Annotated in this window: 46 protein-coding genes, 1 pseudogene and 1 riboswitch (2 of these 48 cut by a window edge); of the genes and pseudogenes, 42 read left to right on the plus strand and 5 right to left on the minus strand. The window is 40.2% G+C overall.

Annotated elements, in window-relative coordinates:
- On the minus strand, window positions 1-1,525 hold the 5' end (the start) of the coding sequence (locus tag BIV60_RS04215; RefSeq protein ID WP_071354530.1) for a trifunctional glycoside hydrolase family 18/polysaccharide deacetylase/glycosyltransferase family 2 protein. It extends 1,808 nt beyond the left edge of the window; the window shows 1,525 of its 3,333 coding nt (coding positions 1-1,525); the start codon lies at window positions 1,523-1,525; its stop codon lies off the left edge, out of view.
- 774 nt (window positions 1,526-2,299) lie between these two features.
- Between BIV60_RS04215 and BIV60_RS04220 the strand changes: the two genes are divergently transcribed.
- From BIV60_RS04220 to BIV60_RS04250, 7 genes are all read left to right on the plus strand, one after another.
- Window positions 2,300-2,944 (plus strand): LytTR family DNA-binding domain-containing protein, encoded by a 645-nt coding sequence (locus BIV60_RS04220; protein ID WP_071354471.1) that lies wholly within the window; start codon window positions 2,300-2,302, stop codon window positions 2,942-2,944.
- Between the two features lie 119 nt (window positions 2,945-3,063).
- The gene (locus tag BIV60_RS04225) at window positions 3,064-4,584 is read left to right on the plus strand and encodes a succinyl-CoA:acetate CoA-transferase ScpC (protein WP_071354472.1); all 1,521 of its coding nucleotides are present in this window, start codon (window positions 3,064-3,066) and stop codon (window positions 4,582-4,584) included.
- A 458-nt stretch (window positions 4,585-5,042) separates the two neighbouring features.
- Entirely contained in the window at window positions 5,043-5,993 is a 951-nt protein-coding gene (locus BIV60_RS04230; protein WP_071354473.1) for an ABC transporter permease, read from the plus strand.
- Window positions 5,986-6,936 carry an iron chelate uptake ABC transporter family permease subunit gene (locus BIV60_RS04235; RefSeq protein WP_071354474.1) on the plus strand — a complete coding sequence of 317 codons (951 nt, stop codon included), beginning with the start codon at window positions 5,986-5,988 and terminating at the stop codon, window positions 6,934-6,936. The genes BIV60_RS04230 and BIV60_RS04235 overlap by 8 nt, the downstream gene beginning before the upstream one ends.
- Window positions 6,933-7,694, plus strand: coding sequence for an iron ABC transporter ATP-binding protein (locus tag BIV60_RS04240; protein WP_071354475.1), 762 nt, complete (start codon window positions 6,933-6,935; stop codon window positions 7,692-7,694). Before BIV60_RS04235 ends, BIV60_RS04240 begins: the two co-directional genes overlap by 4 nt.
- Window positions 7,695-7,711: 17 nt before the next feature.
- Complete coding sequence (locus BIV60_RS04245) at window positions 7,712-8,665, plus strand: siderophore ABC transporter substrate-binding protein (protein WP_071354476.1); 954 nt, start codon at window positions 7,712-7,714, stop codon at window positions 8,663-8,665.
- 217 nt (window positions 8,666-8,882) lie between these two features.
- Complete coding sequence (locus tag BIV60_RS04250) at window positions 8,883-10,343, plus strand: PAS domain-containing sensor histidine kinase (protein WP_071354477.1); 1,461 nt, start codon at window positions 8,883-8,885, stop codon at window positions 10,341-10,343.
- A 71-nt stretch (window positions 10,344-10,414) separates the two neighbouring features.
- Here the strand turns inward: BIV60_RS04250 and BIV60_RS04255 are convergent, their stop codons facing one another.
- A complete protein-coding gene (locus BIV60_RS04255) occupies window positions 10,415-10,945 on the minus strand; it encodes a ribonuclease H-like YkuK family protein (protein WP_071354478.1) in 531 nt (176 codons plus the stop codon).
- Window positions 10,946-11,183: 238 nt separating this feature from the next.
- On the opposite strand from BIV60_RS04255, the gene BIV60_RS04260 reads away from it, so the two are divergent.
- The 3 genes from BIV60_RS04260 to ilvB all read left to right on the plus strand — a co-directional run bounded on the left by BIV60_RS04260 (window position 11,184) and on the right by ilvB (window position 14,655).
- Window positions 11,184-12,260, plus strand: a complete 1,077-nt coding sequence (locus tag BIV60_RS04260; protein ID WP_141770399.1) for a DUF2157 domain-containing protein — start codon at window positions 11,184-11,186, stop codon at window positions 12,258-12,260.
- Window positions 12,253-12,792, plus strand: a complete 540-nt coding sequence (locus tag BIV60_RS04265) for a GDYXXLXY domain-containing protein (RefSeq protein ID WP_071354480.1) — start codon at window positions 12,253-12,255, stop codon at window positions 12,790-12,792. Before BIV60_RS04260 ends, BIV60_RS04265 begins: the two co-directional genes overlap by 8 nt.
- A gap of 186 nt (window positions 12,793-12,978) precedes the next feature.
- Window positions 12,979-14,655, plus strand: coding sequence for a biosynthetic-type acetolactate synthase large subunit (gene ilvB, locus BIV60_RS04270; protein WP_071354481.1), 1,677 nt, complete (start codon window positions 12,979-12,981; stop codon window positions 14,653-14,655).
- Between the two features lie 106 nt (window positions 14,656-14,761).
- On the opposite strand, the gene BIV60_RS04275 is transcribed toward ilvB, so the two are convergent.
- The gene (locus BIV60_RS04275) at window positions 14,762-15,499 is read right to left on the minus strand and encodes an IclR family transcriptional regulator (protein ID WP_071354482.1); all 738 of its coding nucleotides are present in this window, start codon (window positions 15,497-15,499) and stop codon (window positions 14,762-14,764) included.
- Between the two features lie 194 nt (window positions 15,500-15,693).
- On the opposite strand from BIV60_RS04275, the gene BIV60_RS04280 reads away from it, so the two are divergent.
- From BIV60_RS04280 to BIV60_RS04300, 6 genes are all read left to right on the plus strand, one after another.
- Window positions 15,694-16,548 carry a dimethylarginine dimethylaminohydrolase family protein gene (locus tag BIV60_RS04280; RefSeq protein WP_071354531.1) on the plus strand — a complete coding sequence of 285 codons (855 nt, stop codon included), beginning with the start codon at window positions 15,694-15,696 and terminating at the stop codon, window positions 16,546-16,548.
- A gap of 29 nt (window positions 16,549-16,577) precedes the next feature.
- Window positions 16,578-17,993, plus strand: a complete 1,416-nt coding sequence (locus BIV60_RS04285; RefSeq protein WP_071354532.1) for an amino acid permease — start codon at window positions 16,578-16,580, stop codon at window positions 17,991-17,993.
- Between the two features lie 226 nt (window positions 17,994-18,219).
- Complete coding sequence (locus BIV60_RS04290) at window positions 18,220-19,767, plus strand: FMN-binding glutamate synthase family protein (RefSeq protein ID WP_071354483.1); 1,548 nt, start codon at window positions 18,220-18,222, stop codon at window positions 19,765-19,767.
- Window positions 19,768-19,944: 177 nt separating this feature from the next.
- Window positions 19,945-20,103: a hypothetical protein gene (locus BIV60_RS29450; protein ID WP_177177211.1), complete on the plus strand. Its 159-nt coding sequence runs from the start codon at window positions 19,945-19,947 to the stop codon at window positions 20,101-20,103.
- A 140-nt stretch (window positions 20,104-20,243) separates the two neighbouring features.
- Window positions 20,244-20,744, plus strand: coding sequence for a GNAT family N-acetyltransferase (locus tag BIV60_RS04295; RefSeq protein WP_071354484.1), 501 nt, complete (start codon window positions 20,244-20,246; stop codon window positions 20,742-20,744).
- 92 nt (window positions 20,745-20,836) lie between these two features.
- Complete coding sequence (locus BIV60_RS04300) at window positions 20,837-21,304, plus strand: DinB family protein (RefSeq protein ID WP_071354533.1); 468 nt, start codon at window positions 20,837-20,839, stop codon at window positions 21,302-21,304.
- 73 nt (window positions 21,305-21,377) lie between these two features.
- Here the strand turns inward: BIV60_RS04300 and BIV60_RS04305 are convergent, their stop codons facing one another.
- Entirely contained in the window at window positions 21,378-21,878 is a 501-nt protein-coding gene (locus tag BIV60_RS04305; protein WP_071354485.1) for a DinB family protein, read from the minus strand.
- A 211-nt stretch (window positions 21,879-22,089) separates the two neighbouring features.
- Here BIV60_RS04305 and BIV60_RS04310 point away from each other — a divergent pair, with 211 nt between their 5' ends.
- From BIV60_RS04310 to BIV60_RS04425, 24 genes are all read left to right on the plus strand, one after another.
- Complete coding sequence (locus tag BIV60_RS04310; RefSeq protein ID WP_071354534.1) at window positions 22,090-24,276, plus strand: alpha-galactosidase; 2,187 nt, start codon at window positions 22,090-22,092, stop codon at window positions 24,274-24,276.
- A gap of 276 nt (window positions 24,277-24,552) precedes the next feature.
- The gene (locus BIV60_RS04315; RefSeq protein ID WP_071354486.1) at window positions 24,553-25,575 is read left to right on the plus strand and encodes a sugar-binding protein; all 1,023 of its coding nucleotides are present in this window, start codon (window positions 24,553-24,555) and stop codon (window positions 25,573-25,575) included.
- Complete coding sequence (locus BIV60_RS04320; RefSeq protein WP_071354487.1) at window positions 25,559-27,022, plus strand: sensor histidine kinase; 1,464 nt, start codon at window positions 25,559-25,561, stop codon at window positions 27,020-27,022. Before BIV60_RS04315 ends, BIV60_RS04320 begins: the two co-directional genes overlap by 17 nt.
- Complete coding sequence (locus BIV60_RS04325) at window positions 27,015-28,604, plus strand: response regulator (RefSeq protein ID WP_083402089.1); 1,590 nt, start codon at window positions 27,015-27,017, stop codon at window positions 28,602-28,604. Before BIV60_RS04320 ends, BIV60_RS04325 begins: the two co-directional genes overlap by 8 nt.
- A 204-nt stretch (window positions 28,605-28,808) precedes the next feature.
- Window positions 28,809-29,867: a galactose/glucose ABC transporter substrate-binding protein MglB gene (gene mglB / locus BIV60_RS04330; RefSeq protein ID WP_071354489.1), complete on the plus strand. Its 1,059-nt coding sequence runs from the start codon at window positions 28,809-28,811 to the stop codon at window positions 29,865-29,867.
- A gap of 557 nt (window positions 29,868-30,424) precedes the next feature.
- Window positions 30,425-31,927, plus strand: coding sequence for a galactose/methyl galactoside ABC transporter ATP-binding protein MglA (mglA, locus tag BIV60_RS04335; RefSeq protein WP_071354490.1), 1,503 nt, complete (start codon window positions 30,425-30,427; stop codon window positions 31,925-31,927).
- Window positions 31,928-31,939: 12 nt separating this feature from the next.
- Entirely contained in the window at window positions 31,940-32,962 is a 1,023-nt protein-coding gene (gene mglC / locus BIV60_RS04340; RefSeq protein WP_071354491.1) for a galactose/methyl galactoside ABC transporter permease MglC, read from the plus strand.
- A gap of 221 nt (window positions 32,963-33,183) precedes the next feature.
- Window positions 33,184-33,573, plus strand: a complete 390-nt coding sequence (locus BIV60_RS04345; protein ID WP_071354492.1) for a GntR family transcriptional regulator — start codon at window positions 33,184-33,186, stop codon at window positions 33,571-33,573.
- A complete protein-coding gene (locus tag BIV60_RS04350) occupies window positions 33,566-34,465 on the plus strand; it encodes an ABC transporter ATP-binding protein (protein WP_071354493.1) in 900 nt (299 codons plus the stop codon). The genes BIV60_RS04345 and BIV60_RS04350 overlap by 8 nt, the downstream gene beginning before the upstream one ends.
- Window positions 34,440-36,413, plus strand: a complete 1,974-nt coding sequence (locus tag BIV60_RS04355) for a DUF6449 domain-containing protein (protein WP_071354494.1) — start codon at window positions 34,440-34,442, stop codon at window positions 36,411-36,413. Before BIV60_RS04350 ends, BIV60_RS04355 begins: the two co-directional genes overlap by 26 nt.
- A 35-nt stretch (window positions 36,414-36,448) precedes the next feature.
- The gene (locus BIV60_RS04360; protein WP_083402090.1) at window positions 36,449-36,970 is read left to right on the plus strand and encodes an RNA polymerase sigma factor; all 522 of its coding nucleotides are present in this window, start codon (window positions 36,449-36,451) and stop codon (window positions 36,968-36,970) included.
- Window positions 36,971-37,126: 156 nt separating this feature from the next.
- Window positions 37,127-37,326: riboswitch (cobalamin riboswitch) on the plus strand.
- Between the two features lie 141 nt (window positions 37,327-37,467).
- Entirely contained in the window at window positions 37,468-39,738 is a 2,271-nt protein-coding gene (locus BIV60_RS04365) for a ribonucleoside-diphosphate reductase subunit alpha (RefSeq protein ID WP_071354495.1), read from the plus strand.
- A 36-nt stretch (window positions 39,739-39,774) separates the two neighbouring features.
- Entirely contained in the window at window positions 39,775-39,972 is a 198-nt protein-coding gene (locus BIV60_RS04370; protein ID WP_071354496.1) for a hypothetical protein, read from the plus strand.
- Window positions 39,969-41,015 (plus strand): ribonucleotide-diphosphate reductase subunit beta, encoded by a 1,047-nt coding sequence (locus BIV60_RS04375; RefSeq protein WP_071354497.1) that lies wholly within the window; start codon window positions 39,969-39,971, stop codon window positions 41,013-41,015. The genes BIV60_RS04370 and BIV60_RS04375 overlap by 4 nt, the downstream gene beginning before the upstream one ends.
- A gap of 12 nt (window positions 41,016-41,027) precedes the next feature.
- Window positions 41,028-41,495 carry a flavodoxin domain-containing protein gene (locus tag BIV60_RS04380; RefSeq protein WP_071354498.1) on the plus strand — a complete coding sequence of 156 codons (468 nt, stop codon included), beginning with the start codon at window positions 41,028-41,030 and terminating at the stop codon, window positions 41,493-41,495.
- A 159-nt stretch (window positions 41,496-41,654) separates the two neighbouring features.
- Window positions 41,655-43,037, plus strand: a complete 1,383-nt coding sequence (locus BIV60_RS04385; RefSeq protein ID WP_071354499.1) for an L-cystine transporter — start codon at window positions 41,655-41,657, stop codon at window positions 43,035-43,037.
- 240 nt (window positions 43,038-43,277) lie between these two features.
- Complete coding sequence (locus BIV60_RS04390) at window positions 43,278-43,658, plus strand: GntR family transcriptional regulator (RefSeq protein ID WP_071354500.1); 381 nt, start codon at window positions 43,278-43,280, stop codon at window positions 43,656-43,658.
- The gene (locus tag BIV60_RS04395) at window positions 43,655-44,557 is read left to right on the plus strand and encodes an ATP-binding cassette domain-containing protein (RefSeq protein WP_071354501.1); all 903 of its coding nucleotides are present in this window, start codon (window positions 43,655-43,657) and stop codon (window positions 44,555-44,557) included. The genes BIV60_RS04390 and BIV60_RS04395 overlap by 4 nt, the downstream gene beginning before the upstream one ends.
- The gene (locus BIV60_RS04400; protein WP_083402091.1) at window positions 44,535-45,272 is read left to right on the plus strand and encodes a hypothetical protein; all 738 of its coding nucleotides are present in this window, start codon (window positions 44,535-44,537) and stop codon (window positions 45,270-45,272) included. Before BIV60_RS04395 ends, BIV60_RS04400 begins: the two co-directional genes overlap by 23 nt.
- Complete coding sequence (locus BIV60_RS04405; RefSeq protein ID WP_141770400.1) at window positions 45,269-45,997, plus strand: hypothetical protein; 729 nt, start codon at window positions 45,269-45,271, stop codon at window positions 45,995-45,997. The genes BIV60_RS04400 and BIV60_RS04405 overlap by 4 nt, the downstream gene beginning before the upstream one ends.
- A gap of 189 nt (window positions 45,998-46,186) precedes the next feature.
- Window positions 46,187-47,371 carry an ABC transporter substrate-binding protein gene (locus tag BIV60_RS04410; RefSeq protein WP_071354503.1) on the plus strand — a complete coding sequence of 395 codons (1,185 nt, stop codon included), beginning with the start codon at window positions 46,187-46,189 and terminating at the stop codon, window positions 47,369-47,371.
- Between the two features lie 276 nt (window positions 47,372-47,647).
- Entirely contained in the window at window positions 47,648-48,880 is a 1,233-nt protein-coding gene (locus BIV60_RS04415) for a Zn-dependent hydrolase (RefSeq protein WP_071354504.1), read from the plus strand.
- Between the two features lie 108 nt (window positions 48,881-48,988).
- Window positions 48,989-50,533 carry a response regulator transcription factor gene (locus tag BIV60_RS04420; RefSeq protein ID WP_071354505.1) on the plus strand — a complete coding sequence of 515 codons (1,545 nt, stop codon included), beginning with the start codon at window positions 48,989-48,991 and terminating at the stop codon, window positions 50,531-50,533.
- A gap of 12 nt (window positions 50,534-50,545) precedes the next feature.
- Window positions 50,546-52,315: a cache domain-containing sensor histidine kinase gene (locus tag BIV60_RS04425; RefSeq protein WP_256218296.1), complete on the plus strand. Its 1,770-nt coding sequence runs from the start codon at window positions 50,546-50,548 to the stop codon at window positions 52,313-52,315.
- 209 nt (window positions 52,316-52,524) lie between these two features.
- Here the strand turns inward: BIV60_RS04425 and BIV60_RS04430 are convergent.
- Window positions 52,525-53,883, minus strand: a pseudogene (locus tag BIV60_RS04430) (Nramp family divalent metal transporter).
- Between the two features lie 464 nt (window positions 53,884-54,347).
- Here BIV60_RS04430 and BIV60_RS04435 point away from each other — a divergent pair.
- Window positions 54,348-56,297, plus strand: coding sequence for a heavy metal translocating P-type ATPase (locus BIV60_RS04435; protein WP_071354507.1), 1,950 nt, complete (start codon window positions 54,348-54,350; stop codon window positions 56,295-56,297).
- Window positions 56,298-57,025: 728 nt separating this feature from the next.
- Window positions 57,026-57,671 carry the 5' portion of a thiolase family protein gene (locus BIV60_RS04440; protein ID WP_071354508.1) on the plus strand. 521 nt of this gene lie beyond the right edge of the window, so the window shows 646 of its 1,167 coding nt (coding positions 1-646); its start codon is at window positions 57,026-57,028; its stop codon lies off the right edge, out of view.

The raw sequence follows: 57,671 nt of genomic DNA on the forward strand, positions 1-57,671 counted from the left end.
TATGATAGTGATCCAAAATGTCCAATATTTTAGGTGTAAAGGTTGGATCAGGCCCATCATCAAAGGAAAGGACTACTTCTTTTCCTTTTGGTTTACCATAACGGACTACTTCAAAAGGCTTTGGTAATGTTTTGTAGGACTCAGCGATAATCCTTCCATCAGAATTAGCTTGAATATTTCTTTTACCATCCACAGTAGTTGAAGCGATTTTTAAAACTTCTCCAGCCCCTGAATAGTGAACAGGATCAGGGCTGTTGAATGTTGTAAGAGCCTGTTTGGGATGATCTAAATATTTTGGCTTATTGATGAACTTCCAGATGGTTTGGTCTTCAGAGCCCAGCCGCCAGATGGCAATTCCTTTCGCATTATCATCCATTGTTTCCTTCATCTGGTTATAAAAGGTAGCCCCGTCTAAAAACCAAAGGATATGATTTTCGCCATTAGCACGATATCGTAAATAAGGATTCCCGGTTTCCTTGTTCCATTGGATGTCGAGTTTCGTGTCTAATGCCATGTTCATGATATCTCCAAAAGTGACAGCGTCAGCAAGCTGGTTGGAGCCTTCAGTCCAATCGTATCCATAGCTTCCCAAACTGACAATCAACTTGTCTGAAGGGATATCCAGGTTATTTAAACTCTGCTTAACCCAGTCATTGGAAGCAATAGGTCCGGGATTGCCGTCTTGACTATGCTGATCGTATAACATCACAATCATCCGATCTACTGCCTTTGATAAAGCAGGATAATCAAATCCCTGGTCATATGGTGGAACGTCCATTGTTACCGTCAAACCATTTTGATGAAATCGTACCGACAATTGTTGGATGAATTTTGTCAAATAATCGCGGTCTTCCTGATTGATGGATTCAAAGTCAATATTGATACCGGAATAGCCATTTGCTTTCACATCATCTAATAAATTTTTGATAAAGCGGTCTTCGGCATTGGGAGTAGTAAATAACCGGTGAAGGATATCACTGTCCCATTTATTATTGATATAGTTGTTAATCAAAGGCATAATCTTTACTTTATGAGAGGCAGCTAAGGTAGCCACTGAATTATCACGACTATTTTTAAGCGTAAGGTCTGGTTTAAGCTGGAGCCAATCTGGGATTAAAACCGAGATGGAACCAATATTTTTCTCAAAAGAAGCCTTGCTGTTTTCATCCCAATTGACATAGAATCCGTATACTTCTTGATTTCCGGATGTTGCCTGTTTCTTCTGATGATGGTGATTTTTAAAATCTAATTGAAAGGTAGGGTGATTCTTTTCCTCATATTTTAATTGTTTAACAAGCATTTCATCACTGATTTTTTTAAAAATCGGACGAATCCCTGCCGAATTATTGCCTTCTGTCAATTTTAGATTTGGGAATAAAGGGTTCGTATTAATGCTTTCAATGAAAAAAATAGAAATAAGAATTGATAGTGCGAAAAAACCAAGACTCATCCGTTTAATAATCTTCCAGCGCCGTTTGGATGGGTCTAGAAAGATTTGTTCTTTTTCTCTTTCATTCTTGTTAATTCCTAAATTATAGAACCAGCGGAATAGAGGGAAAGAGATTAGAGCAAATAATGATCCAGTAATCACACGTAAGTATATTTGCGAAAATGGCGTTGGATGAAAATGTTTATGGGAAGTAAATAACCAGAATTTGATACTTGCCAATGAAAGTGAATATCCTTCCAGCACATGAGTACTCAGAAATGCCAGGTGCCGAACGAATGGTATGAAAATGGGAATAATCATTCCGAATAATATCGCAAAAAAATTAAACCGAAATAGAATTGATAGAGCAAACAATAGCGGAATTCTTATCCCATACATGGGCAGCAGCCCAAGGAAAACACCAAGAGAACTCGCAATTGCTCCTCTGCTTGCTGTGACAGGTGCAAATAACGACATAATGATCCATTTTAAAATTCTATTCACTATTAATCCTCCCAAAAGATAAAATGAGTGAAATCTTTTGATTTATTTTTATATAGAATGACTAAGGTTTTCGGCTTTACGTATGTTTGGCGGCTTTTGTGCTTCTTTTTTTCCCAAACGATTAGCCAACATCGAATGGAATTATTCTCTGTGAATCCATCCCCTTGGTTCATAGCTACTTTTTTCTTAATAGACTGATTTTAATTCCGGGAACACATTATGAACAGAGCGATTTTCGTTAAAAAGCGATTAAAGTTTGATTAAGGGAACCGTTTGCCGGTTTGAAAGAGGAAATGCATATTCCTATGAAAAGTTATAGTATAATTGCAGGGTGTGAGAATTTTTTGATACGAGAGGGGCCGAAACATGGAAACCATTACCGTCGTTTCCCTTTTAGATGTAATCATAGAGTTGTTTTCCGATGAAATTTCCATGGCAGTATCGAATACAAAAGAATATATTTATTACCGCCCAAGTAAACGGGTGGATTTGAAGATTCGGCCTGGCGACCCGTTAAAAGAAGGAACGATTGCGTATAAAGCAATTCATTCGAAGCAGAAAATTTCCGAATTTATTGACCGTGATATTTTTGGCATTCCTTATCATGGGATGGCGGTGCCATTTTTTCATGAGGGAAAGCTGGAGGGGTGTATGACGGCTATTTTTCCATCGCTGACGAGCGGGAAGTTAGTTGTAACGATTAAATCGGAGGATGGCTGGATTCCGATTCCTTTTTCAAAGGTGGTATACTTGGAAGCCAAGGATAAAAAGACATATGTTTTTGGGAAGGATCATTCTGGCACGCATAAATACTCCCTGCAGGAATTTGAATTCCTGCTGCCAAAGGATTATTTTATCAGATGTCATCGCTCATTTATTGTGAATGTGAATCATATAAAAGCGATTTATCCTGATACCCATTCTACTTTTGTACTTTCGATGGACAATGGCGAGCAAGTTCCTGTGAGCCAATCATACTCCAGTTATTTCCGTCGATTGCTCGGATTTTAAAAAATTCTGTTTTAGTCATCGATATTACTGTTTTGTCTGAATTTTTCGTAACTAATCCCTGAAATCCCCAAATGATAAATCTTATCTGTAAAATCTTAGGTAAGGGGGTTGGATGAGAGATGGATAAGCGGTATGAACGGATTCGTGATTCAAGGCTCTGGGACCGGGTCGTAACTCCAGAGGAAGCAGCATCTTGGATTCAGGATGGGATGACATTGGGGTTAAGCGGATTTACACGTGCCGGTGATGTGAAAGCGGTTCCGTTTGCGCTGGCAAAACGGGCAGAAAAGGAATCCTTTAAGGTGAATGTATATACCGGTGCCTCTTTAGGTTCTGATGTGGATAAGCTTTTTGCCGAAGCAGGGATTTTGGGAAAACGCCTGCCATTCCAAGCGGATCCGACAATGAGAAGCAAAATCAACAACGGAGAATTTTTGTTTGTCGATCAGCATTTGTCACACACGGCTGAATTGGTTCGTGCAAATGTAATGGACCCTATTGATGTCGCTATTTTGGAAGCGTTCTCAATTACGGATAATGGAATGGTAATTCCAACGACTTCGATTGGGAATTCGTTATCGTTCGCAGCAAATGCCAAGTCCATCATTATTGAAATCAACTTGGCTCACCAAGTAAATCTTGAGGGACTCCATGATTTATATGAACCGGGAAAACAAGGGGAACGGGACCCGATTTCTTTAACGAAAGTAGATGACCGCATTGGAACTATTGGAATTCCGGTTGATCTGGACAAGGTTAAAGGGATTGTGTTTACCAACCAGTTGGATTCTCCGTCGACGATTGTTCAGCCGGATGAGGAAACGAAAATGATGGCACAGCATTTAATGGGATTTTTGCGGAAGGAAATTGCCGCCGGCAGGCTGACGGAACGCCTTGCACCATTGCAATCCGGAATTGGCTCGATTGCAAATGCTGTTCTTCATGGAATGCTCGATTCCGAGTTTCACGATTTAGAGGTCTATTCGGAAGTGCTGCAGGATGCCGTTTTTGATTTAATGGATGCAGGAAAGGTTCAGTTTGCATCCTGCTGTTCGATTACGCTTTCGGATGCGAAAATGAAAGAGGTTTTTGCTAACTTTGACCGGTACCGGGATCGATTGATTATGAGGCCGCAGGAAATATCCAATCACCCGGAAATCATCCGCCGCCTTGGTTTGATTTCGATTAATACGGCATTGGAATTGGATATTTACGGGAATGTGAATTCTACTCATGTATTAGGGACAAAAATGATGAACGGAATTGGCGGCTCGGGGGATTTTGCCCGGAATTCCCGCCTGGCCATTTTTGTGACAAAATCAATTGCAAAAGGTGGTAAGATTTCAAGTATTGTTCCATTTGTTTCTCACGTAGACCATACGGAGCATGATGTCGATGTGATTGTAACGGAGCAAGGATTTGCCGATTTACGCGGATTGGCTCCACGGCAGCGGGTGGAACTGATCATCGAGCATTGTGCACATCCAATGTATCGCGAGCAGCTACGTGATTATTATCGTGAGGCTCTGGTTCGGGGAGGTCAGACCCCTCACGTATTGGAAAAAGCACTTTCCTGGCATACCAACTTTGCAGCGAACGGGACAATGCTGCAGCAGCAAAAGGTTTTGGAAACGGTTTAGTTTTATTTGAAGGGATGTCAACTTTTCTTTAATTGGATGGGATCTTTGAACGGAAAGTTGACCTGTATAATGGTTCGCCTGGATATTTGTATCCAGGCGTTTTTTTATGGCCGATAGGAAAGTATAAAATTTTCGACTTTGAGAATTGTCCAGCTCCAGCGCCTAGCCCCTCGAGGGAAAAAATGAACTGCTTTTTTCCTAGGTTGCTTCGGTCTTACCGATGAAGTCAAAGAACGACTTCACCATCAGGACCTAAGGCCTAGTCGGGGCTGACCAAGGCGCTTACGCTTTTCTTAATAATTGAATGTTACATATGGATTGTTTTGGGAATGAGATTGAAAATTATTCTCATTTATTTATTGACTTCCAAACTTTGGATTAGTATAATCAAGTTTAGAAGATTGATTGATAATGATTATCAATATCATTAAAAAGCAGATACATAGGATGAGAGAAATATGAAGAAAAGATATTTAATAATGGTGTTGTTTGTCTTAACCGTCATTTCATTATTTGTCGGTGTCAGCCGGATTTCTCCAATGGATTTACTGAATATTCACTCAGAGGAAATGCAAATTTTCCTTATTAGCAGACTGCCAAGACTGATTGCGATTCTGCTCGCCGGTGCGGGCTTAAGCATTGCCGGTCTAATCATGCAGCAGCTTAGCCGAAATAAGTTCGTCTCACCAACAACAGCTGGGACACTCGATTCGGTTCGTCTAGGAATTCTTGTATCGATGCTGCTGTTTGCCAATGCATCCATGCTTGAAAAAATGGTCGTTGCTTTTATTTTTGCACTTGCCGGGACGTTTTTATTTATGAAGATCCTTGACCAAATTAAGTTTAAAGATGCGATTTTTATCCCGCTTGTCGGGCTGATGTTTGGGAATATTTTATCCTCGATAACGACCTTTTTTGCCTACCGTGCAGATGTCATTCAAAATATGTCGGCATGGCTTCAAGGTGATTTTTCGATGATGATGAAGGGCAGGTACGAACTTTTATACATCAGTATTCCTGTTATCATCGCTGCCTATTTCTTTGCAAACCGCTTTACCGTTGCCGGAATGGGGGAGGATTTTTCAAAAAATCTTGGACTAAGCTATCGTTATGTCGTAAATACCGGGCTAATCCTAGTTGCGCTGATTACCGCAACCGTTGTATTGACAGTAGGAATGATTCCCTTTCTTGGGCTGATTATCCCGAACATGATTTCCATTTTCCGTGGCGACCATTTGCAAAAAACACTGCCGCATACGGCTTTGCTTGGGGCAAACTTTTTGCTGGTTTGCGATATTTTGGGACGCGTTCTCATTTATCCATATGAGATTTCCATCAGTTTGATGGTGGGGGTTATCGGAAGCGGGATTTTCTTATTTCTACTGTTCCGGAGGAGGGCCTATGCGTAACTCTATTAAAATCGTCATTCTTGCACTGCTCGCGTTAGGGGCCTTTTCCCTATATTTATTTCATGATTTAAATGGAAGTTTTGATTATGCTCTTCCAAGAAGAGCGATTAAAGTTTTAGCTATGGCGTTGACAGGATTTACGATTGCTTATGCAACCGTTGTGTTTCAAACGGTCACACATAACCGAATCTTAACACCGAGTATTATGGGGCTGGATTCGCTTTATTTATTGATTCAAACCTTGTTGATTTTCTTTTTAGGCTCTGAAAATCAATTGGCCGTTAATAAACAAGTAAATTTTCTCGTTTCTGTGGCTATAATGATTGGCTTCGCCCTGTTTTTATATCGTTTTTTATTTAAAAAAGGCAGCCGGTCCATCTACTTTTTACTGCTTGTTGGATTAATTACCGGGACATTTTTCTCTAGTATTTCAACCTTTTTTCAAGTGCTGATTGACCCAAATGAGTTTCAGATGATTCAAGACCGGATGTTTGCCAGTTTTAATAATATACATGCCGATTTACTATGGATGTCTCTGATTATTATTGGGGTTGTCTTCCTTTACGGCTGGCATTCAATGAAGTATTTGGATGTTTTATCGCTTGGTCGAGAAATGGCGATTAATCTTGGTGTTCCCTATGACCGGATTGTAAAGCAAATGCTTGTGATTGTAGCGGTTTTTATCTCAATTTCAACGGCCCTAGTCGGTCCGATTACCTTTTTTGGGCTGATTGTCGCCAATCTCTCGTATCAATTTTTTCACACCTATAAACATAAGGTACTGATAACAGGAGCCGTGTTGCTGAGCATGATTGCTCTTGTCGGAGGACAATGGGGAGTTGAACGGATTTTTTCCTTTTCAACCACGTTAAGTGTAATCATCAATTTTGCCGGCGGCATCTATTTTATCTATTTACTGTTGAAGGAGAGGAAAACAGTATGATTAAAGTGAGAGCATTGTCTAAGCGTTATAGGGGAAAATCGGTGGTTGATGAGGTGACTGTTGAAATTCATCCGCGAAAAATAACCTCATTTATTGGTCCTAATGGTGCGGGAAAATCAACCTTGCTCTCGATGATTTGCCGTCTGGTTGAGGCTGATTCAGGGAGTGTGCTGGTCGACCAGTCGGATGTCCGCAAAATGAAATCGACTGATTTTGCCAAAAAGGTCTCGATTTTAAAGCAGTCAAATTTTATGAATGTTCGTTTGACGGTTCGTGAGCTTGTTTCCTTCGGTCGTTTTCCCTATTCCAAAGGGCGTTTAACGGAAGAGGATGAACAGATGGTCGAGCAATCGCTTGAATATATGCATTTAACTGACATACAAGGGAGCTTTTTAGATGAATTATCAGGCGGTCAACGCCAACGTGCTTTTATCGCCATGGTGATGGCGCAGGATACCGAGTACATTTTGCTCGATGAGCCGTTGAATAATTTGGATATGAAACACTCCGTTCAAATAATGAAAATTTTGCGCCGCCTTGTGGATGAATTGGGAAAAACCGTGGTGGTGGTGCTTCATGATATTAATTTTGCTTCCGTTTATTCAGACCGCATCATTGCGATGAAGGATGGCAAGGTCATAAAGGATGGACCGACGGACGAGATTATTCAATCGGAAGCATTAAGGGACATTTACGATATGGATATACCGATCCAGAAAATGGGAAGGAACCGAATTTGTGTTTATTTTAATTCATAAAAAGGAGAGATTTTACTATGAGAAAGTGGAGTTTATTATTTGCTGTGTTTGCAGTAATCCTTGCCTTGGCAGCATGCAGTTCTAGTAAGGAAAGCGGAGCAGAAAACACTGCCTCAAGCAGCGAGTCAGAGTCTGCTGATAAGATGACGATTAAACATGAATATGGTAAAGCTGTTGTTGATAAAAATCCAAAAAAGGTAGTAGTGTTTGACTTTGGGATTTTAGATTCTTTGGATAAGTTGGGGGTAGAGGTAAAAGGAGTTCCGCAGGCAAATATTCCATCTTATTTGAAAAAATATGCGGCTGATAAATATACAAATGTCGGAAGTTTAAAAGAGCCGGATTTTGAAGCGATTCATGCATTGGACCCGGATGTTATTTTTATTTCAAGCCGTCAAGCTGAATTATATAACCAATTTGCTGACATTGCACCAACTGTTTATGTCGGAATGGATTATACAAATTATATGAAATCTTTTGAAGGAAACATGAACTTGCTTGGCAAGATTTTTGGGAAGGAAGACCAGGTTGCAACTGAACTAAAGGATATTCAATTGAGCGTTAATAAGGTGAAGGAAAAAGCATCATCTGTGGATAAAAAAGGGTTGATCGTCTGGGCGAATGAAGGGAAGGTCAGTGCCTACGGTCCAAATTCCCGTTTTGGTTTGATTCATGATGTGTTTGGCTTTGCGGCTGCCGACCCAAGTATTGAAGTATCTACGCACGGACAAAGCATAAGCTTTGAATATATTAAAGAAAAGAATCCGGGTGTCTTATTTGTCATCGACCGTAATGCAGCAGTTGGTGGAGAAGCCGGTGCGAAAAAGGTCATTGAAAACCAGCTGGTGAAAAAGACGAAAGCGTATAAGGATGGGAAAATTGTCTATCTTAATCCGGATTCCTGGTATTTAAGCGGCGGCGGCTTAAAATCTATGAAGGAAATGGCAAATGAGGTAGAAGAAGCTCTATAATATAGAGGGGATCGATACTCAAAGGTGTTACCGTTGTAATGCCTTTCGGGATTGATCCCTTTTTTTGTGTCCGTGAGAAATGGACAATTCGGCCTTCTGTCCACGAACGGTGCCTGTCACCATGTTCAAAATTGTGGTGAAAAAATTTCTTTTTTTTATCGTAAAATTCAGTAAAATGGAGTGAAGGGAATATTTGAAGAAGTGGGAGGGATTTCTAATGTTGATTGGTATCCCGTTTTTTGGTAAAGAGAATGAATCAGTAGTATATAATCCTGGTGAATTGATTGACTTGTTTCTCAATTGTACGGCAGACGGATTTGCGATTTTTGATATGGAAAATCGGTTCATTCGCGTGAACTCCATGTATACACAGATTTTCGGTTACACAGAAGAAGATGTGATCGGAAGAAGTTTTGATGAATTTCCACATTTCGATTTAGTGAAGGGAATTTTCGATGAAGTTAAACAGGGGAAATCATATACCAATATGATTACTCAGCGATTTCATAAAAATGGAACGGTCCTTGACATATCCATAACGTATTCACCTTTTCGGAATTCGGATGGTGATATTTTCGCCATTCTCGCTAGTTATCGTGATATCACAAATATGAAAACCATGGAAAAAGAATTAAAGCGAGCCCGTGAATTATATAAATTAATCGCGGAAAATACAACGGATATGATTAAAGTTTATTCAAAGAATTATGATATTCTCTATGCTTCCCCATCACACGAAAAAAGAATGGGGTACACCACCGAGCAATTGGTAGGCCTCAGTATATTTGATTTAATTTTGCCTGAAGAATTTGCGGATTTTAAAAAGATGTTTCAAAGGGTAGAGGAAACAGGTGAATCCCAAGTATTTCAAGTAAAATTTAAAACTAGTACAGACGCGACTATTCATATAGAAACAAACATTAGTCCGATTGTGAATGATAAAAAGGAGATCGAATTCTATGTCACGGTTGGAAGGGATATAACCGAGAGGGTAAACAACGATACTGCGTTTCGGAATTTGGACAGGCTCTCCATCATCGGACAATTAGCGGCTGGTGTTGCCCATGAAATCCGAAATCCTTTAACATCATTAAAGGGGTTCTCAAAACTTTTAAGAAGTACGGCAAATACAGAAAAGCAAAATCAATATTTGTCGATTGTTATGAATGAATTAGACCGGATTGATATGATTGTGAATGAATTTATGTCACTTGCCAAACCACAGGCTATTCAATTTGAACGAGCCCAATTAACTTCCATATTGGACAGCACCATTAATGTACTCCATCCACAGGCTCTGCTATATGGGGTCGAAATGAAAATAAACTATCCAACTGAAGAGGTTGAGATTCTTTGCAGTCCACATCAACTTAAACAAGTATTTGTTAACTTTTTGAAAAATGCAATGGAGGCGATGCCAAAAGGTGGCACTGTTCATATTAATGTAAAAAAAGTGGACCATAATCGAGTGGAAATTTGTTTTATAGACGAAGGCGTGGGGATTGAACAGGAACGGTTGAACTATCTTGGAACACCATTTTATACAACGAAGGAAAAAGGGATCGGACTTGGTTTAACCGTAAGTAATAAAATCATCCAAGAACATCGTGGAACAATGAAAATAGAAAGCCAAATCGGTGTCGGCACAACCGTCATCGTGGAATTACAATGTCAGTGACAAATGCCGGTGACAGGCACCGCACGTGGACAAATGGGATTTTTGTCCACGTGGGGTGAACATCACCGCTTTTATTTTGTGTACCGGTTGGCATAGCTTGAGGCTACGAAGGCATCAGGCTTTATTTTTGGTTCAACCCCCATGGATTCCATTCTGGTAACCATTTCTTTTACAAACTCGCTGGTTTTATTTCGTTTCCCCGCGCCAATATCGATATGTCCCTCCATAGAAAAGGTTGCTCCCTGGTAAATGTAAGGCAGAATTATATTGATAAGCTCATTCTTCCGCTCATCTGTAAATAAGGAAACGATTTCCTCTGTTAATGATAATTCAAGTGAAATTCGTTCATGAAGCTGTAACATTTTTCGGGGAACCACGACCTTTCGAATACAAGCCCATACCCCTTTCCCTTCATTTTGAATGACAATACCGGTAATGAAAACGGTATTGAATCTATGAACTTGTGAATCTGTTCCGACCATTAGACGGTACTTCCCTAAATGATCTGATTTCATAAAAGCAACAATCTGGCTAAAAACATGCTCAAATGTCATATTTTTAGCTTGAAGATTTTGAAATAAATAATCTTGATTTTTACTCATCTGGAAGTATCACATCTTCCCTTTTCAGCGGTCAGACCGCCTTTATTTGCATCTTATGGAGAAAGTATTAATGCTGTGCATCAAGGTTTCATGTTGCATGAGAAGGAGTTTTCTATTATATGTATGCGAAAAAGCTGGTGTATATTTGGGGGAAAATAACTATAAATCCATTAAATTGTTAAAATAGAGATAGTAGTAGCAGAATAAAATTTCTTAAAGGAGGAAGGGAGTGAGTTAGTTGAACAAGCGGATGGTGAAACGGAATGAGTTTGAATTTTTAAAGCGGGAACTACAGTATTTAGAAGATTCTGAGGCAATACCGAGGGGGAAGGCCAATGAAATTCAAGAGATGTATTTAGTGCGGGAGAAGCTTTCTTTTACAAAGACGCTTCTGTATGTCGGGTCCATTCTGATAGGGGTAGGGATTCTAAGCTTTATTGCAAGCAATTGGAGCGAAATCGGAAAAACAATCAAGTTTATGTTTATTCTCTGTGTGTATGTGGGCTCCATTCTGGCCGGGTATAAGATGGAAAAAAGTTTACCTAAGACGTCAAGAAGCTTTTATTATCTTGGAGTGATGGTTTTCGGAGCAGGGATTTTTCTGGTTGGACAAATGTTTCATTTTGGCGGGAGCTTTCAGAGTGCTTTTTTATGGTGGTCAATTGGCATCCTTCCTTTAGCGTGGGTGTTGCGGGACAAATGGATTCTCCTTGCCTCCGCTCTATTTACCCTAATTTATATGCTGGATGAACCGTTTCTCCGGGGGGATCGGGTACCGATTTGGACCATTCTTTTGATTGCGGCTATTTATGTTATAAATGAAAAAATTGGTTTTTCAAAAGCAATTGGGTTTGTCAATGGGCTGCAGCAGCTTGTATTTATCAGCACCATCATTTCCTTTTTTATCGGTGGGAATGATGATCATTTATATCTGTATGGTTTAATCTATTTGGTTCTCGGTATCGTCCTTATTCTAAGAAGGACAAAAATTAGAGATGTCTATGTTGTATTGGGTCATCTTGTTCATGGGGTTGCAGCTATAATGTTGTCATTTAAGGATGTATGGCCATCTTCAATTGATTGGGTGTATATTCCGTTCTCAATTGTTTATTTGATATTTGTCCTCTATTTAGTGAATCGGGGCAGTTTGATAAGCATTATCATTCTTTGTGGGATGATATTTCGTTTTTACATTGATATCTCGTTTGATTTTCTACCCAAATCGCTTGTGTTTATCATAGGCGGCATCCTCTTACTCGGCTTTGGTTTTTATTTTGAAAAACAAAGGAAGAGAGGGGGAAAAGTCCATGAATAAACAAACACGGGGAAAGCAGCTGATATGGGCCTGCTTGGTTCCGGTGGTCATTCTCCTCGGCATGTGTTTCACTCCTATCTATACTTTGATGACAGGGGAGGAAATCATACTTCAAACAAATCCGGTTGACCCATCGGATTTGTTCAGGGGGGACTACGTGACTCTTAGGTATGAGGCGGAGGAAGTACCGAAGAAGTTAGTAGAAAAAGAAGTTCTGAATGAATTGAAAGTAGGACGGGGCGAAATCAAGGTATACGTGACCTTGGAAAAAAAGAATGGAATTGATACCCCGGTAAAGGTAGCCCTTGTTAAACCGCCAGCGGGGACGGTGTATCTTAATGGTACCTTGGACTATATTGGAGAAAACCAGGACCAAAATGAAGTTGCCTTCATCCAATACAGCCTAGACAAATATTTTGTCGAGGATAACACCGGGACAGATTGGGAAACAGCTTCCACAAAAGGTGAAATCCTTGCCAAAGCCAAAGTCAAAAACGGCTACGCCATCCTAACCGGAATCGAAAAGAAGTGACAAAAAAGGTGACAGGCACCGTTCGTGGACAAAACGTAATTTTTGTCCATATGGAGTGGACGCAGGCGTTAGAGCTGTATATTTCTTTTGGATGGAGCTACAAAAATAGGTTAAGCATGATTTATTTCACATACAATGGATTTCTGATGATTTAAAATATTAGAAAATCAGAAATCGGGTGAAGATATGTTTTTGGAGAAAGAGTTTAAAGAAGAAATAGACTTATCCAAGTCATTAAAACTGTCAGGAGTGGATTGTCTATTTGGTTGTGATGACCAAGGGCTCATTCCGGGGATTGATCAATCAAATATTCGTTATTTTCAATTAAACCACGAACAGGCTGCGGTTCATGCTGCGGACGGCTTTGCCCGTGCAACAGGGATTCCGGGAGTCGTTCTCCTTTCAAGCGCTGCCGGGATCTCCAATGCTATTACAGGAATTGCCACCGCCTACAGCGATTCAGTACCACTTGTCATTATCGCTGGTCCGCTTGCCGCCAAACCACAAAATAAGGAAGCACTACAAGAACTCGATATTTTAGGAATCACGATGCCGATTACAAAGTATTCTTTTAAACTGAATGATTGGGGACGTTTTGCCGAGGCGTTGCAAAGTGCCTTAACGATTGCTGCTGATGGAAGACCCGGGCCGGTTTTAATCGAGTATACGATGGAGCCTTCAGCAGATTTCCAAGAAGAAATCCCAAGTTACCGCCGCCATGCCCGAAGTCAAATGAGAGAAGGACAGATGGAAAAATCAATAAACTCGGCGGTCGAATTGTTTGAAACAGCCAGGAAACCCGTTCTTTTTATTGGCGGCGGTGTGATTTCTTCGGGAGCGGCCGATAGTTTAAGAGAGATTGTCCGACAGGCGCGGATACCGGTAGTAAGTTCTCTCATGGGCATTGGTGCTATGGAGGCTAAAAATCCACTATACTTAGGAATGCTTGGAATGCATGGAACATTCGCAGCGAATAAAGCGGTGCATCAATGTGATTTATTGATTAGTATCGGGGTTCGCTTTAGTGATAGGGTTACAGGGAAAATCAGCGGCTTTTCACCAAAATCAAAAAAAATCCATGTTGACGTGGATCCGGCCGAAATTAACAAAATCATCTCAGTGGATTTACCGATTGTCAGTGATGCAAAAGCGTTTTTATCCAAGCTAAAAGAAAAATTAAATTATAATCAAATTTTTAGAGATGCCGAAATGTGGACCAATGAAGTAATCGGGTGGAAACGGACAGTGCCGCGTTTTGACAAGTACCACAGTATTCTTAGTCCGCAGGCGGTAATAAAAAAACTGAATGAATATTCATCTCGTGAAACAATCGTGGTGACCGATGTTGGCCAGCATCAAATTTGGACAGCGCATCATTATCATTTTTCCTCTCCTAGAACACTGATTACATCAGGCGGATTAGGAACAATGGGGTATGGGCTTCCGGCGGCAATTGGGGCAGCAGCGGCATGTCCGGGGAAGCCTGTTCTTTGTGTATCTGGTGACGGAAGCTTTCAAATGAATCTTCAGGAATTAATCATTGCGGTAAAGTATCAGCTTCCAATCAAGATAGCCATTCTAAATAATGGCTATTTGGGGATGGTTCGCCAGTGGCAGGAGCTCTTTTACCATGGACGCTATTCTTCCGTTAAAATTAGCTCGCCAAATTTTGCAAAACTGGCAGAGGCATATGGCGTTCCCGGTTATAAGGTACGTTCGGAGGAAGAAGTTGAACGGGTAATAGCAGAGGCTTTTCAGCATAGCGGCCCAGCCTTAATTGAATTTGATGTGGTGGAAGAGGAAAATGTATATCCAATGGTACCGCCAAACCACAGCAACCACCAAATCATTCTATCACGGTGACAGGCACTGCCCGTGGACAAAATGCGTTTTTTGTCTGTCTGGAGTGGACAGTGCAATTTGAAGCGATGACAATAAAAAGGCAGAAGCTTGGAAAACGGCTTCTGCCTTAAAATTTGTACCCTAATTTGGAGGAAATGCGCATCCCATATTCGACTATCTTTTCCTTTAAAAAAGATTTTCTTTCTTCTGATATATTGAACGAAACGTATCCAATGCTGATAGCGCCCATCAGTTCATTTATTTGATTAAAAATAGGTGCAGCTACAGAGGAGGTTCCCGACGTTTTCTCCCCGTGACTCTCTCCAAATCCCTTCGTACGGATTTCATTTAAATTTTTTAAAAAAGCCTCCTCCTCCTCTTTGGGAACGAGAGATTCCACGATTTTTAAAGCTTCGGACTTCGGCATGTTCGCTAGCATCACTTTATTAGCAGCCCCAATATTCAGTGGAATTCGAATCCCCAATTGGTCATAAATACGAATAGGGTTGGACTGGCAGTCAATTCTTTCGACAATTAAGGATTCTTGTCCAATCGGTTTACTAAAATAAACACTTTCTTCGACTTCATACATTAATTTTTCCATTTCTGGGCGGATCTGACCGACGAAATCAAAAGTATCATACATTTGCAAACCATATTCCAGCCACTTATTCCCTAAAGAATAGAGCTTTAAATCCGGGTCCTGTTGAATCAGCCCATGTTTTTTCATAGATTGTAAAATGCGATGCATCGTGCTGACAGGTAAATCACATTCCTTCGATAAATCGGTAATCGAAAACCATCTTCTTGTTTCATTTCCGGCGAGGACGGCCGCAACTTGCATGGCGCGGTCAATTGTTTGCATATGCTCAACTCCTATTCCTTTCTATTATCTACTATAGCGTGAAAAATTTAAAAACAAAATGATTCAGTAAATTCATAATATATTGACACGCCGGTTTATCTATCATAATATTTCATTAAAGGTTTTCCTCTATAGGGAAACAAATTCCGTTATGTGGAAAAATAGGAGGGATAACATTGAAGTACAGTCAATCCATGCATAAAAAACTAGACCATGTTATTGTGAAACATCCAAAGGATGCGTTTCTTAACCAAGAACATTTAAGTAAGGAATGGAAAAAATTTAACTACATTGAGGAGCCGGATTTTATAAAAGCCCAACATGAATATGAAAAATTTCTTTCCATTTTAAACCAGCATGTAGAACAAATTGATTTTTTACCGGCCTCTGAAAGTGTCGGATTGGATTCGCTCTATGCCCACGATCCTGTTAAGTTCACTAAAAAAGGGGCTATTATTTTAAAATCAGGGAAAAAATTGCGCCAGCCTGAAGCTGAGGCGTATAAGCAATTTTTGCAGGAAAAAGGAATACCAATTATCGGGGAGCTAACCGGAGATGCTGTCTGTGATGGTGGGGACATTGTTTGGCTCGATGACCGGACATTGCTTGTCGGCCGCGGCTATCGCACAAATGATGAAGCAATTCGGCAGCTTAAAGAGATTACAAAGGATTTAGTGGATGAATTTGTTGTTGTGCAGCTTCCGCATGACCTTGGTGAGGATGAATGTCTCCATCTCATGTCCTTTATTAGTTTAGTAGACAAGGACCTTGCGGTTGTTTCTTCGCGATTAATGCCAGTGTTTCTTCGACAAATGCTGATCGAGCGTGGAATTCAATTAGTTGAGGTTCCAGAAGATGAATATCTTCGTCTCGGATGTAATGTTCTTGCACTGGCACCGCGTGTTTGTATGATTGTCTCTGAAAACCCTTCCACGAAGCAGCAGTTACTTGATGCCGGGGCAACGGTTTATGAGTACGAAGGAAATGAAATTTCTTACCTTGGAACAGGCGGTCCGACATGTCTTACATGTCCTGTGGTCCGTTCATAAAACAATAAACGAGGGGTGTGGGAAGTGTGATGGAACAAGGGGCTCAGCAAAATCAGCAAAATCAGCAAAATCAGTTAAATCGTTCCATGAAGCGGCGACATTTATTTATGCTCTCGCTTGGGGGGGTCATTGGAACAGGATTATTTTTAAATGCAGGGTATACCATTCATGAAGCAGGTGTAGGCGGTTCACTTATCGGTTATTTATTTGGCGGAATTATTCTTTATTTAGTTATGGTTTGCTTGGGAGAACTTGCCGTCTACATGCCTGTTACGGGTTCCTTCCAAACCTATGCAACCAAATTTATTAATCCTGCAGCAGGGTTTTCCTTAGGCTGGATGTATTTTATCGGCTCGGCAACAACCGCCGGGGTGGAATTTACTGCAGCCGGAATGCTAATGAAGCGCTGGTTTCCTGATATTTCAGTTTGGATTTGGTGTGCAATTTTTATCGCCTTGTTATTTTTGCTTAATGCATTGACGACAAAAGGCTTTGCCGAGGCAGAATATTGGTTTGCCGGGATTAAGGTAATAGCAGTCATTTTCTTTATTATTATTGGATTGGGAGCGATTTTTGGCATCATCCCATTGTCAGACCGTCCGGCACCATTTGCGAAAAATTTTGCTCCATCGGGGCTGTTCCCGACTGGATTTCTCATTCTTTTTACGACAATGATGAATGTTATTTTTTCATACCAAGGATCGGAATTGATCGGGATTGCTGCGGGAGAAAGTGAAGATCCCCAGAAGAACATCCCTCGTGCAATTCGCAATGTCCTATTTAGAATTATTGTTTTTTATCTTGCTTCGATTGTGATTTTATCAGCGATTTTTCCAACAAAGGAATTGGGGCTGTTAGAGAGTCCGTTTGTAAAGCTTATGGATTTGGCGGGGATTCCGTTCGCGCCTGACATTATGAACTTTATTATCTTAACGGCAATTTTATCTGTTGGGAACTCGTGTATTTATGCTTCAACCCGATTGCTGTGGGCGATGGCTGGAGAAGGGATGGCACCTAAGTATTTTGGGAAACTTTCCAAGCGCAAGGTTCCGTTTACCGCCCTTGTCTTTACGATGATTTTTTCACTTTTGTCCTTGTTAACAAGTTTTATTGCTGCAGATACCGTGTTTGTATTATTAATGTCGATTGCCGGGATTTCTGTTACGATTTCCTGGATTGGAATAGCCCTCTCACAATTGATGTTCCGGCGTAAATATTTGCAGGGGGGCGGAAGATTGGAAGATTTGCAGTACAAGGTTCCATTCTACCCATTGATTCCAATTATTTGTATCGTATCTTGTGTTTCCATCTTAATCTTCCTGGCCTTTGACCCAACACAGTTAGTCGGACTGCTAGTCGGATTAGGATTCTTGCTTGTATGCTATTTTGGATATTACCTAAAGGATAAAAAAGCAGCAAAGGCCGAATCGGAAATTACCAGCTGATAGAATAAAGTGATAAATAAAAGTGACAATAAAAGTGACAGGCACCGCCCGTGGACAATATGACTTTTTTGTCCATGTCGAGTGGACAAGTTACAATAAAAACAAACGAAGATGCTCTCTTGCAAGGGCATCTTCGTTTGTTTTCTACCTTTAATAACAATCTCACCCCTTTTGCATAGATTGATTGTAATATAGTTACTATGAATAAAGGGGATTCAGGAAATTTATGACTGCTCTGATGATCATTTTGGGTGTAATTGTTATCGGGCTGCTCAGTATATTTTTATGGCTTCGGAGTATCGCAAAAAGACCTCAGCACTCGATTATCCGATTGCATCCGTATTTGGGCTGGATGCGTTACCTTTTAGAACAGATGGGACCAAAGCTAAGACAATATTGGTATGAAAATGATAATGATGGCCGACCATTTTCGCGATATGACTTTTTAGGAATCGTTTTTTCATCGAAATATCGAAATGATCTTTTAAGCTTCGGTTCTAAAAGGAACTTTGATCAGCCCGGTTATTATATAGCAAACAGTTTGTTTCCTCTGCTAACGGAGGAACTTCGAGTGGACAATCAGGAAAAGATTCATGCGATGAAATATAAAATTGAGCATGAGGGACTGTTTACACGCCGGGAGCAGCTAGAAAATGATACAGCCTCGCGTTGGCTGTATCCTACTGAGGACGCCATTATTGTAGGACCGAACCGGCAAGTTCCATGGAAACTTTGCGGCCCGTTTGGAGCATCAGCAACATCCTACGGTTCTGTCGGCGAAAATTATATTCTTGCAACAGGACTTGGCAGCAAAATGGCAGGTGGTTCTTGGATTAATACAGGGGAAGGCGGAGTGGCGCCGGAACACTTAGAAAGTGGAGCAGATGTTGTGGCGCAAATCGGTCCCGGTTTATTTGGATTTCGTGATGCCAACGGAGATTTTTCATTACCGGATTTTATGTTGAAGGCGAAGGAACCCAATATTAAAGCATTTGAACTGAAATTTGGTCAAGGCGCAAAAATTCGCGGAGGTCATCTTGAGGGAGCAAAGGTTACAGCTAAAGTGGCCAGTATTCGCAATGTCCCTGTAGGTCAGACAATCAATTCTCCAAATCGTTTTCCTTTTTTGCGAAATGCTGAGGAAATGCTTCGGTTTGTGAAGCTCCTGCAAAAGGAAGGCGGGAAGCCGGTTGGTATTAAGATTGTTGTTGGAGCACCATCCATGCTGGACGAATTGTTTTTTACCATGAAAAGGTTACAAATCTATCCTGATTTTATTACAATCGACGGTGGTGAAGGCGGTACAGGTGCCACCTATAAATCGATGGCAGATACAATGGGGCTTCCGCTCTATCCGGCTTTGATTACCTTTGTAGATAAGGCCTATGAGCATGGGGTTCGTGATCAATTTAAAATTTTTGCTTCCGGAAAATTGATATCAGCAGATAAAATTGCGATTGCTCTTGCCATTGGCGCGGACGCCGTAAATTCGGCCAGGGGATTCATGATCGCAAATGGCTGTATTATGGCAATGCAGTGTCACACGGGAAAATGCCCGGCTGGGGTGACCACCACGGATCCAAAAAACCAGGAAGCACTTGTCCCGGAGGAAAAGAAATGGCGGGTCATGAACTATATTATTAATGTTCGGCAAGGCTTGTATGCCTTAGCGGCAGCTTGTGGTATTGATACACCACAAAAATTCACACGGGAGCATATTGTCTTCAAAGATGTCGATGGAACAGTAAAAAAACTATCAGACCTTCTAAAGTGACAGGCACCGTTCATGGACAATTGCTCGAATTTGTCCGTGTGGGAAAGACACAAAGAATTGATAGGTATGTCCCCATTTTTTTGCGATAACGAATAATAAGGTCATCTGCCTATCAATCTATATGCCGGTCCATCATTTAATAAAGAAACAAGATTTATTGAATAGGGATGGATGGAAATGGCGAAGAGGAATCGGGGAAAAACCATCAATTATCTGCCTTCTAGAGGGCGCGGGACATGCCCGTTGTGCGGCAGAACGAGAATAAAGCTACTTTATCCACATATAACAGCAGAAAACGTAACGATTAAAGTTTGTAAGATGTGCCGTCATAAATAATCATATTTTTCAAGAATGAGAATACAATAGCTTTCGAGAGCCCCTTAATTCTAGGGGTTATTTTTTTGAAAATAAAGGAACTCACGTTAAGAAAGTGGAATTACTAGGATGGATATTTTTCAAATTAATGGAGGGGAAACATGCCCAACTTAGAAACTGAACGATTATTAATCATGGATTTTTTTCCGGAATATGCAGCTGCAGCTGCGGAAGGTATCGAACAACTTAAAAAGGTTTTTCCCTACGATGTCTCCGACCAATGGCCCAACTTGGATTTTGCTGAAATCCTATCATTTATAGCCGATTCATTAGCAAAAAAACCGAAGGATTCCAAGTGGACAGGACTAATCATCCACAAAAATGACCGCATTCTCATTGGAGAAATTGGCTGCAAGGGCGGACCGAATGAAGAGGGAATCGTCGATATTGGTTATGGAATAGTGCCAGACTATCGCGGAAAAGGGTACGCGACAGAGGCCACACAGGAGATTGTTTCATGGTTATTTTCACAGAGCCTGGCGAACATGGTTACCGCTGATTGTCGGCATGATAATATTGGTTCGCAAATGGTACTCGAGAAGGCAGGCTTTGAAAAATACAAACAGGATGAAGAACTAATCTTTTGGAGAATTCGAAACTAAAAATAGATAGTAGAATCAATTTGGACCTTCAAACCTTATATATTATTGATCAAAAGGAAGGATTAAGCCCTGAGTTCAGTAAATTGGTTTCGATGATGAATTATACCAGAACCATCACCATTGAGGAAGTCAAAGGATTAACGGTTGAAGAGCTTGACTTTCATTATGCGGAGGATGCAAATTCGATTGGAATGCTGTTAGCACATATGTCTGAAGTGGAAAAGGCCTATCAAATTTTGACCTTACAAAATCGTGACTTAACCGCTGAGGACGTAGACAGTTTGAATCCTGCGCTGGACTTAGGACCTTCTGCTAGAGAAGCGATTAAAGGACATCCCATTGAGTATTATTTGAAAAAGTTAGAAGAGGTCCGCAATGAAACCCTAACCATGTTCAAAACTTTACCGGATGAATGGCTGTTTGAACAAACTCCGTTTTGGTGGGACCGCCCTGCCAATAACTACTTTAAATGGTTCCATGTTTTTGAGGACGAATTAAGCCATAGGGGACAGATTCGGATTATTAAAAAAATGGTTAAGAAGCAGATGGGCTCTTTGTAAAATTTGAAAACTGCACGTATTAAAAAAGATGCACTTAAGGGTGAGTGCATCTTTTTTATAGGAAAACCAATTCCTATAAAACTAGCTGTTTAATTTCCTTTATTTGCTCAATATGCCGTTGTTCGTGCAGATCAATCAGTTCCACCCATTGAGATAATGGAAGTTCTCCAAAGACAGGATGAGCTGCTGATTTTTCCGATAAAACGTTTTTATTATCTATGCTTTCCAAAACCTTCATAAGCCCATCTCTAGCATCGGTTAACATTTCCAGCATCTGTTTAACTTCAAATGGCTCACCACTGGGCTGCGCGCTTTCAGGAGCATTAAACTTCTTTGATCGATCGGTTGCAAGATAAATCGGCTTTGGTTCTACCTTTTTATGATCTGGCTGCTTCACTAGATGTTGAATGAGCATGGCAGTTCGGGTTTCCAGTATAACGAGATGATGGCAAACCTCCGCAACACTCCATTGATCTGACCCAGGCTTACGATTAAATTCCTCATGAGTAAGAGATTTAATTTCATCGATTAAATGCTTCCTTGTTTCTAATAAGTTTTCAATTACAGAGTTCATGGCCAATCCCCTTTCAAAAATAACATCCCCCATTATATATTCGTTTCATTAAAAATATATCCTTCAATAAAGAGTGACAGGCACCGCCCGTGGACAAATATCTGAATTTGTCCGTGTAGGGTGGACGATTGCTTTGGCTAGAAATATAAAACATGGTTTGGAATCGGAGGAATATGATGTAGTAGGACTCGATTTAAAAGGAGAAGAATGTATGCCGATTGAGTGGGATGAAAACGAAGGAATCTTTCATTTATACAATAGCAATGTCAGTTATCTAATCCAGATTGTTCACGGAAAGTATCCCGCCCATTTATATTGGGGGAAGTGGGTACAAACAAAGCAGGCTTCAGCCATTTTAACTTTTAAAGGGAGAGCTTTTTCGCCAACAACCGAACCGGACTATCCACAATTTTCACTGGACACTTTGCCACAGGAATATCCTGCTTTTGGGAATGGGGATTTCCGCTCGCCGGCTTATCAGCTTCAAAGCGCAGACCGCTCCACGATTACAGAATTTGTCTATGACTCTCATGAAATTTTTCAAGGAAAACGTCCACTGAAGGGATTGCCTGCTTCCTATGTTGAGGATGACGTTGAGGCTGAAACCCTAGTAATAACGCTAGTAGATTCGAAGATTGGGATTGGGCTGAATCTACATTACACAATATACCAGGATTACCCTGTGATCACACGATCAGTTTCCTTCGAGCATTCTGGCACCCAAGCAGTGCATATTTTAAAGTGTATGAGTATGTCGCTGGATTTTCATCAAGCCGAATGGGACTGGCTGCATCTCCAAGGAACATGGGGGCGGGAGCGGCATATCGAGCGGAAGCCGCTGCATCACGGAGCACAAATGATTTCTTCTGCAAGGGGGGCAAGCAGTCATCTACATAATCCATTTGTTGCCCTGTTATCCAAAAATGCAGACGAAGAGCATGGGGATGTCTATGGAGTTAGCCTTGTTTACAGTGGGAATTTTCAAGCTTCTATCGAAGTTAGCCCGTTTCAAACGGCTCGGCTGGCTATTGGCATCAATCCCTTTGACTTTTCATGGCTCCTGAAGCCGGGGGGGATTTTTCAAGCGCCAGAGACGATAATGGTCTACTCTGGGGAAGGCATTGGCGGAATGTCGCGAACCTTACATAAGTTTTTAAGAAAAAGAGTTAGCCGTGGTGTTTATCGTGATAAAACGAGGTTAATCTTAATCAATAATTGGGAGGCAACTTATTTTAAGTTTAATGAAAAAAAATTAAAGGACATTGCGGATGCAGGAAAAGAGTTAGGAATTGAGTTGTTTGTTTTGGACGATGGCTGGTTTGGGAAGCGCGATAATGCAAAAAGTTCGCTGGGGGATTGGGTGGTTGATAAGAGAAAACTGCCGAATGGACTAAGAGGCCTAGGGGAATATCTCCGAAAAAAGGGAATGAAATTTGGTTTATGGGTGGAGCCGGAAATGGTTTCACCAGATAGTAACCTGTATCGGAAGCATCCTGATTGGTGCTTGCATGTGCCGGGCAGGAACAGGACTCTATCTAGAAACCAGTTAGTACTTGATTTAAGCAGGGAGGACGTGTGTAATTATTTAATCAATATCCTTACAGAAGTTTTCCAAAGTGCTCCAATCTCTTATGTTAAATGGGATATGAACCGCAATATGACAGAGGTTGGGTCTGCGGCGCTGCCGCCTGAAAGGCAAAGGGAAACTGCTCACCGTTATATGCTGGGGCTTTATTGTATATTAGAGAAGCTGACTGAACGTTTTCCGGATATTTTATTTGAGAGCTGCTCCGGGGGGGGCGGCCGTTTTGACCCGGGAATGCTATATTACATGCCGCAAACCTGGACGAGCGATGATACTGATGCAGCCGAGCGTTTAAAAATTCAATACGGAACAAGCATTGTCTATCCAGCGGTAACAATGGGTTCCCATGTATCGGATGTTCCGAATCATCAGGTAGGCAGAACAACGCCTCTTTTGATGAGATGCCACGTGGCGATGGCCGGGAATTTTGGCTTCGAATTAAATATCGATAAGCTGAGCGGCAATGATAAGAAAGTGGTTACAGAGCAGATCAGTCAGTATCACAAAATCAAAGATATCGTCTGTTTTGGGGATCTTTATCGGCTGTTAAGTCCTTATGATGGAACGGATACAGCATGGATGTATGTTTCGGAGGATAAGGGAAAGGCGGTGTTGTTTTATTATAAAACAATGGCGACTCCTAATCCTCCCTTCCAGCGTATAAAATTGCAGGGGCTGGACGATAAAAGAGCATACAGAATCAATAATGGGGGCAAAGAGTATTTTGGCAGTGAACTTATGCAGATTGGTTTGAACCTGCCACTGATTAAAGATGATTTTTCATCTTATTTATACTATATTGAAGCATTATAGTGATTTCGGCTCTTAGAAAATCCGGTCCCGGAAGTTTAATCAAACGTTTGATTAGTTTGTAAAAGCTCTTATATGCCAAGGGTTAAACGAATTTAATCAAACGTTTGTTTAGTTTAAAATCAATCTCGCTGTCCGCTGCAAGTGGACAAATTGTCCCATTTGTCCACGGCCGGTGCCTGTCACTGTTGGTGTCATTGGTGGTGTCACTGTTGTTGGTTTTGGGGAAATTCCGTATAATGACTGTAGATTTTTCATTTGTTGGGACAGGGGGGCTTAATGGGCAGATTAACGAAAACGGCATACACCTTGGGCATACTCTGTTTTTTAATCAGCTGTTCTTTTGCGGTTTTTTATGGACATAAGATCTTTACCCATGACCTGCCGAAAGCAAAAAAAATCGTTGAAAAGGGTCGATATCATTTTGTGCTCGTTACGGAGGAAATGGATAACGAATATTGGCGGCTTGTCGAAAAAGGTGCAAAAGCTGCAGCTAAGAAATACGGAGTAATACTCGAGTATGTTGGACCGAAACAGGCCAATATTGATGAACATTTAAAAACAATTGAAATGGCAGCAGCCTCCAAGGTCGATGGGATTATGACCCAGGGACTGAGCAACAAGCAGTTTACCCCGCTGATCAACCACGTTGTCTTATCTTATGGAATTCCGGTCATCACGGTTGATACCGATACAACCAATAGCCATCGCATTGCCTATATTGGCACGGACAATTATCATGCAGGATACTTGGCGGGAAAAGCTCTGATTGCAGATACAAAGGGAAAAGCGAATGTGGCCATCATTACCGGGAATTTCTATGCCAATCATATGATTCAGCGGGTACAAGGGTTTAAGGATGCAGTAAAAAATGTAAATGGCATTCATATCGTAGCGATTGAAGAATCCCATATCAGCAGGATTCGAGCCGCGGAAAAAGCCTATCAAATTTTGCAGGAACATCCTGAAGTGAACGCCTTTTACGGGACAAGTGCCTTGGATGGAATCAGTATTGCAAAGGTAGTTGAATTGAAAAAAAGAGAGAAAGACATGTATATAATCGGTTTTGACGTCCTCCCGGAAACGATTGCAAATATCCGCAAAGGGATAATCAATGCAACCGTTGTCCAGCATCCCTATGAAATGGGATATGGTTCAGTAAAAATGATGGTAGAACTAATGGAGAAAAAACATATTCCGTCTATTGTCCATACGGGAACACAGGTAATTAGAAAGAAGGATTTGTCCGACTTACATCCAAACAGAATGGGGGAGGGCAAAAATAATGCTATTCCGAATTAGATCCAAACTGTTACTTTATTTTATCGTGCTGGTTGTTTTGTTAACCTCCATCGGATTTTATTTTTATAACAGCAGTGAAAAACTTGTGGTGGAGTACGATAACAGTTTTGAACAGTTCCTCTTGTTAAACGATATCTCTCAAAGAACGAATCAAATTACCGAAAACCTCCATGCGTATATTTTGGAGAAAGATGAACGGTATTTTATGGACTATACAGAAAAAAAGTCAATACTACTCAAGGATCAAAAGAGACTATCTAACGAAATGAATACGAATGACATCACCCTTGTTAATTATAAAAATATGATCGACAGCTTTTTGGAAGAATGTGATGCATCCATTCATTATTTTCAAAAAGATGATATTAACCGCTATTCTGACCATTACAATGAAGTATTGAAAATTGCCTCATTTTTGCAGGAAAGCACACTATCATTGTTAAATAATAAACTCACAGATTATCAAAAATTTTATAATGAAATCGAACTACAAAACCATTATTACAAATTAATGGCGATTTCCCTATTTGCCGCCACTTTTTTTCTCAGTACCATACTTGCCTTATGGATATCGGGAGGGATTACGAAACCAATCCGCCAGCTTTCGAATGCGGCAAAGGAAATTTCAAAAGGAAATTTATCCGGGGAAGATATTAAAGTTTCCACAAACGATGAATTAAAATTATTAACAGAAACATTTAACAAAATGCGGACGAATATCCGCCAGTTGGTCATTGAAATCAAGCAAAAGTCGGAACTGGACAAGCTTCTAAAAGAATTGGAGTTAAGGAGTCTGCAAAATCAAATCAATCCGCATTTTCTTTTTAACACCTTGAACACGGTCTCCAAAATGGCCTATTTAGAGGATGCCGAAGAGACTTCAAGACTAATTGAAGCCGTTGCTGCATTACTCCGTTACAATCTGGGGGATTTAAATAAGGCATCCACGCTTCGAGATGAAGTGAGAGTGGTGAAAGAGTATTTTTATATCCAGCAAACCAGATTTGGGGAACGGATCCAATTCAAGACTGATATCAAAGACGATTGTTTAGATATTGAAATGCCAAGGTTAATTCTTCAGCCTTTAGTTGAAAACGCCTTCATTCATGGTGTGGAGGAATACGAAGAAAACGCTTTAATCAGCTTAAATATATATCGGCAAAAGGACTGGATTTACGTTGAGGTAGTGGATAACGGAAAAGGTATGGACGAGGCTACAAAGAAAAAACTGCAAGAATATGTCCAGGGGATTGAAAAAGATGATATTTTTGAGCCGGAAAAATCAAAGGGACACTCCACCGGCATTGGCGTGAAAAATGTGATTAGACGGCTGCACTTGTTTTATCAGCGGAGCGATATTGTGGAAATTGAATCCGAAATAAAGAAAGGGACAATGTTTAGACTGGTCCTGCCAGATGAGCGGAAAGGTGGAGGAGAACTTGCTTAAAATTCTGCTTGTTGATGATGAAGCCCTTGAGCGAAAAGCAATGGGAAAAATGATTACAAAAGGCATGGAGGGGGTGGAAGTAATCGGCGAAGCCCCGAATGGGAGAAAAGCGGTAGAACTGGCAATCGAACGAAAACCTGATATCATTTTTATGGATATTAAAATGCCGGGAATGGACGGGGTACAAGCTGTAAAAGAGATCAGGAAGCTTGCCTCTGAAATCAAATTTATAATGGTATCCGCCTTTAATACATTTGAATATGCCAAAGAAGTGATGCAGCAAGGCGTCAAGGAGTATATTTTAAAGCCAAGCCGAAAACAAGATATTCTGGAAGCTCTTGGCCGAGTGGTTGCTGAAATTTACGAAGAGCGTAAACAGAAAGAAGAACAGCAAATATTAAGGGAAAATCTTAACCGTGCGGTATCCATTGCCCAAAAAGAATGGGTGTCTTCCCTTATTATTAATCAAGTTCAAGACATCACCTTTGAGGAATGGGGGCAATTGTTAGGGGTGGAAATAACTACAGGCTATATCATGCTTTTCTCCCTTCAGCCCAAGGATTCAAAGGAAATTAGCACCACTGGCAAACAAAATTGGTATACCTGGTTGAAGAATGCTCTTCATTTGGTGGTAAAAAAACAGGAAATCATGATTGGCCCGTTAATCGAATCACAAGTACCTGTGTTGTTCCTTTGGAGAAAGTCGGACGAAAAATTGCTGTTTAAATCGCTGTCACAGAATGTCATTGAAAATATATTGGCCCTTTTTCAAAAAGAGTCTTTTGAAGTGGATTTACGGATTGGCGTCGGCCACCCTTACCACCGTGCATATGAACTCAATAAATCCTATCATGAAGCCGTGATGGCATTAAACCAACTCATGAAAACTCAAAATCAAAAATATTTAATCGGGGTAAAACAAGCTGACACGGAAGAGAATTCAACCTTCGCTTCAGAAATTCTCGAAATGGAGAAAAAATTGCTGGAAGCCGTTCGGCAGGGCGATGTAAATAAGGTATTATTTTTATTTGATTCTTTTATTACAAAACATCAAACAAACAAGTTGATAGAGGTTTCTTTTGTAAAAAAATCATTTGATGAGTTCTTTATTTTACTATCGCGCATGCTGCATGATTTAGGTGTTTATGTTGAACGGACTCCCGAGGTTAATCAGTCGGAGGATATCTCGGTATTGCTTGAAACGGGAAAAGCACGGCTGGTATCCATTGTTCAGGCGGTTCAGCAGTGGCGGACCAATCATGCAAAAGGGATGCTGCAAAAAGCAAAGGATTATATTGAATCGAATTATGCTGAGTCCATCACTTTAGAGTCGGTTGCTGAGTATGTCGAGCTAAGCCCGTTTTATTTTAGCAAATTGTTCAAGGACCGGTTTGGGATGACGTTTATCGATTATTTAACAGAAATTCGGATTAGAGAGGCGAAAGCCTTAATGGAGGATCCTGCGAAAAGTTTAAAGGAGATTTGTTTTTCCATTGGATATAAGGATCCCAATTATTTTAGCCGTGTGTTTAAGAAGACGACTGGCTCTTCGCCATCTGAATTCCGCAAGGCGGTTCTATAAGAATAATAGTCTATAAGACCATATCCGATTTGGTCTTATTTTTTTGGAGAATTTTTCGAAAAGCAAAATAGTCTAGATAATCACAAATTAGTGCTATTGTTTTAAACTATTTGAAAAAATGCGCCCATGCTACCATAAATGTAAGGGTTTACACCAAAAAATGAAACCGGTTCCAATAACTTTATCTTAAAGGAGATTGATTCGATGTTTAATAAGAAAAAAGCGTTACTCCTATCTTTATCCGTTGCTTCTAGTATTCTCTTAGCAACAGGCTGCAGCAGCTCGACCTCCGGAGATTCTGCTAGTGGCAAGAGCGGAGACCTTCCAGCTGTCGGCGCTACGATTTATAAGTTTGATGATAACTTCATGTCATATGTACGCCGTTCTATGGAAGATTCTGCAAATGGCAATTTGAAATTAATGTTGAATGACTCTCAAAACGACCAGTCAAAACAAATTGAGCAAGTAGATACGTTGATTGCAAAAGGTGCAAAATCATTGGCTATTAATCTGGTAGATCCTAAAGCAGCACAAACGATTATTGATAAAGCAAAACTGAAAAACATTCCTGTTATCTTCTTTAACAAAGAGCCGGATGCCGCTGTATTGAAAGGCTATGACAAAGCTTATTACGTTGGTACCACTTCATCTGAATCAGGTGTCCTACAAGGTGAGTTAATTGCCAAGGCTTGGGAAGCAAACAAAGCTAAATGGGACAAAAACCATGACGGCAAAATCCAGTATGTATTATTAAAAGGTGAGCCAGGGCACCCAGATGCAGAGGCTCGTACGAAATATGCGGTGGATACAATCAAGGAAAAAGGCATTCAAGTGGAACAGTTGGCATTAGATACAGCGATGTGGGATGCAACAAAAGCGACTGAGAAAATGGATGCATGGTTAGCTAAATACGGTGACAAAATTGAATTCGTTATAGCTAACAACGATGGTATGGCATTAGGTGCGGTTGCTTCCCTTGAAAAAGCAGGATACTTCACTGGTAACAAATTCATGCCAGTTGTAGGGGTTGATGCTATTCCAGAAGCACTCGAAATGATTGAAAAAGGCAAAATGGTTGGTACAATCTTGAATGATGCGAAAAACCAAGGGAAAGCCACGATTGATTTAGCCGCAAATGCTGCAAAAGGCAAAGATGTTTTAGATGGAACGAATTGGAAATTAGACGATTCAAAAGCGGTTCGTGTCCCTTACGTTCAAATCACAAAGGATAATATCCAGGTTGGTAAAGACGCTTATAAGTAAGTTTTAATTAAAGGCTATTTTCGCATAGATTGTTGTTTTTCGTATAAGTTTAACAACCCGTATAACTAGAGGTTTCGTGGCATCTTTTCGTAAGGACATTTGCGAAAATTGCCTAGAAACTTAGTAATTGACCCTTATAAAGGTCCAAAAGCAACAAAGTTTACGAAAAGAGCCTAATTAAAAGGCTGTTTTAATTTGTTCTGTCGATTTACGCTCCAGGCGCTTCGCTTTCCGCGGGCGGTTCGGGGAGCCTCCTCGGCGCTTATGCGCCTGTGGGGTCTCCCCTGCCCCGTACTCCCGCAGGAGTATCGCGCCTTCCGCTCCAATCAACATTGTACTTTAACATAGCCTATAAAAAAATTAGTTTCATAGAGGCAGCGCCTAAGTCCAGCACTCCCGAGTTTAACCTCATGGAGCACGGCGCTCCTCGAACGAAGGAAAAGATCATGCTTTTCCTTCGTTCGGGGTAAGGCTTCCTTTAGTAGTGAAGCTGGACACGATTTACATCATCATTTTTTTCCTGATGGAAGTTTCACCTTACGCGAGGAGGTTCGCTCATGTCAGAATCAAGTACTACTAATCTGCTAGAAATGCTTAATATAACGAAAAGATTTCCAGGGGTCATTGCGCTGCAAAATGTTTCCTTAAAAGTAAAACCTGGAACTGTTCATGCCTTAATGGGCGAAAATGGAGCCGGAAAGTCAACGTTGATGAAATGCCTATTTGGAATCTATTCCATGGATGAAGGCAAGATCATTTTTGACGGAAAAGAAGTGGCGTTTTCGAATTCCAAACAGGCACTTGAAAACGGAGTTTCCATGGTACACCAGGAACTCAATCAAGTCCGTCAGCAAAATATCATGGATAATATTTGGCTTGGCCGCTATCCAAAAAAAGGCCTTTTCATTGATGAGAAAAAAATGTACGACGATACGCTCGCTATTTTTAAAAGCCTTGATATCAATCTTGACCCACGCAGTAAGGTAAATACCTTATCTATTTCTGAAATGCAGATGGTGGAAATCGCCAAGGCTGTTTCCTATCATTCGAAAATCATTGTAATGGATGAACCGACATCATCCTTAACAGAGAATGAAGTAAATCATTTATTTAAAATCATAAAAAAGCTGCAAAGTGAAAATGTAGCAATTATCTATATCTCTCACAAAATGGAAGAAATCTTAAAGATTTCTGATGAAGTAACCATCATGCGTGACGGTCAGTATATTGCCACAAAGAGTGCGCAGGAATTAACGACCGATGAAATCATCAAGTTGATGGTGGGGCGTGACCTGTCACAGCGTTTCCCTGAAAAAATCAATAAACCTGGGGAAGTGATCTTGAAGGTGACGGATTTAACGGCGGAAGCAGAAGGTTCTTTTTCGAACGTGAATTTTGAACTTCGAAAAGGTGAAATCTTAGGAATTGCCGGCCTGGTTGGCTCGAAACGAACAGAAGTGGTGGAATCATTATTCGGGATGAGGGGAATCAAATCCGGGACGATAGAAGTGAATGGGAAAGTGGTTCAAAATCCTTCTCCACAGCATGCCATCAAAAATGGTTTTGCCCTTGTTACCGAGGAAAGAAGGACCACGGGAATCTATCCGGACCTTAGCATTAGCTTTAACTCGATCATTTCCAACTTGAAGCAATACAAGAAGGGAATGTTCCTGTCTGATAAGAAGGTGTTTGATGATACCAAATGGGTGATCGATTCGATGAAGGTCAAGACACCTTCGCAAAAAACTTCCATCGGCAGTTTATCCGGTGGAAATCAGCAAAAGGTCATTATTGGCCGCTGGCTGTTAACGAAACCGGATATTTTGTTATTGGATGAACCAACCCGCGGGATTGACGTTGGTGCAAAGTTTGAAATTTACCAATTAATCAACCAACTAGCAGCTGAAGGAAAAGGAATCATAATGATTTCATCTGAAATGCCTGAGCTTTTAGGGACTACAGACCGAATTTTAGTGATGAGTAATGGCCGCGCTGCCGGAATTGTTGAAACGGCTAAAACATCGCAGGAAGAGATCATGCGATTAGCAGCTTTGTATTAGGAGGAGATGCATATGAATAATCAGGCTACACAAAAAGCTAGTGTGTCTAAATGGCTCGTTAATAATGTAATCTATGTGTTTTTAATTCTATTAGTCGTGGGAATTGTCATTGCTTCTCCTGACTTTCTTTCCGTAACAAACTTAATTAATATTTTAAGCCAATCGTCTTCACGGATTATCATTGCCCTTGGAATGGCTGGAATTCTGATTACGGCTGGAACGGACTTATCGGCAGGACGGCTGGTCGGGCTTGCGGCTGTTGTGTCGGCATCGCTTTTACAGGCATCTGATTATGCGTATAAAATGTATCCGCACTTGCATGAATTACCACTATTTGTACCGATTTTACTTGCCATGGTGATTACTGGACTTATCGGGGGATTAAATGGTGTGATTGTGTCAAAATTCCATGTGCCGCCATTCATTGCAACATTAGGGATGATGATTGGAGTTTACGGAATTACTTCCATCTATTTTGACCGCCCGCCATATGGAGCGCAGCCAATCGGCGGCTTAAGCCAAAAATTTACGACCTTTGCCCAGCGTGGTATTCCTATTGGACAATACGAGATTCCATATCTCGTTTTATATGCCATTATTGTTACGGGTATCATTTGGGTAGTTTGGAATAAAACCACACTAGGTAAGAACATGTTCGCCATCGGTGGAAATCCTGAAGCCGCAAAGGTGTCAGGGGTAAACGTTGCTCGCAATATTATTATCATTTATATGATTGCCGGTATTTTGTACGGTTTCTCTGGAACTCTTGAAGCGGGGCGTGTTGGAAGTGCGACCAACAACACTGGTAACATGTACGAGTTGGATGCAATTGCTGCCTGCGTGGTCGGAGGTGTATCCTTATCAGGTGGTATTGGAACTGTTCCTGGTGTCATCACCGGGGTGCTGATCTTCCAAATCATCAACTACGGACTAGCCTTCCTAGGCGTAAGCCCATACATCCAATTCATCGTCAAAGGCGCCATCATCATCGTCGCCGTCGCCTTCGACATGCGCAAACACGCAAAGAAAAAATAGAAGTACGGTGCCTGACACCGTTCGTGGACTTTTCTCTCGATTTGTCCGCGTGGAGTGGACGCGTCCAGAAATGAATATTAAATTGTTTACAAAGCCTGGTTCTTGGTTGAGCCGGGCTTTTTATATTTTTTTCCGAATTTCTCTTTCTTTTTGGAAACGGATGGAATATAATACAAACTGTATTACGAATAATAGTACACTTAGTACAGATGGGGGTCTTTATGTTTGAGCTTGATATTCGAAGCCGTAAGCCCATTTATGAACAGCTTGTCGACAAAATGAAGGAATTGATTATGAATGAGGTGGTCAAACCGGATGAGCAGCTGCCATCGGTTCGCGCGCTTGCCACTGAACTGTCCATCAATCCCAATACCATCCAGAAAGCTTATCGGGAACTTGAGACCCAAGGTTTTATCTATTCCGTAAAAGGCAAAGGAAGTTTTGTCAGTCCTAACAACCAAGTCAAGGATAACGAGAAAATCTCCGAGGTTAAAAAGGAACTCGAAAAGCTGATTATAGAGGCACTATACCTGGGAATCCAGGCCAGAGAGATTATAGAACTCATCAAAGACTTAGACGCTGCAAAAGGGGGAGGCGAAAGCAATGATTGAAATGAAAAATGTCAGCAAAACATTTGAGCGCTTTAAAGCAGTGGACCAAGTGAATCTTTCCATTCAAAAAGGCTCCATTTACGGGTTAATCGGCTCCAACGGGGCAGGGAAAACCACATTAATTAAGCTTCTTGCAGGCATATACCGTCAAGAAACAGGCGAAGTCACGATTGAGGATCAACCTGTGTTTGAAAATATCGGTCTGAAGCAGAAGGTTTTTTACATACCGGACCAGCCATATTTTTTAAACCATTATACGACGAAACAAATGGCCCGTTTTTATAAAAGTATCTATCCGACCTGGAGCGAGGAGCGGTTTCACAAGCTGGCTGAGCTATTTGAAGTCAACCTGTCAAAAAAAATCCAAACGTTTTCAAAAGGCTGGCAGAGACAGGTTGCTTTCATTCTGGCCCTTTCTGCCAACCCTGAAATTCTCATTCTAGATGAGCCGATGGATGGACTTGACCCGGTTGTAAGGAAAAAAGTGAAGAACTTGCTGATTCAAGATGTGGCAGAACGGGAAATGACGATTCTGATTTCGTCACATAATCTCCGTGAAATAGAGGATATTTGCGACCATATTGGAATTATTCATAGGGGAAAACTTGTTATGCAAAAAGAACTGGATGACCTGAAAGCCAATGTTCAAAAAGTACAAGTTGCCTATAAGGATGGACTTCCGAAACATCTACTGAAAAATCTTGACCTGCTCCATAAAGAAAAACGGGGCAGCATCTACCTGTTTATTATTAGAGGAGATGAGGACCAAATCGCCAAGCAAATCCGCCAGACAAATCCGGTCATTTTTGACTTGCTGCCGCTCACTCTCGAAGAAATCTTTATTTACGAAATGGGGGATATCGGTTATGCCATCAAAAATGTCATCGTTTAATAAAGAACTCATTCTGCAAATTGGCAGAAGTACCGGCTGGATTTCAATCGTTTATTTTCTTGGATTGCTGTTTGCCCTACCGCTGCAGCTGGTGATGATGTATTCATCGGATGAAAAGAGAGTCTATAACACAAATGTCGATAATCTTTTTTATTATGATTTTGGAATTCAAATTGGATTAATGGTTATTGTACCGGTTTTGTTAGCGGTGTTTTTATTCCGCTTTTTACATGTAAAACAGGCATCAGACCTGATGCACAGCATTCCGCTTAAAAGAGATAGAATCTTTCACCATTATGCAATAACTGGAATTGTATTTCTGGTTGTTCCGGTTGTCATCACCGCTTTTTTTATCATGATTGTTCGGGCCAACCTGGATTTAACCACTATTTTTAGTACAAATGACATTTTTATCTGGGCAGGGACTACGATTTTATTTGATTTACTTTTGTTCATGGCCGGTGCGTTTATCGCCATGATGACCGGATTATCGGTAGTTCAGGCTGTGTTGACCTATATTTTTGTATTGTTTCCAGTGGGTATCACTGTACTGGTCTGCTACAATTTAAAAATTTTGCTCTATGGATTTCCAAGTGATTATCTTTTGAATCGTGACCTTAATAATATGTCGCCGATTACGCTTGCATTCGGCCTTAATGCAAAAACTTTAGACTGGAAATACGTTGTCATCTTTTTGATGTTATCGATCTTACTTTATGGTCTTTCCTTGTTTTTTTATAAAAAAAGAAGATTGGAAGCTGCTTCTGAAGCGATTGCACTTGTAAATTTACGTTCTGTTTTCAAATATGGAGTGACGATTTGTGTCATGCTGGTTGGCGGAATGTATTTTAGTACGGTACAGAATTCCAGTACAGGCTGGATCATTTTTGGGTATGTAATTGGGACAGTGTTTGGATTTTTTATTGGGGAAATGGTTCTGCAAAAAACATGGCGGGTTTTCAGTCTAAGAAGAATAAAGGGTTTGGTTGTTTTTTCTGCTATATTCGCAGTGCTTGTTTTGGGAGTTAAGACACTAGGGGTCTACGAAAAACGGGTACCGGACCAATCTGAGATTCAAAATGTTTTGATTACGGATAATCCTTATCTTTTCATAGGGCAATATTCATCCAATGAAAGGTTTCACGTGCCTAAACCTTTAAAGGAAGAAGCAAGCATCGAGGCAGTTCGAAAGCTGCACAAGCAAATTATTTCAAATAAGAAGCTGAATAAAGAACATATATCCGACCATTCTGGGGATTTATTTTTAAGATATAAATTGAAAAATGGCAGGTATGTTACTCGTGAGTACAGAGTGGATAAACGGCTTTACGACAACTTATTCAAAACAATTTACGAATCGAAAGAATATAAGCTGGCAACCAATGAAATTTTTAAAATCAATGTAGACAAGATCAGGACGATTCATATTAGTCCGATGGGGCCGGTAGATAAAGGAGTCACATTTGCCGACCAAAACGAAATAAAAGAAGTGATTTCCTTGTTAAGGTCTGATATTTTGGCGGAATCCTATGAGAATAGTGAATTTTATCGGGATCGTGGTTCAAGGATTGAAGTGGATTTAGGAAAAAATGTGAATTTCACTTTCACTTTGAAGCCATCCGATAAGAAATTCATAGAATGGCTAAAGAAAAAGAATCTTTTGGAAAAAGCAATGGTTACTCCGAAGGATATTTCGAAGTTTGGTGTCGTAAAGGATGATTTCTCTAATTCATACAATACAAATGAAATCATTAGACAAATCGAAAATGATAAGGCTTCATTTAAGAGTAGTGATAAACAGCAAATACAACTAGCATTACAAAGAGGTAGCGAGTCCCCTTCCCAGGGTTATGTGGTTGTTTTCTACTATAAGAAAGGTGACTATAAACAGGTATTATTTTTTGATGAAGCACATGCGCCGGACTTTGTAAAAGAGCATTTTAAATAACGGCGCTTGGTGGTTTTTAAAAAGGGGGTGGAGTCTTGGGCTCCATTGATTTTAATCAATTATATAGAGAGCATTCACAGCGCCTGCACTATATTGCCTATTCCTACGCAAAGGATCGATTTATCGCGGAGGATATAGTCCAGGAAGCATTTTTGAAAGCATACAAAAAGCTCGAAACAGTAGAGGATTCTAATAAATTGAGTGCCTGGCTGGCTGCCATCACAGCCAGGACCGCGATTGATTTTTTACGGATGGAAAAACGAAAAAACTGGATGCTTGTTGACCCGTCCATCATGGAACCAATGATTGGGCGGAGTGAGTTCAGCGAAAACCTTGAGGAAGAGGTTGGGCTCCGTCTTTTTAATGAAGAAGTAATCCAGACGATGGGCTGTTTATCAAAAGAATTTCAGGAAGTGCTCATCCTGAAAATTCATTACGGTTTAAAAGAAAACGAGATTGCCAGTTTGCTAGATCTCAAATCAGCGACCGTGAAAACCCGTCTGTATCGAGCGAGAAAACAATTGAAGCATGTGTTTGCCGAGAAAGAATCGGCTTGATAGATTTGAAAACGAGCCTGCCCATAAATTCAGAGGGCAGGCTTAGTTGTTTATCACCATATTGTTTTGATTATATTACTAAAAAACAATTAAACTTGAAAAAATAAATCTATTACTATATATTGTTTTTAGATGGAAATAAAACAACTACATATTGTGTTAGCCTTGAGTTAAGATGCCGTACGGCTTAATAGGGAATCTGGTGAAAATCCAGAACTGCCCCCGCAACTGTAAATGCTGACGAAATGAGCGATGACCACTGTATAAGTTTCTTATGAAAATAGGTGCTTATGCGGGAAGGGCTCAGAGTAGGAGGAAGCATAAGTCAGGAGACCTGTCCTAATTTGAGATGTTTCACTTCCTCGGGGATTGGGAGCTGGAACGGTGGCAAATCAGGTCAAGGAAGGCATGCCTCCTTTGAATCCTCTTTTCTGTTATCGTTTCATCCGCTCGAATCCGCCCCGAGCGGATTTTTTATTTTTAGGAGGAATTTTAAGATGCTTATTACACAAGATTACGTTTTCGAGGCCATTAATCAGGCGGCCGAGCAATATAATCTCGATACTAAGGAGCTGTTGCAAAAAATACAACAAGCACCGGAAAAAGAACAAAGCCAACAGGCCTTATTATATGCATTGAATAAGATTGCGATGGACCAGCCCAATTGGACGTTTGTTGCCGCAAGATTGTATCTGCAGGAATTGTATTTGGAGGCAGCAGGAAATCGTGGTTATTTACATGAGGCTCTATATGGTGATTTTTATCAGTTGATTGAGACTTTAACGGAAAAAGGGATTTACTCTACTGAATTATTGGAATGCTATGGGCGGGAAGAAATCGACCAGTTGGGCAAGGAAATCATGCCCGAACGAGATTACCTGTTTAACTACATCGGATTATTTTTATTAGCGGATCGTTATTTGGCGAAGGGCCACGACCGCAATTTGTATGAGCTTCCGCAAGAGAGGTTCATGGTCATCGCGATGACCCTAATGCAAAAAGAACAGCCTAACCGCCGATTGGCTCTGGTTAAAGAAGCGTATTGGGCATTAAGCAATCTCTACATGACGGTGGCAACACCTACCTTGTCCAATGCGGGAAAAAGCTTCGGCCAGCTGTCGTCCTGTTTTATCGATACGGTTGATGACTCGCTTGACGGGATTTATTTAAATAATTGGGACAGTGCCAGGTTAAGTAAGGACGGCGGCGGAATCGGCATTTATTTTGGAAAAGTTCGTGCGCTTGGCTCTGATATTAAAGGCTTTAAAGGAAATTCGTCAGGTGTTGTGCCGTGGATCCGCCTTATTAATGATACGGCGGTCAGTGTGGATCAGTTGGGACAAAGGCAGGGCGCCATCGCGGTTTATCTCGATATTTTTCATAAGGATATTATGAATGGATTCCTCGACTTAAAAACGAATAACGGTGATGAACGCCGGAAAGCACATGATATTTTTACAGGCGTCACTATCCCTGATTTATTTATGAAAAAGCTTGAAGAAGTCGATGAGAACGGCAGGAGTATTGGACAGTGGTGTACGTTTTGTCCGCATCAGGTAAAACAAATCATGGGCTGGAAGGATGAGTTTGGCAATCCGCTTGGGTTGGAGGATTTTTACGATGAGGAGGACAAGCTTTATTTTACTGAAAAATACGAGGAAGCCGTCCGCCATCCGCTTCTTCCGCGTAAAACTTATCGGGCAATGGAGATTATGGCTCGGATCATGGTTTCGCAGCTGGAAACGGGGACACCCTATATGTTCTATCGGGATGAGATGAACCGGCAAAATCCAAATAAGCATTTGCAGGGAGCTGGCCGTACGGCGATTTATTGCAGCAATTTATGCACGGAAATTGCTCAAAATATGTCTGCTTCAACCGTTGTGAATGAGTATGTGGATGGAGACGGAAATATTGTGATTGTCCGCAAGCCGGGGGATTTCGTTGTTTGTAATCTATCGTCTATTAATTTGGCAAAAGCACTCCCAGCAGGTGTATTGGAGCGGCTGATTTCAATTCAAGTACGGATGCTGGATAACGTGATTGATTTAAATACAATTTCGGTTGGGCAAGCCCAGGTAACGAATCAGAAGTATCGCGGGATTGGCCTGGGAACATTTGGCTGGCACCATTTGCTTGCTTTGAAAAAAATCCATTGGGAATCGGAGGAGGCCGTCCGATTTGCGGATGAGCTTTATGAGGAAATTGCTTATTATACGATTCAGTCGTCGGCGGAACTCGCTAAGGAAAAAGGAGCATACAGTATGTTTGAAGGCTCTGAATGGCAGACTGGGGAGTATTTTGTGCGTAAAAGGTATGTTTCGGACCGGTGGGTTTCATTAAAACAGCAGGTTTCTAGACTCGGGCTCCGCAATGGCTGGTTAATGGCGGTGGCTCCGAATTCTTCAACGGCCAAGATTGGCGGGTCAACAGATGGAATTGATCCTATTTATTCGGTTGAATATGCGGAGGAAAAGAAAAACTTTAAGTTCAAGGTGACGGCACCGGATTTGGATCATGTGACTTATGAGTATTACCGCCGTGCCCGGCATGACTTGGATCAGGTTTGGAGTATTAAGCAAAACGCTGCCCGCCAGCGCCATATCGACCAAGCAATCAGTTTTAATCTGTATGTTCGTCATGATATTAAAGCACGGGATTTATTGAATCTTCATTTGGAGGCGTGGAAGCGGGGGCTGAAAACCACTTATTATGTACGGAGCACGTCTCAGGCGGAGATTGAAGAGTGCGAGGCGTGTCATAGTTAGTCGTGGATTTGTCCTTTAGGAGTGGAAGGACAAAGTTTGATTGAAAAACGAAAAAGTGTCTTACCAGTGGTTCTGGAAGGACAAAATCGGCTGAAAAACGAAAAAAGTGTCTCACCAGCAGCCCTAGAAGGACAAAATCCTAAAAAAGTTCAGAAAAATGTCCTTCCAGATTACAAAAACACCTATAGAGAAAAAATTAATCAAAATTATTACTTCAAGGAGCTAGAAAAATGAATACCAATCTACCATTAACAAAAATAAAACTACTAAACCCGGAATACCCAAATAAATCAACTGGTATCATTAACGGGAAATCCTCAGGCCTGCTAAACTGGAATGACATTGCCTACCCGCAGATGTATGGCCTGTATCAAACATTGCTGTCAAACTTCTGGAAGGCGCAGGAGATTAATATGCAGGATGATCTGAAACAATGGGAGTTCCTCTCCCCCGTTGAGCAGGATATATTTCTAAGAATTAATACTCAACTCGCTTCGCTTGACAGCCTGCAAACACCGACGATGAGTCAGGTCATGGATTATGTGACAGACTCAAGTTTTAAGGCGATTTTTGCAGTAATTGCGCAGCAGGAGGCAGTTCATACCGAATCGTATTCTTATATTTTGAGCTCGCTCATCCCATTAAGTGAACAAAACAAACGGTTTGACCAAGCCAAAAACGATCCCATTGTCCAGAAACGGAATCAATTAATTTTGGACTCATATGAGAGCTTCCGGCAAAACCCAACGCCATTAAACCTTTTTAAACTAGCGGTGAATTCTATCAATTTAGAAGGAATCTATTTTTATGCCGGGTTTGCTTTTTTCTATCATCTCGCCCGTCAGCAAAAAATGCTCAAAACGAGTACGATGATTAGCTATATTCAGCGTGATGAAATGCAGCATGCCTATTTTATTACCCAGTTCATCCGTATTCTTTTAAGGGAAAATCCGGAACTCAATACGGAGGAAAATGTGGAGTACATCTATCAAACAATTGACCAGGCGGTAAAACTTGAAAAAGAGTGGGCTGCATTTATTTTAAAAGATATTGATGGAATTGATTTGAAGGAATTTAGTGGTTATGTAGAGTACTTGGCAAATAAACGTCTGCGGCAGCTGGGATTACAAAATCTTTATCAAGACCGCGAAAACTCAATGCCGTGGATTCATGTGTTTAGCGATGAAATGATTAATGAAACCAAGTCTGATTTCTTTGAGCAAAAATCAAGGACTTATTCCAAGGTAACTCAATCAAATGGGTTTGATGAACTATAAGGGGAGACGGGGATGAAGCTAGCCATCGTTTATACCTCCGTTACAGGGAATACAAAAGATCTTGCTGTTATTTTAGGTGGTTTACTCAAGGACTATGAAATAGATGTAAAGTTGTTTTCAGTTGGAGAGTTTCCGCAAAAAAGATTAGGCCAATTTGATGCAGTGGTGGTCGGAACTTATACGTGGGGAAACGGGGAGATCCCTGAAGAAATGCAGCCTTTATTCCGAGCATTTGAAACCCAGGACACCCACTCAATCGTCACCGGTGTATTTGGAACGGGGGATCAATTCTATCCCCACTATTGCGGGGCCGTCGACAAATTCCGGGACATGCTTTATGTCCACAGCGAATTGGCGGTTACCTTGAAGGTGGAGTTAGCACCGCAATTACAAGACCTTAAAAGGTGCCGAAAGTTTGCCGAAATATTGATACAGCGGTTACGACAACTATGTCCACGCAGAATGGACAAAATAAGCTAAATGTCCACGAACGGTGCCTGTCACCATGTGAAATCTTCACTGGTGACAGGACCGATTTTTTTAAAAATTGAATTTATTTTCTAATTCCGACTTGACCGATTGGAATATATGTAATAAAATTCCCTTATAAATAAAAAGTGGAAAAAAGGGGGAGTTGTTATGAATACTATTCTAGTTATTGTCAATATAGTCGTGTTATTATTGCTTATTTCTGGATTGTTCCTAATGCAAAAAAAGCATGTATCATTTTCCAAACGCGTGTTCACGGCTTTAGGTTTAGGTCTTATATTTGGTTTAGTTATACATCAAATTTATGGAACAACATCTGATATTACGGTAAGCACCATTGATTGGTTTAGTATTGTTGGCAGTGGGTATGTAAAACTATTACAGATGGTGGTCATGCCGCTCGTTTTTATTTCCATCGTGGGTGCTTTTACAAAGCTAAAGATTACTAAAAATATTGGGAAAATCAGTTTCTTGGTTATTGGTCTGCTCCTGGGCACAACCGCTATTGCTGCAGCCATCGGTATTGGATCAGCATTAGGGTTTGGGCTTGACGGCATTCATTTAAATCAAGGTGATGCAGAAGCTGCTCGTAATGCAGAATTAAAGGAAACCGTTGTTAGCGTGAAAGATGCGACAATCCCGCAGCAAATATTGCAGCTATTTCCAAGCAATCCATTCCAAGATTTAACGGGTGCACGCCCTACGTCTACAATAGCGGTAGTTATTTTTGCAGCGTTTATCGGTATTGCTTATTTAGGAGTAAGAAAGAAGAACGAAGAGCAAGGGGAATTTTTTGCTAAAATCATAGATACTTTATACGCCATCATCATGCGAGTTGTAACACTTATTCTTCGTTTAACACCGTATGGGATTCTAGCAATTATTACGAAAGTATCAGCAACAAGTGATTACGAAGCTATTGCGAAATTAGGCAAGTTTGTTATTGCTTCCTATGCAGCACTTATTCTTATGTTTATTGTCCATTTATTATTATTGTCACTTGCAAAACTTAGCCCTGTTCAATATGTGAAAAAAGGCTTGCCAACTTTAACGTTTGCCTTTACATCTCGTACTAGCGCGGGAACATTACCTTTAACAACCAAAACACTTACAAAGGATTTTGGAGTTTCTGAAGGGATTGCAAACTTTGCAGCTTCATTTGGACTTTCCATTGGCCAAAACGGATGTGCAGGTATCTACCCGGCAATGTTGGCTGTAATGGTGGCTCCATCTGCGGGGATTAACCCGACAAGTCCATCCTTTATTCTCACTCTAATCCTTGTTGTAGCCCTTAGCTCTTTTGGTGTGGCTGGAGTGGGTGGTGGTGCGACATTTGCAGCACTGATTGTATTATCAGTATTAAACCTTCCAATTGCGATTGTTGGGTTATTAATCTCTGTTGAACCGTTGATTGACATGGGACGTACAGCCCTGAACGTCAGCGGGGCGATGACAGCTGGTGTACTAACAAGTAAGGCCACAGGAGAATTCGAAAAAGAAGTTTACCAAAATTCTAAAGTCATAGAAGCATAAAAACATGGTGCCTGTCACCGTTCGTGGACAAAATACCCATTTTGTCCTTATTAGGAGGACATTTTGGATAAGATAAAAACTGAATTGGTTAAAAGTGCCTGTCATTTGTATATTTTTACATATGACAGGCATTTTTTTATATTTGTTGAAGTAATTTCCATAAATGTATTGTATGTATTTGGAAATTATAATATACTACATTACAACACTAATGTACTGTGTTAGGGAGGGAGGAGCAGGGTGATTCCTCATTTGGATGGTACGAAGCCGATTTATGTGCAGATTTCTGAGTGGCTGGAGACGGAAATATTAAACGGCAATTTCGAAAAGGATCAAAAAATCTATTCGCAATATCAGCTCGCAGAGATGTTTAATATTAATCCGGCGACAGCTGCAAAGGGCCTCAATCTATTAGCGGATGAAGAGATTCTCTATAAAAAACGCGGACTTGGAATGTTTGTTGCAAACACCGCAAAAGACAGGATCCTAAAAAAGCGGAAGAATCAAACGCTCAAACGCCTAGTCTCGGAAATCGTCATTGAAGCGAAAAGGCTCAATGTAAGTAAAGATGAATTAATCGAAATGATTCGAAAGGAAGAAATCGGGGAGGAAGAGGAATGAATGTAATAGAATGCGAGGGATTGATAAAAGTCTACGGGCAAAAGAATGCCTTAAATAGAATAACATTTCAAATTGCAGAAAATAAAATTACTGGACTGATTGGCAGAAACGGGGCTGGAAAAACTACGCTGCTTAAAACCATTGCCGGTCATTTAAAAGAAACATCCGGGGGAATAAAGGTTTTTACAGAAAAACCCTTTAATAACCTTAAGGTTTCAGCAAACACCATTTTCATACATGAGGAAATGGAATTCCCTTCGGTGTTATGCCTGAAAGAAATCCTAGAAACTGCCTCAAGCTTTTATGAAAATTGGGATGAGGAGCTTGCCTATCGTCTATTTGACTATTTCTCCTTCTACCCACTTCAGCAATTTAATGGTCTTTCAAAAGGTATGAAAAGTACTTTTAAGATGATTTTAGGATTAGCTGCTAAATGCCCGTTAACCATCTTTGATGAACCAACATCGGGAATGGATGCGGCTGTGCGTAAGGATTTTTATCGTGCCTTACTAAAGGATTATATTGCCTATCCCCGGACGATTATCATTTCAAGTCATCACTTAAACGAAATAGAAGATTTAATTGAGGATATTCTTCTGATAAAAGATGGAAAAGAACTACTCCATATGCCAGCTGCTGATTTGAAGGAGTGGGCGGTTGGTCTGCGAGGAAAGGCACAAATGGTAAAGGAAAGGATAAAAGATTTTGGAATCCTTCATTCCCAGCCCATTGGTCAGGACCATTTATATGCAGTGGTGAAAAATGATTTTTCCCAAGAGGAAATAACAGAGATTCGGGCAAATGGGATTGAGGTTAGCGCTGTTGAATCTAGCGATCTATGTGTCTATTTAACTGGAAAAATAGGAGGGGAAATTGATGATGTCTTTGTCAAATCCTAGTCTGGGTCATGTTGTAAAACAGCAATTTGTTTATAAACTGAAAGCTTACCAGCAAGCTTTTATCTCCTTAGTCATTGTTCAGGGGATTGCGATTCTTTTTTCCATTGGTGGTGTGGGGATGATGGGGTCAGGCAGTCAGAGTATTAATATCAGTGTTAAATATTATTCAGCAGATATTGTCGTCGTTTTTACATTATTATGGGGATTTATTACCGCCATTAATTTGACCACAAAAGCATATCGTTATGACGATTTCGCTTTTGTGACGAATCGAATCAGTAGTAATTTATCGAATATATTATTTTTGCTTACAGGAAGTGTCATCGGTGGTGTTACCGCGATGCTGTCCGCCTCTTTGTTAAAAATAATAATGGTGTATGTTTTGAATTATCAGTTTGTTGCACCCCTAAGCACAATGGGTGTTCCAGTAGAATTCATGCTCGGCATCCTAACAACGTGTTTGTACCTTTTCCTTTTTTGTGCGTTAGGTTATTTTGTCGGAATGCTTGTTCAAATCCATAAACTTTTCATCGTTATACTACCTGCTGTTTTATTAGGAGGGGCTTTTGGAAAAGAAAAACTATTTATAAAGCTATTAGGAATTTTGTTTACTGAATCATCTCTTTCTATTTTTATTGTTAAAATCATCGTGGCTATAGCACTGCTATTTTACAGTTCGGTCATTTTATCGAACCGAATGGAGGTAAGGTCTTGATGCTTGCTAATCTGCTTATACCAATCATCTTGATTATTTTTATCGTAATGGTAATCACCTTTTTAGTGGTAAAAGTGATGAAAGGAAGCGGGAAGAGAAAAGGAAAATATAATTTTAAAAGAAGAGTTTACTGGATTTTAGGAAGCTATATTACGGTTTTATTGATCAGTTTTTTTATAGATGTAGCAAATCCTGTGACTGGCATGATGGCGGATAGAAAAATAGTTAAAGATAAAGATCTTGATCAGGAAAATTCAGAATTATACGTAGCTGCTTTAGAAGGAAAAATTGCTGAATCCGGAAATCAATTTGTCGTGAAGAAGTGGGCCTTTGATTATCAGGGAAGAAATCTTGAAATCAAGTCAGAAAACGAAGGGTTCTTCAATGCAAGGGTTGTTGTGGAACGGAAAAAGGATAATGATGGGAAAATCGAAGCTACCTACTATCAAACAAGGTCAAGTATAGATCATCGGGAAATTACTGAGAAGAAGCGCCCAATTAGAATACAATTATATGAGAATACACTCATGCTTGGCGAACAAGACAGAGTAGAACTAAAATTCTCCCAGTTTGAAAATGCATTCACCGTCAACCAATTTACCGGTTCCGGCTGGTTCAAGCATGAGTCCAGCTTCTATGAAAGCCAAGGCATCCTTTACCTGAAAATCCCAAAAGACCTCAAGCTCAACACCCAAACCGAATTCGACCTCGAATACGTCAGGTGACAGGCACCGTTCATGGACATTTAGACGATTTGTCCTCCTGTGGTGGACGCCAGTCGTTGGATGGAAAATTTAATATAAAAATTATTCTGAAAAAACTATTGACAGGGTTGCCCATAAGCTATATTCTGAAAACATTAAAAAAATAGAAAAATTACATCAAGATTACATCAGAAAAGGGAGATTATATTTATGAAGAAGCAAATGGCAAAACTTTTTATGGCTTCGAGCTTAGTGGCTGGAATTCTAGCTGGATGCTCAGGAGCGAATGGCGCTTCAAGCACAGGCTCTGATAACAGTAAATCCATCAAAATCGGGGTAAACTTGGAGCTCTCAGGCGGTGTTGCATCCTACGGCGAATCACTGGCTGACGGGATTAATATTGCGGTCGATGAAATCAATAAAAAGGGTGGCATTGACGGCAAAAAGATTGATGTTGTAAAAGTGGATAATAAATCTGATGCTGCCGAAGCGACTAATGGTGCCATCAAATTAACTAGCCAAGACCATGTAAATGCAATTATTGGTGCTGCTACCAGTGGTGACACGGTTGCGCAGGCCCAAATTGCAAATGATAATAAAACAGTTTTATTGACTCCATCTGGAACAAGTCCAAATGTAACGGTCGGAGATAATGGAAAATTAAATGATTTTGTTTTCCGTACTTCGTTTATTGATCCATTCCAAGGAACAGTAGCAGCTAACTTTGCAGCAAAAAAACTTAAGGTTAAAAATGCAGCGATTTTTGCAGATAGTTCCAGTGATTATGCAAAAGGGCTTTCAGCAGCTTTTAAAAAGACGTTTGAAGCTGCCGGCGGAAAAGTTGTAACAGAAGAAGCCTATATTGCAAAGGATACAGATTTCCGTTCTACATTAACACGAATTAAAGCAAAAAACCCTGAATTCATTTTTATCCCGGGATATTATGAAGAAGTAGGTTTAATTGTGAAGCAAGCACGCGAATTAGGCATCAACGTTCCATTGATGGGAGCAGACGGCTGGGATTCTCCTAAATTAGTTGAAATTGCCGGAGCAGCAGCTTTGAATAACACGTTTATCACAAACCATTATTCATCTGAAGACCCGGAGAAAAAGATTCAAACATTTGTAACTACTTTTAAAGACAAGAACAAAGGGGAATTACCGAACGCCTTTAACGCGCTTGGCTATGATACAGTTTATCTATTGGCTGATGCAATTAAACGCGCCGGAAGCACCGATTCAACAAAGATTAAAGATGCTTTAGCAGAAACTAAAGATCTATCACTTGTAACAGGAATTGTATCTATTGACAAAAATCATAACCCAATTAAATCAGCAACAATCTTAGAATATAAAAATGGAAAACAAGTGTTTAAAACAAAAATCAATCCATAAAAAATGGGGGGCAATGCCTCCCATTTTTTTGTTGAGAAAAACTTTACAAACTATAAAACAATTCATGGAAAAGATTTTATGTTTTGTCTAATGACAACCAACTGGAATAGTTTATAATTTAATATATAACTCTGAATACTTACATAAAGTTATAACTTTTTGAACAAGAATAACTGGCTTTCTTAAAAAAACTGAATACGCTTACATTTTTTAGATAAAACAAGTGTTAGAAAAATGTCTGCAAAACTATCAGTATAAATAAAGGAGTGGTTAATCATGCAACGTCAAAAGTTATTGGTTAATGGTGAAAGGTTTCACCAGGAGTTGGAACGGTTCGCAGATTTTGGCCGTACAGAAAACAATGGGGTCACTCGCCTTGCCCTATCAGAGCAAGATCGTTTGGTCAGAAATTATTTCAGGTCCTGCTGTGAAGAACTTGGATTAACGGTTAAGGTCGATGACATGGGCTGCATGTACGCCACCTTAGCAGGAACAGAAGATAAACCGCCAATCGTCATCGGTTCGCATCTGGACACAGTAAAAAAAGGCGGCCGTTTTGATGGAGTATTAGGGGTCGTTGCTGGATTAGAAGTAGTCAGAACCCTCGTGGAAAATGGCGTAAAGCCGAAAATTCCAATTACAATTGTGAACTGGACAAATGAAGAGGGTGCGAGATTCGAACCATCGATGATGGCATCCGGTGTTATTGCCGGCAAATTCGATAAAGCCACCATGTTGCAAAAGAAAGATGCGGACGGCATTACCTTTGGGGAAGCGCTAAAGAGAATCGGTTATGTTGGTGATGAAGCGAACCGCTTGAAAGAAGCAACTGCTCTTTTGGAATTGCATATTGAACAAGGGCCAATACTTGAAAAAGAAGCACTTTCTATTGGCGTGGTCGAATGTGTTGTCGGAATGGCCTGCTTTGAAATCGAAGTAACAGGTGAATCCGATCATGCTGGAACTACCCCGATGAATATGAGAAAAGATGCATTATTTGCGACCAATAATCTGATCAATGAAATCCGCAGCCGTTTAGGCTCATTAGACGAGGATTTGGTATTTACCATCGGCCGGGTTAATGTTTACCCAAGCATCCATACAGTCATTCCGAATAAGGTAGTCTTTTCATTGGAAGCCCGTCATAAGGATACAGAGATTGTCAGCACCTTTAAGGAATTTGTCCAAAGCCTGCCACATCTCGGCTTAAGCGAGGGTTGTGATGTTAAAGTAACGAAGCTGTGGGAACGTGATACCGTTTGGTTTGATGAAGGAGTGGTGAATCACTTTGAGCAGTCTGCCCAGTCGTTAGGCTATTCCAATAAGCGTATGGTGAGCGGTGCAGGACATGACGCTCAATTTATTGCAAGCCTTGTTCCAACAGCGATGCTGTTCGTTCCAAGCAAAAATGGTAAAAGTCATTGCGAGGAAGAGCTGACCACATGGGAAGAATGTGAAAAAGGTGTAAACGTCCTATTGGACACGACACTTGCACTATTATCCAAATAAGAAAGAAAATGCAGGCGATAATTTTGCCTGCATTTTTTTGTGCTAAAATAGGAGAAACGAACCATTCGAAAAAAACTTTGTTGCTTTTTAAGAGGGGGGGGGATTTCCATGACAACTCCAGAACTATGCAGAACGCTTATTGTAGATGATGAATTATTAATAAGACAAGGGATAAAACATTATATCGATTGGGAAAAAGAAGGCTTTTTAATTGTTGGCGAGGCCGCAAATGGTCAGGAAGCACTTGAATTAATCGAAGAAACAAATCCTCATGTGATGATCACGGATATTGTAATGCCCATCATGGATGGAGAAGAATTAACGAGAGTGGTAAAGGAGAAATATCCACATACTGAAATCATCATTCTTAGTAGTTTTGGAGAATTCGATTATGTAAGATCTACCTTCCAAAACGGTGTGGTTGATTACATCTTAAAACCGAAGCTTGATGCTAATAGTCTATTAAAGGCATTGAATACGGCCCGACACAGAATTCCCTCGCTTCAAAATGAAGGGGAGAAAGCAGACGCCAATCCTTCAATCGGACAAATTATTCAAAAATTGATTTCAGGATATGACGCCCCTTATAATCCGGCAGCCATCACCAATGTGTTTCCGTACAGCCATTTCTGTTTGTTAGGTGTCAAGAATTTGAAAAGGGAGTCCGAAGCATCTGACGGAGTAAAGGAGGAAATCGAGAAAGTCCTCAAAACAAACCTGAAAGAAGCCGCCCACACTTTCTTTACCGTTAATCAGGATATTAGTGCATTCCTCATTAATATAAACAGCGAAGAAATAACCAAAGTCATAGAATTGGCTTATCAACTGGCAAAGTCCGATCCTGCCATTAGTTTTGCATTAACAGAGGTATTCAGTGATTTTTCTCAAGTCGGCAGCAGGTGCAAAGAAAGCCTATTAAAACTATTTAATTATCAATTTTATTTGCCGGATATCACACTTTTAATGGATAAAAATCTGCCAAAGCTGCTTGATGCACCGGATCATTTTAATCTGGAGTGGTTTACAGGCGAATTTAAGCGCAGGCAATTTGACTCCGCCTTAAGTTATTTAACGAATCATGCTCAATCCTTATCCAGGCTCTATACAATGGATGTTTTTGAATATAAAGCCTTTTTTGGGAACATCATTTTTAACATTACCGTTCTTCTTAGCAATATGGAATACAATGTAAAGGAATTAGAGAATGCCAGATACTCGTATTTCCGCTTGATTGATGATGCGCAAACAGCAGGTGAAACGCTCCAGCTGCTGAATCGTTTTATCGAAGAAGTTAAGAAATGTCTCGAATCGTCCCAAAATCAGCCTGAAAATCTTAATATGAAAAAATTGCTGGAATACATCATGGACCATTATGCAGAACCATTAACCTTAAAGGACGTAGCAAAGCATTTTCATTTTAATCCTTCTTATCTTTCAAACTATTTTTCGACACATAATAATGAAGGCTTCGTTGAATATGTGAATAAAATCCGCATTGAAGAAGCGGCGAAACTGCTTGTTAAAGGTGAAGCAAACATATCCGATATCAGCGCGATGGTTGGTTATTCCGATCATAGTTATTTTTGTAAAGTATTTAAAAAAATAAAGGGATTGTCTCCCAGCCAATTTAAAAGAAAACAACACTTCAGATAAGAGATGGTAACGATGAGACTTCTTCCTGAACGCTTTAAACAGAACGGGCTATTAATGAAAATGTTCCTAATCACAATGGTGATTATTATCATTGTGTCCACGACGATTGCTTGGACAACCATTCACATGGCAGAGCAATTTTTCTTCCAAAGATTTAGTATTATGAATGAAAAAGTAATGAGTCAGGTAAAAGACCGCTTTGAAGCATTTAATTACTCGATTGTCACTGCCGCAAACAATATTCTTGAAAGCGGTACAATTCGGTCCGTTTTTACGGAAAAACAAACAGCTGTCCAACAAATGACCTCTTTTTATACGATGGGCCAGCAGTTAAAACACATTCAGTCCAATTTGGATCCTTATGAAGTGGAGATCATCCTTTTAGGTAGAAATGGAGTAAGCTTCCGAACTGATCGGAATGTTTGGACGATTCCTGATCAAGAATTGAAAAAGAGTATCCTTGTCAGGAACACACTTGAGCAGCCGAAAAAACTGATGTTCCAATACGATCAGCGGCCAAAAACTGAAACAGGAGACAAGTGGTTTATCGTAGCTTCCAAGGCTTTAATGGACCGGATTTCTGGAATCGTCTATGGTTCGATGTATGTTGGAATTAAAGAAAGTGAGTTCCGCCAATTTTATAGCAACTATACAAGTCCCGGCAATCATGTATTTCTAGTGGACAAGTCTGGAGCGATTGTCTCAAGTGATGAAGAGAAACTAATTGGAGAAAAATCAAAAGAGCTTTTAGGCTATGCAGATAAACTCAAGGATCAATCACACCATTACATCGTCGGCAAATTTATGGGGAAAAATCAAATTATTTTAATGGACTATCTTCCTACATTTGATATGTACCTTTTTAATGTGATTGACAAGCAAACTGCATTCGGTGATTTAATCAACAAAAAGGAGATTGCCCTCGTTGCGATGGCCATTGTTTTGTTGGCGCTTATCATTGTTTTCCTTGCCTCGAGAAGGCTGACCAATTCGTTATCGAGTTTAGTCAAGCAAATTGGCAGTGCGCCAAAGTATGACTTTGATAAATATGTTTCGGTGTCAGGCACTTACGAAACAAGGCAAATTGGCAATGCCTTTAATTCCATGCTTGATGAACTTCATGAGTATGTAGAACAATTGATACTGTCTCAGAAGGAAAAGCGCAACGCCGAACTGGCTGCCTTGCAGCAGCAAATTAACCCGCATTTTTTATACAATACCCTGACAACTATCAAATTTATGGTAAATCAGGGTGAAAAACAAGAGACAGAAGCGACCATAAATGCCCTAATATCTTTACTGCAAAATACAATCGGCAATGTGAGTGAAACCATTACTGTTAAACAAGAGATCGAGAACTTGAAAAATTACGTACTGATTAATCAAAAACGCTATGGCGACCGGATTAAAGTAAACTATTTTCTAGCACCGGATTGTATGGACTTTCAAATTCCGAAACTGATTTTACAGCCGTTTATGGAGAACTCATTTTTCCATGGGTTTAACCGGAAAGCGGAAGGTTATATCAATGTATTGGTTTGGCGGGACGGGGATCACTTAATTTGTGAAGTAGTAGATAACGGGGATGGATTGGAAGTAGAAGCGGACAATAAGTTTCCGAATACAAAGCGAAATCAGCAGCTTTTCTCCGGAATCGGTGTACGGAATGTCCATGAGCGGATTCAGTTGATTTATGGGGAAGGCTATGGGGTAGCCATTTCCAGTGAGCCCGGAAACGGTGGTACAAAGGTTCGAATAATTTTGCCCATTCATTCAAAATAAAGGCTGTACTGCCAACAAAACGCTGAAAACAAGGATCTGTCCCTTTTTTTTATAATGACATTGCCTGTTTCGCTTTAAATTACAAGTTAAAATAAAGTCCTGGGTGGACCACTAAAATAAGAAACCAAAAAGCTGATTTGGTGATCTGACCCAATCAGCTTTTTGGTTATACATAGAACAGACGGTTGAAAGTCGTCCCCTCTGTCTTTTTAACCTAAATCTTGGCCTGTTACAACAATATATCCAATTAAGAATATATTCAATACAACGATTACACCGGTACATACCCATGCTAATATTTTCGTAGGTAATTTGTTCGCAAATTCCCCCATTTTCTTTTTATCGCTTGTAAATATTACTAAAGGAATAACGGCAAATGGAAGTGCTAAGCTTAGGACCACTTGACTCCATAACAGTAATTCACCTGTTCCTTTAGAACCTGCAAGCCAAGTTACAATAAAGGCTGGAATAACAGCCAATAACCGTGTAATTAAGCGGCGAAGCCACGGTGAAATTCGTAAATGAATAAATCCTTCCATAACAATTTGACCGCTAATCGTTCCAGTAATGGTTGCATTTTGACCGGAAGCAAGTAAGGCAACTGCAAATAAAGTACTCGCTATACCTACTCCGAGCGTAGGACTAAGTAATTCATATGCTGCTTCGATTTCGGATACATCTAAATTTGTACCATAAAAAGCGGCCGCTCCCAAAATCAAAATAGCGGAGTTAATAAGAAAAGCAACGGTTAATGAAAAGGTGGAATCAATAAGAGAAAATTTAATGGCTTCTCTTTTTCCCTCTGTTGTTCTCTTATATTGTCTGGTTTGTACTATAGAAGAATGCAAATATAAATTATGCGGCATTACTGTTGCTCCTAATATACCTAAAGAAATAAAGAGCATTTGTGGATTTGTGACAATTTCAGGTTTAGGAACATATCCACCGAATAAAGCAGCAATTTCCGGTTTTGATACAATTACTTCAAATGCAAATACAACAAATATTGTAACCATTAATACGATGACAATAGATTCAATGATACGAAAGCTTTTCTTTTGCAAATAAAGTAGAAGCAACACATCTAATGTAGTTATGGCTATACCGAGTAATAACGGAATGCCAAATAATAAATTTAAGGCAATGGCTGAACCAATAACCTCGGCCAAATCTGTTGCAATAATGGCTAATTCGGTTAATATCCAAAGTACAAAGGCTGTATTCTTCCCCGTTGCATCCCTAGTTGCCTGGGCGAGATCTCTTCCTGTGACAATCCCAAGTTTTGCTGACAAAGCCTAGAGAAGCATAGCAATTAAGTTAGAAAGTAAAATGATAATCAACAAAGTGTAACCAAAACGTGCCCCTCCTGCGATGGAAGTTGCCCAGTTTCCTGGGTCTACATACCCAACGGCTACTAATGAGCCAGGCCCCATAAAGGCAAGCAGCTTACGCCAGAATCCTCCTTTACTTGGAACACTTACTGTATTATTTATCTCTTCTAAGCTCACATTCGAGCTTTGCTTTAACCAGCCATGCTCTTTTACCACATATTCCTGTTGAGTATCCATTAATCATCCCTCCCAAAAAATGTGTACTAAGTTAAATAATTTTCCTTAGTACAACTTTTTGCTTGTAAAATTTACTAATTAATTTATGGAACTATTTTAACTTGGTTTCTTGTCTTTGTAAACAATTTTTGTGTGCACGCAACTTTTTAGTGTGAGACAAACATTCGACAAAATTCACTGTTGCTAAAAACGGTCAAAACATGTATTTGTTCATAAGATAAAGAAATGTATTCTGTTTATATTAAAGATCAAATAATAATAATTATCGTTATTAATTGTAAAAGATAATGATTATCATTATAAATATTTGATTTCTAGATGACTATCGTTCTCAATTATAAAAAAATTTATCATTTATGGTTGACGCCCAATCAAACTCTCATTACAATCTATATTATAATAATTACAAAAAAGTAAAAATTACAAAATAAATTGTTTAAGAGGAAACGGAGGTTGAAACAAATATGAGGATGGAAGCACAAGCACAAGCACAAGTACTGAAAAGTTATAAATCACAGCCACAGGTAAAACTTTGGGAGAGAATAAAAGCTAATGGAGAACTAATTGCAGCAATTGTATGCGGAGTATTCATTTTTCTTGGATGGTTACTCCGTCGAGACGGTTTTGAAGTCCCTTCTGTCATATTATTTCTACTTGCTTTTGTGATTGGGGGCTTTGCGAAAGCAAAGGAAGGTATTGAAGAAACGATTGCAAATAAAGAGCTTAATGTCGAGATGCTGATGATTCTAGCAGCCATTGGATCTGCTATTATCGGTTATTGGATTGAAGGAGCCATCTTAATCTTTATCTTTGCTTTAAGTGGGGCTCTAGAAACATATACAATGAACAAGAGTCATAAAGAAATTTCGTCATTAATGGAACTTCAGCCTGAAGAAGCATTACGCGTTACGAATGGAATGGAGGAACGCATTAATGTATCTGAATTAACGATTGGTGATTTAATTCTGATCAAACCGGGGGAACGAGTGCCTTCCGATGGAAAAATTGTCAAGGGGGTGACTACCGTTGATGAGGCGGCCATTACAGGGGAGTCCCTTCCTGTTTCAAAAGGAAATCATGATGAGGTGTTCGCTGGAACAGTGAATTTAAACGGTTCGATCACAATTCAAATCACAAAACCGGCGAATGAAACTTTATTCCAAAAGATTATTGAGTTAATTCAGTCAGCGCAAAGCGAAAAAGCTCCTTCCCAGTTATTTATCGAAAAGTTTGAAGGAACTTACGTAAAAGTTGTTCTGGCCGTAGTGGCAGTGATGATGTTTATCCCCCATTATCTGCTTGATTGGAGCTGGGTTGAAACCTTTTACCGGGCTATGGTTTTACTTGTAGTGGCTTCTCCGTGTGCCCTTGTCGCCTCCATTATGCCGGCAACTTTATCAGCAATTTCCAATGGTGCCAGACACGGAATTCTTTTTAAAGGCGGAGCTCACTTAGAGAATTTAAGCCATTTGAAAGCCATTGCCTTTGACAAAACGGGTACGTTGACAAAGGGAAAGCCGGAGGTAACAGATTTTATCGTTCAAAAAGGGCTTGATGATGAAGACGTCTTACGGATAGCTGCATCGATTGAAAGCCACTCCACCCATCCACTTGCCAATGCCATTGTGAAGTATGCAAAGGAAAAATTAGCAGATGACCTCATTCATCCAGAAAGTATTGAGGATTTAGCTGGCTGGGGAGTTAAAGCGATAATTGATCAAGAAGAGTGGAAAATCGGTAAAGCTGGATTTGTTGGAGAAGAAGACTCTGAACAATTCGCTGAACAATCAGCAAAGAGACTTCCCGGTGAGGGGAAAACTGTTGTTTTTGTACAAAAAGCCGGAAAGATAGTGGCATGTATTGGTCTTATGGATCGGGTTCGGAAAGAAACAACACTTGCGATTGATCAATTAAAAGCGCAAGGCATTTATACAGTCATGTTGACCGGAGATAGCACCAAAACAGCGAAAGTGATTTCCGATGAAAGTCATGTAGATGAATACATTGCTGAATGCTTGCCGGAAAACAAGGTGGAACATCTGAAACAACTTAAAGTGAGACTTGGGAATGTTGCTATGGTTGGCGATGGGATTAACGATGCTCCTGCACTTGCAACCGCAAATGTGGGGATTGCCATGGGGGGCGGAACCGACGTGGCACTTGAGACAGCAGATATTGTCCTGATGAAAAACGATTTACCAAGGATTTCCGAAGCAATTCACCTATCCAAAAGGATGAATAGAATTGTTAAACAGAACATCATTTTTTCAATCAGTGTCATCGTACTTCTTATCGCTTCGAATTTTTTACAGGCAGTGGATTTACCATTAGGTGTCGTCGGTCATGAAGGAAGCACTATTTTAGTCATTGTAAATAGTCTAAGACTACTGAGAAATAAAAAATCTTTATATTAGGATTTATTACAATGATTTATTTAACCGATTTGTTAAGATAATTTGCTTCTTTTATAAGAGGTTTCAGAGCTCTCCTCCCACCTATCAAACTACTGCTGTACGGTATGAGAAAATCAAACCACTTATGGCCGATCAAGGCTGGAAAATAGATGATGTCGGGAATGAATTTAAAGTTTTTAAAACCTTTTAAGAGGAGCTTTTAAGCTCATTTCAGAGTAGACAATAGGCATCCGAATGGGCTCATTTGGATGCCTTTTGTTATTTTTTGCACATAAGAGCAGAATATAGACCTTTCCTATACATATTATTAGGCCATTTCTAGACTTTTCCATGTTAAGGGGGCCATCTTTTTCAAGTTTATGGAAAAATGTAAGCCTGCTTGCATGGACATATTTTTATGCCTCTTAAAGTTGTCCAACGCATACCCATCCCACCATATTAACAAGAACCGGAAACACATATGGAAGAGGAACTAATTATTTTTCCTTTTAGAATTTAATTCAATAGTGAATTGACCATTTCAGAAATGATTCAACTAATTCAAGGGAAATCAGAAATGAACGATTTAGTTTTGAATCTTAAGAAAGGAGCCAGATGAATAAATCCTTATTACTCTGCATTTTATCCGCTATAAACTTTTGGCATAATTTTTGCATTTTAGATGAGTGAAAGGTAAATTGCTTCTGTTATCACTAATCAAAAAGAATTTCTAAGGAGGGAAAGAAAGGATGAACAAAGCGGTTATTGTCTCTGTGGCAAGAACCCCATTTGCCAAATTACGTGGGGCGTTAAAAGATCTCCATCCGTCCATTTATGGAGGGCTTGTCATTAAAGAAGTACTCCAGCGGGCCCAAATTGCTGGTGAGGAAGTAGATGATGTCATATTTGGAAACTGTAATGCGGGAGGAGGGAATATCGCGCGATTATCTTTACTACAGGCTGGGTTGCCTATATCGCTACCAGGAATTACGATTGACAGGCAATGTGGATCAGGGATTAATAGTGTAGCGTTAGCTTCTGACGCTATCAATTCTGGAAGTGGGAGAATACTAGTTTCGGGAGGAACGGAAAGCTTGACTAGGGCTCCTTATCTGATGGAACCTCCAAATCAAGGTTTTGATCGGGTTCCACCTAAGTTTATATCGAAGAAACCGTTATCACCGGAACATCTCGGAGATCCTCCGATGGGGATTACCGCCGAAAATCTTGCTGAACGCTATAACATCAGCCGGGAGGAACAGGATGCCTTTGCCTTGAGAAGCCAGCTAAACATGAAACGAGCAGTGGAACAAGGGTTTTATAAGGAACAAATCGTTCCTGTACCTATAACAGGGAAAAAAGGAGAAGCTACTTTATTCTCTGAAGATGAACATC

The sequence above is a fragment of the Bacillus sp. MUM 116 genome, assembly GCF_001866655.1.
Taxonomy (GTDB): domain Bacteria; phylum Bacillota; class Bacilli; order Bacillales; family Cytobacillaceae; genus Neobacillus.

What these genes read in the sequence shown, in the direction of transcription:
- BIV60_RS04225 (WP_071354472.1), top strand. Translation starts at nt 3,064, where the DNA reads ATGGATAAGCGGTATGAACGGATTCGTGATTCAAGGCTCTGGGACCGG.
- BIV60_RS04275 (WP_071354482.1), bottom strand. Translation starts at nt 15,499, where the DNA reads ATGCAAACAATTGACCGCGCCATGCAAGTTGCGGCCGTCCTCGCCGGA.
- BIV60_RS04255 (WP_071354478.1), bottom strand. Translation starts at nt 10,945, where the DNA reads ATGAGTAAAAATCAAGATTATTTATTTCAAAATCTTCAAGCTAAAAAT.
- BIV60_RS04300 (WP_071354533.1), top strand. Translation starts at nt 20,837, where the DNA reads ATGATGAATTATACCAGAACCATCACCATTGAGGAAGTCAAAGGATTA.
- BIV60_RS04305 (WP_071354485.1), bottom strand. Translation starts at nt 21,878, where the DNA reads ATGAACTCTGTAATTGAAAACTTATTAGAAACAAGGAAGCATTTAATC.
- BIV60_RS04345 (WP_071354492.1), top strand. Translation starts at nt 33,184, where the DNA reads ATGTTTGAGCTTGATATTCGAAGCCGTAAGCCCATTTATGAACAGCTT.
- BIV60_RS04365 (WP_071354495.1), top strand. Translation starts at nt 37,468, where the DNA reads ATGCTTATTACACAAGATTACGTTTTCGAGGCCATTAATCAGGCGGCC.
- BIV60_RS04220 (WP_071354471.1), top strand. Translation starts at nt 2,300, where the DNA reads ATGGAAACCATTACCGTCGTTTCCCTTTTAGATGTAATCATAGAGTTG.
- BIV60_RS04420 (WP_071354505.1), top strand. Translation starts at nt 48,989, where the DNA reads ATGACAACTCCAGAACTATGCAGAACGCTTATTGTAGATGATGAATTA.
- BIV60_RS04415 (WP_071354504.1), top strand. Translation starts at nt 47,648, where the DNA reads ATGCAACGTCAAAAGTTATTGGTTAATGGTGAAAGGTTTCACCAGGAG.
- BIV60_RS04295 (WP_071354484.1), top strand. Translation starts at nt 20,244, where the DNA reads ATGCCCAACTTAGAAACTGAACGATTATTAATCATGGATTTTTTTCCG.
- BIV60_RS04310 (WP_071354534.1), top strand. Translation starts at nt 22,090, where the DNA reads ATGCCGATTGAGTGGGATGAAAACGAAGGAATCTTTCATTTATACAAT.
- BIV60_RS04400 (WP_083402091.1), top strand. Translation starts at nt 44,535, where the DNA reads ATGATGTCTTTGTCAAATCCTAGTCTGGGTCATGTTGTAAAACAGCAA.
- BIV60_RS04240 (WP_071354475.1), top strand. Translation starts at nt 6,933, where the DNA reads ATGATTAAAGTGAGAGCATTGTCTAAGCGTTATAGGGGAAAATCGGTG.
- BIV60_RS04245 (WP_071354476.1), top strand. Translation starts at nt 7,712, where the DNA reads ATGAGAAAGTGGAGTTTATTATTTGCTGTGTTTGCAGTAATCCTTGCC.
- BIV60_RS04230 (WP_071354473.1), top strand. Translation starts at nt 5,043, where the DNA reads ATGAAGAAAAGATATTTAATAATGGTGTTGTTTGTCTTAACCGTCATT.
- BIV60_RS04290 (WP_071354483.1), top strand. Translation starts at nt 18,220, where the DNA reads ATGACTGCTCTGATGATCATTTTGGGTGTAATTGTTATCGGGCTGCTC.
- mglC (WP_071354491.1), top strand. Translation starts at nt 31,940, where the DNA reads ATGAATAATCAGGCTACACAAAAAGCTAGTGTGTCTAAATGGCTCGTT.
- BIV60_RS04265 (WP_071354480.1), top strand. Translation starts at nt 12,253, where the DNA reads ATGAATAAACAAACACGGGGAAAGCAGCTGATATGGGCCTGCTTGGTT.
- BIV60_RS04375 (WP_071354497.1), top strand. Translation starts at nt 39,969, where the DNA reads ATGAATACCAATCTACCATTAACAAAAATAAAACTACTAAACCCGGAA.
- ilvB (WP_071354481.1), top strand. Translation starts at nt 12,979, where the DNA reads ATGTTTTTGGAGAAAGAGTTTAAAGAAGAAATAGACTTATCCAAGTCA.
- BIV60_RS04285 (WP_071354532.1), top strand. Translation starts at nt 16,578, where the DNA reads ATGGAACAAGGGGCTCAGCAAAATCAGCAAAATCAGCAAAATCAGTTA.
- mglB (WP_071354489.1), top strand. Translation starts at nt 28,809, where the DNA reads ATGTTTAATAAGAAAAAAGCGTTACTCCTATCTTTATCCGTTGCTTCT.
- BIV60_RS04410 (WP_071354503.1), top strand. Translation starts at nt 46,187, where the DNA reads ATGAAGAAGCAAATGGCAAAACTTTTTATGGCTTCGAGCTTAGTGGCT.
- mglA (WP_071354490.1), top strand. Translation starts at nt 30,425, where the DNA reads ATGTCAGAATCAAGTACTACTAATCTGCTAGAAATGCTTAATATAACG.
- BIV60_RS04395 (WP_071354501.1), top strand. Translation starts at nt 43,655, where the DNA reads ATGAATGTAATAGAATGCGAGGGATTGATAAAAGTCTACGGGCAAAAG.
- BIV60_RS04250 (WP_071354477.1), top strand. Translation starts at nt 8,883, where the DNA reads ATGTTGATTGGTATCCCGTTTTTTGGTAAAGAGAATGAATCAGTAGTA.
- BIV60_RS04315 (WP_071354486.1), top strand. Translation starts at nt 24,553, where the DNA reads ATGGGCAGATTAACGAAAACGGCATACACCTTGGGCATACTCTGTTTT.
- BIV60_RS04355 (WP_071354494.1), top strand. Translation starts at nt 34,440, where the DNA reads ATGCCATCAAAAATGTCATCGTTTAATAAAGAACTCATTCTGCAAATT.
- BIV60_RS04435 (WP_071354507.1), top strand. Translation starts at nt 54,348, where the DNA reads ATGAGGATGGAAGCACAAGCACAAGCACAAGTACTGAAAAGTTATAAA.
- BIV60_RS04320 (WP_071354487.1), top strand. Translation starts at nt 25,559, where the DNA reads ATGCTATTCCGAATTAGATCCAAACTGTTACTTTATTTTATCGTGCTG.
- BIV60_RS04280 (WP_071354531.1), top strand. Translation starts at nt 15,694, where the DNA reads ATGCATAAAAAACTAGACCATGTTATTGTGAAACATCCAAAGGATGCG.
- BIV60_RS04235 (WP_071354474.1), top strand. Translation starts at nt 5,986, where the DNA reads ATGCGTAACTCTATTAAAATCGTCATTCTTGCACTGCTCGCGTTAGGG.
- BIV60_RS04385 (WP_071354499.1), top strand. Translation starts at nt 41,655, where the DNA reads ATGAATACTATTCTAGTTATTGTCAATATAGTCGTGTTATTATTGCTT.
- BIV60_RS04425 (WP_256218296.1), top strand. Translation starts at nt 50,546, where the DNA reads ATGAGACTTCTTCCTGAACGCTTTAAACAGAACGGGCTATTAATGAAA.
- BIV60_RS04350 (WP_071354493.1), top strand. Translation starts at nt 33,566, where the DNA reads ATGATTGAAATGAAAAATGTCAGCAAAACATTTGAGCGCTTTAAAGCA.
- BIV60_RS29450 (WP_177177211.1), top strand. Translation starts at nt 19,945, where the DNA reads ATGGCGAAGAGGAATCGGGGAAAAACCATCAATTATCTGCCTTCTAGA.
- BIV60_RS04380 (WP_071354498.1), top strand. Translation starts at nt 41,028, where the DNA reads ATGAAGCTAGCCATCGTTTATACCTCCGTTACAGGGAATACAAAAGAT.